Here is a 57,671-nt window from a genome sequence, read left to right on the forward strand (position 1 = left end):
TAAGATAGAAAATAGCGCGAGGTAAACAAGTAAAAAAAACCGTCCCATAATTACTTATGAGACGGCCTCTTTTTTTTCGCTGGGTCGGTCGGTTGCTTGTCCGAAAGGCTTTCACATCATTCGTTGACATGTCGTTCCACAGAACTTTCTGACGTCTTTTCAGGTATTTGGGTCGTCGACATATATAGATGTAGCTGATAATATTTTATAGTAAATGGATAATGCTCTATAAGATCCTCCCCATCGTTTTACGTTACTTTGTTTACGAGGAAGCCCTTCGTTGTTGAGAGTATTTTGCTTGTTTCTTTCAATTTCGTTATTAGGAGGCTTTATTTTGGTGAGTCTAACCAATTTTGTTGTCGAGTAAACTAAATGCTTTTTTTAAAAAGACTTTTTGCATTTAGAATCTTGATCCGTGATATTATACATTATTATCATTTGTGTCAAAGCTTATTTGCCGACAACCACGTTAGACATAGCGTGTAAGTGCTAGCGCATAGCGCGATGTCTACGCGAATGAATTTTTTGAACCTATTATATAAAAACAATTTTAAACCGATGAGTTATCAAGCTTATAATAAAAAAGGGATGCTGCGAAATGGGCTACAGTTGCTTTTTCCTTTGATCGTACTAGTGGCAGCGACGATCTTTCCCTTGTCTAGACTGTCTGCCAAAGCCATTGTGCTCCCCACCATATTCGTCGGCATTAGTGGTAAGGTGGTCGACGAGAGCGGAGAGCCGGTAGCGGGTGCCACTATCCTCGTTAAAGGATCAAAAGCTGGTGTCAAGTCTGGGGAAGATGGCGTTTTTAACATCAATGTGCCCGATGCGAATAGCACCATTGTGGTGAGCTATGTAGGCTATAAAGTGCAAGAAGTTAACGTGGCTGGTTTATCTACCGTTACGGTTATATTGGAATCGTTAGACGCACTGGACGAAGTGGTTGTCGTAGGATATGGCACACAGCGGGCAAAAGAAATTACGGGCTCGATTGTTTCCGTCGACATGAAACAATTGGCCGATTTGCCGGTAGCATCTGTTTCGGAGGCTTTGCGCGGTCAAATTCCCGGATTGAATGTTTCCGGGGGCAGCACGCGACCTGGTGAAATGGCCAATCTGAGTATTCGGCAGCAGTTCAATTGGGGTAAAGATGGAGGAGGAACGGTTCCGCTTGTCATCATTGATGATGTCATTCAAATAAATCCTCAAAACGGTCAGCCGACCCTGGAAAGATTCAACATGTTAGATGTTTCAGAAATAGAGAGTATCACGGTGCTACGTGACGCCAGTGCGGCTATTTATGGATCAAGGGCATCGCAAGGTGCAATTGTCGTGAAAACAAAACGGGGACAAGTTGGTCCACCACGTATATCCTACAGCGGAAAGTTTCAGACCAATGATGCCGTCAGCCATGGCAAGGTGATGAATGCGCGTCAATATGGAGAATTTGCCAACAAATTCGGTCGCGCATTAGGGTGGAATGACAATTTTTATTATTCCGATGCAGAACTGACGCAAATGGAATCCCTGAACTACGATTGGTTGATGAATGATTGGCGCTCGGCCGGCGCGATGCAACACGCGCTGGATTTTAGCGGGGGGTCAGAAAGAGCGACATACTTTACAGGAGCATCGTTCTACACCCAAAGTCCTAACCTCGGCGCTCAAGATTTTGATCGATGGACATTTCGGGCGGGCTCCGAGGTAAAGCTTGCCAGTAACTTTCGTCTGGGAGCCACCATAGCGGCTGCCAACACAAGTACAGAGAAGTCTTTCACGAAAATTAACATCAACGACGGTTCTTACGGTATAGGGGGAGAACAAAATGACTACAATATTCTGCTACATATGCCAAAATACATTCCTTGGGTCTATAATATTGATGGCGTAGATCAATATGTGTCGCCAGCATTAGGGCCTAATAGATTGGGAAATGTGCGGGGAAATAATTCGTTGTCCAACTGGAATTATTACGAATTATTGAATAACGGGTCCAAAACGACAAATAAGGACTTCAATTACAACGCTAATTTTACCCTACAGTATGACGTTCCATTTATTCAAGGTTTATCCTTCAAGTTTAATTACGGGATAACGCAAAGTGCTACCAACACGGAGCAAGTAATGATGCCGTTGCTATTGTCCCGCTCTAGCAATTCGAACACCCCGGGAAATCACTTATATGGATCCACGACAATATGGGATTCACCGGTATTAAATAACGCCAGCTCGCGTGTGACCTATGACAATACGACCTCTAAGAATGATCAGATTAATTTTTTCGCAAATTATAACCAGACATTCGGTGATCATGATATTGGAGGCATGTTTAGTGTCGAAAAGACTACGGCAAACTGGGAGGACCGTTATCAGATTTATGACAATCCCACGCGCGGAGTATATAACGGAACGTCGATATCTGCCGGTACGCTGAATACGTCCAACACAATTACTTACCGAACCGTCAGTGGTACATTGTCCTATTTGGGGCGTTTCAATTACAGCTACAAGAGTAGATACCTTCTGCAATTCCTTTTCCGGTCGGACGCTTCCACGAATTTTGCACCTGAAAACTATTGGGGTTTCTTTCCAAGCGTTTCCGCAGGATGGGTAATTTCTGATGAACAATGGTTTGCAGATAACATCACGTGGATGAACTATCTAAAAGTTAGAGGGTCTCTAGGAATTACGGGCAATAGTAACGTAAAGCCATGGCGATGGACCAGGTTGTACACGGCAGCGACCGATAAGGGAATGGGGTTTGGCAACAATGGGGGACAATATGTAACTGGTATCACACCGGATCCCGATCCGAACAGAGACCTACGTTGGGATCGTACCGTTCAAAGAAACCTTGGGTTAGACCTTTCATTCGTTAAATCGCAATTAAATGTTACGCTTGATGGATATTATAATACCACAACAGATATGTTGACCGATATGTCGGGAGCAATTGATGTACCTATCTCTGTTGGAGGGGCGTTTGCAGAACAGAATTATGCGGGTGTAAAGGCGTGGGGAGGAGAGGTCGCCGTGACGTGGAGAAGTCATGTTAATGAATTTAATTACACTGTCGGGATGAACTTTGGGGTAGGGAACTACAAAACGACACGTTACTTCGACCAACCATTTGATTATCCTTCACAAATGGATACTAGACGCGCCGTAGGCAACACGGGATATAATAATCCAGTATACGGCTATCGCACTTGGAAACATACTTCTGGAGGCGACGGTATGCTGCGAACCGATGAGGATATAGATAGGTATTGGGCCTATCTGACCGAAAATGCGGCTAATTCGGGTGTAGAAGGCGCCGCGCCGCGGTTCTTTGATATTACAGATAAATCTCAAATGCGAAAAGGAATGTTGGTTTATGAAGACGTACGTGGAGCGTTGGATGCAGACAACAAAACCTATGCGGGGCCTAATGGTGCTATTGAGAAAGGAACGGGTCAGGATTTGGATATTCTTAAAAAATCGGATTTGACATATGCAATAACAACCAACCTAAACGCAGGATGGAAAGGAATATCTTTGCAGGCGCAGATCTCCACGAGTTGGGGTGGTGTCAATTATTTAGATTATATAAAACAAGGTACCAGCAGCACGCACGCGCTATGGTCGCAACCCCTTTACTTAGCAGATATGTACGATCCGGACACGAATCCCAACGGTTCTTACCCAAACCTTGCTTACTTCGACCAGTTTGGAGGACGGAATTCTGACTTTTTCATGCTACCCACATTCCGCATGTTTGTGCGCAGTTTAAGTGTAGGTTATTCGCTGCCAAAAGAATGGGTGAATAAAGCGAAACTCGTGAATGCAAGGATATTTATCTCTGGGAATAACTTATGGGATTTTTACAATCCTTATCCAGGGAGATTCCGCAATATGTACGACGTGCCTAATGTCGGTTATCCGACCTTGAGAACTTGGTCCCTAGGTGTTAATTTAGGCTTGTAACAAAAGTAGCTAATAAAGAAAATTACAATGAAAAAGAAGATATTATTTTTTGCGACACTGACTCTGGCGATCGTTGCCGGCTGTAAAACCGACTTTTTGGAGGAGATGAAAAGTTTCGATAAATACGATGACAGTATTTTAGAGAATGAACTGCAGACGGGATGGTACATTGATAGGATGTATAATTACTATTTCGTAAACTACCGAAACCCGCAACAGTCCATCGTGGGATTATACAACGATAATCGAGCACGTATGACCGAAGAAATTGGAGGTACCGTTACTAATTATACCAACCCTACTACTAATCTACAATTGGCTTCGCAGGCAGATGGTTACTACGGAAATCCAGTATCTGCAAGCGTTCAGAACAATCCTTACACTCGTATCCGTTTTGCAAACTTTTTAATACAGCGCATTGATCAAGCTGGTTCCGGCCTGTCGGAGGCTTTCCGTAACACCGCGAAAGGACAAATGTATTTTTTACGGGCGTTGCAATATTTTGACTTGGTACGTGTATATGGTGGCGTTCCGCTGGTGACGAACGTGCAGCAAAACAGTGCGACGGATGAAACAGTTAGACAGCCTCGGGCAACATCTGCCGAGTGTTTTGATTTAATGGTGAGCGATTTGGATTCGGCGGCATTGCTATTGCCCATGCGTTGGGATGCGGCCACAACAAACTATGGTCGCCTTACCGCTGCAGGCGCATTGGCCATGAAAAGCCGCGTGTTGCTAACGGCGGCAAGTCCGCTGTTCAATAAGGATTGGGACAATACCGGAAGTCAAAAATGGCAGAAAGCGCTTGATGCGAGTCTGGATGCGGAAAGAAAACTGACTGCTGCGGGATATGGCCTGTTTGGATCCAATGCGAAGGACTGGGCGGAGATGACATTTCGAGCAGATAATGCGTTCAACCCAGAAGCCTTGATGGTGTTTTTGCTATCGACCAATTCAGCCAGTTCTGCCGGTTACAACAACAGCTGGGAGAATTCGGTACGGCCTGTTTCTTACCGAGGAGGCGGGGGCATCGGCGCGACGAAAGAAATGCTTGACCTGTTTCCTCTTGCGGATGGAAGTCGCCCGACAGTTGCTAATTATGTAGATACGTTTTTCTTTGAAAATAGGGAACCACGTTTCTACCGGACTTTTGCTTTTTCCGGTTCGAAATGGGGCATCAAAGGTAACGACAATAAATCAACATGGTTCTACAGGTGGAAAGCAAACGCAGAAGCAAACAGCGGGACCTTTTACGCAAACAACCAAGTAAACAGCCCTGCATTGGTACGTAAGATGTCGAACCCCGCAGCCGACAGCATAAACTTTGCATTCTCCGGTACCGATATTTTTGAGTATAGGTATGCGGAACTGTTGCTTAACATTGCAGAATGCTATGCCGCAACAGGCGATGTTAATAATGCTGTGGCGTATATAGGTAAGGTCCGCCAACGCGTAGGCATCCCATCCGCAAACAATTACGGTGTCGGTAGTCTAGGTACGAAATATTCGGCCATAGAAGCCTGTCTATACGAACGTCGTGTAGAATTGGCTTATGAAGGGAAGCGATTTTGGGATATACAGCGCTGGATGCTGTATGACAATATTCAGGAGTCCGGCAATTCCGTTCAGAAACTCGGATTATTGCCAATAAACGGCACAAAAAGAACCGGATATTATTGGCAATCGAAGACTTATGGTAGCGACCCCTTGAGCCCGGCAATTCGAAATATTTTGATCGATCCCGATGCAGCCAACTTCCTGACAGAAATCGCAAAGCTTAAGCAGGTATATCGTACGTACTTTACAAGGGCACCGCTTGACCAAGAGTGGGATCGCGTGAACAACGCGGGCGTTACCATTCTTTTCCGACCAAATTATTACCTTTCTGGGCTCTCTGCAAGTGTGTTGGCCAATAACTCGTGGCTGCAACAAACAAAAGGGTGGCTCGATTATTCTGGAGGTATGGGAAGCTACGATTATCAACAATAGCTCTTTTTCCATTGATCATACGGGGCGCATGATACAATACGCCCCGTGATGGTTTTATAATAGCAGCACTCGGTGTCTTTGTTTATACGATAGTGCGGTGTTTTAGCTCCTGTACACTTAATCCCGTCTTTTATGCCGCTAAAATGATACAATAGCTAGAGAAAATAATACAACCTTCTGCATACGTTTTTAGCTATGTTTGTACGAGAGACAAAGATAGAGCCTCCCACTTGTTTTTCTAGAAGTTGGTTAGTAAATTATGGGATAATCACTTTGTTCATCGTATTATAAGCCTTATAGATTCGCTTTTACATTGGAAGATTTTTTTGTATATAGTAGTTTGTGTGTTAGAAAGTGGATATCCACTTCTTTGGTTGTTTTCGGCGCATGTCTTCTCGGATATGCGCAGAAGCAATCGTCGCCTATCAGCTTGCAAAAAGATCATACCTTGCGCTATACGCCGGATGAACAGGGGAACCGTATGCCTGACTTCTCATATGCTGGCTACATGGCGGGAGGGCAGGCCATACCCTTCGTGCCCGCGAAGATCCTGGTGCCGTTGCATGATGGCGATGCGACGCTTCGTATCCAGCGTGCGATAGACTATGTCGCACAGCTGCCTTTGGATAAAAATGGATTCCGAGGAGCCGTGTTGTTGGAAGGCGGAGCCTACCATTTAAATGGTTCACTGAAACTACATACGTCGGGCGTAGTGCTCCGTGGAGCTGGATTTGGCGAAGCAGGAACCACCCTTTTTGGTGATGGCGTTGCGCGGGAAACACTAATTAAGGTGCAGGGGAAGGACAATCGCCAATATAGCCTGCAACAGGACATAACCGATGCTTATGTTCCCGTAAATGCGATGCATTTTACCGTGGCTGATGCTTCGGCCTATAGCGTGGGCGATGATATCGCCATTACGCGCCCATCAACCCAGGAATGGATAGAAGCGATTGGTACCGATCATTTCGGCGGAGGAATCACTTCATTGGGCTGGAAGCCGGGGCAGCGCGAGCTGATGTGGCAACGCAAGATTACAGCAATCGAAGGAAACAAACTGCTGATCGATGCGCCGATAACCACGGCATTAGATCAGACTTTCGGAATATCCACTGTTCAACGATACTACTGGACCGAACGTCTAGAGCAGGTCGGTGTAGAAAACCTAAATCTCATTTCAGCATTTGATGCTGCCAATCCAAAAGACGAGGACCATCGCTGGATGGCGATAAGTATCGAAAATGCCAGTAATGTGTGGGTGCGCCGCATCCAGGTTAAGTATTTTGCAGGATCAGCGGTGTATGTGCTGCCAACAGGAAGCAAAGTAACCGTGGAAGATTGTCTGTCGCTTAATCCTGTATCGGAGATTGGCGGACAGCGTCGCTATACATTTTACACCAAAGGACAGCAAACGCTGTTTCAAAGGCTATATGCCGAACAGGGCTATCACGACTTTGTCGTGGGTTACCTCGCGGCCGGGCCAAATGCTTTCGTACAATGCCAAGCTGTAGAACCACATAGCTTCAGCGGAGCGATTGATAGCTGGTCATCAGGAGCTCTCTTCGATATGATAGACATCGACGCGCAAGCCCTTAGTTTTAAAAACCGTGGTCAAGATGGACAGGGGGCGGGCTGGACAGCCGCCAATAGCGTTTTCTGGCAATGTACAGCAGCCCTAGTGGAATGTTTTCAACCGCCCACAGCCCAAAACTGGGCGTTCGGCGTGTGGGCACAATTTCAGGGTGATGGTTTTTGGGATCAATCCAACGAATATATCAAACCGCGAAGCCTCTATTATGCACAGTTGCAGGAACGGATAGGGGCTGCTGCAAAAGATAGGGCGGTGTTGCTCCCCGTATTAACGGAGGCATCAAGTAGCCCTCCAGTTGATGTGGCGATGGAACTGACGAAAAAGGCGGTGGAGCCACCCTTGCAGCTAAAAGACTTTATTGCACAGGCTATCGAGCGAGAGCGCTTGCAGGATAATTTAGATGGATTGAAAACAGTTGACCAGCTACCGCCGGCAAAGCGAACCGCTCCTGCAAATGCCAAAGCGATGGAACTACGAAGCGGCTGGTTGGTGCGTGGTGAGGAAGTTTTGGTTGGGAAAAAATCCGATATCCAATGGTGGAGCGGTAGTGCACGTCCATATGGTGCAGCGAAGTCCAAAATACACATTACGCGTTTTGTTCCAGGTGAGGAGGGTCTAGGCTTAACAGACGATCTGGAAGAAACGGCAGACAACATGTTAGCAACGCATACCTTAAGCATCGATCATAATTATGGACTGTGGTATGAACGCCGCCGCGATGACCATGAACGTATCCGCCGTATGGACGGTGAGGTATGGCCTCCGTTTTACGAATTGCCCTTCGCCAGAAGTGGTCAGGGAACGGCGTACGACGGACTATCTAAATACGATCTGACGAAGTACAATAAATTCTATTGGAACAGGTTGAAGCAATTTGCAGATATTGCCGATCAGAAAGGATTGGTGCTGATCCACCAAAACTATTTCCAACATAATATTATCGAAGCGGGTGCCCACTATTCGGATTTTCCTTGGCGAACGGCAAATAACATCAATGAGGTAGGATTTCCTGAACCTGTTCCTTACGCAGGCGATAAGCGTATTTTTATGGCCGAGCAGTTTTATGATGTGACCCATCCGGTTCGTCGGGAGCTACATCGCGCCTACATCCGCCAATGTTTGGACAATTTTAAAGACAATACGGGTGTGATACAAATGATCAGTGCCGAATACACCGGACCGCTGCATTTTGTGGAGTTTTGGATCGATGTCATTGCTGAATGGAAGGAAGAAACGGGCAAAAGCCCGATCATCGCCCTGAGCACCACCAAAGATGTGCAAGATGCAATCTTGGCCGATCCTAAACGTGCCAAAGAAATCCAGCTTATTGATATACGCTATTGGCATTACCAAGCCGACGGTTCTGCATACGCGCCACAGGGTGGACAAAATCTAGCTCCTCGCCAGCATGCACGACTATTAAAGCCCAAGAAGACATCCGCCGAACAGGTATACCGTGCGGTGAGTGAGTACCGTATGAAGTATCCTGAAAAGGGCGTGCTATACCACGGCGACAATTATCCAGAAATGGCTTGGGCGGTGTTTATGGCGGGTGGATCTATGGCCAACCTGCCAAAAGTAGAAGCGCCCGGATTTTACGAGGCAGCCGCGACGATGGCTCCGGCACTAGGGCAGGGCACTTGGCTATTAAAGGGGCAATCAGGAATTATCCTGTATAGCAATAACACTAAGGGTACAGAGGTTGATTTATCCAGCTTGAAGGGCGCATACAACCTGTTGCATATCGACCCAAAAACAGGTAAGGTGCTCCGAAAAGAAGCCTTAAAAGGAGGAAAGACGGTGACCGTGAACAATTATAAAAACGCAACAGAGATCCTTTGGATCAAAAAAAAATAAAGCATGGCGATGAGCAAAAAATTGATGTCGATTCTTTTGGCGGGAATACTGTTCTCCTGTACTTCTAAGCACGAGCTGGGTCAATTGAAAATTTCAGAGAACGGGCGTTATCTAGCGACAGAAAACGGAGATCCTTTCTTTTGGCTTGGCGACACCGGATGGCTTTTATTCAACAAATTGGATCGTGACGAGGCGGAAGTCTATCTGGAAGATCGTAGGAAAAAGGGCTTTAATGTGATTCAGGCGATGGTGCTGCATACCGTTCCCTCGGTCAATGTCTACGGCGATTCATCCATTAGCAATAAAGATATCGCACGTCCGTTGGTCACTGCTGGAAGCGATCCCGATGTAGCTGAAGAATACGACTATTGGGATCATATCGATTACATCATTGATAAAGCGGCCGACAAAGGTTTGTACATGGCTCTTGTTCCGGTGTGGGGATCGCCGGTAAAAGATGGAAAGGTATCGCCCGAGCAGGCAAAAGTGTATGCACGTTTTCTCGCCGAACGATGGAAGGATAAAAGAAATATCATCTGGCTAAACGGAGGCGATATCAAAGGTTCGGACTCCATTGCGGTGTGGCAGGAAATCGGTAAAACGATCAAATCCATCGATCCCAATCACCTCATGACCTATCATCCGCGTGGTCGCACCGCTTCCTCCGATTGGTTTCACGATGCCTCTTGGTTAGATTTTAACATGGTGCAGTCGGGGCACCGGCGCTATGATCAGGATACCTCTGCCAAAGAAGATAAACACTACGGCGAAGATAACTGGAGGTTTATGGAGGCCGACTGGAAACGCACACCAGTAAAACCAACCATAGATGGCGAACCTTCCTATGAAGGGATTCCGCAGGGGTTACACGACGTGAAGGAACCACGCTGGACGGCAGACGACGTGCGCCGATATGGTTATTGGTCGGTATTCGCAGGTGCTTTTGGTTACACCTACGGTCAAAACTCGGTGATGCAGATGCATGCGGCGACGGATACCAGCACTGCCTATGGCTCCAAGGAGTTGTGGACAGAAGCATTGCAGGCGCCTGGGGCATCGCAAATGAAATACCTGAAAGACCTTATGCTCTCGCGGGGGCATTATTTTGACCGTGTTCCCGATCAGAGCATCATTGCCGAAGCAGGAGACAAATACGACAATTTGTTGGCCACGCGTACGGAAGACTATGCTTTTGTATACACCTATAATGGACGAGAAATCCCAGTGAATATGGGTAAAATCAAAGGCGATAAAGTCGAAGCTTCTTGGTTTAATCCGCGTAATGGAGAAACAAAGGTTATCGGCAAGTTTGAGAATAAGGGCGTACAGCGCTTTAAGCCCGGAGGCCAGCAGCAAGATGGCAACGATTGGGTGCTGATATTAGATAGTATATAATGAAATTTTCAATAAAGGCTTTAGTTTTTGTGTTAGTAACATCCCTCTTGGCATCCTGCCAAAGGGATGTTTACCTGTTCACGTCCTTTCGTGAACCGGCCACCGAAGGCCTTCGTTACCTGTATAGCAAAGATGCTTACCATTGGCGGGAAGTGCCGGGTGTGTTTTTAAAGCCGACTTTGGGCACACAGCAGATCATGCGTGACCCCTCCATGTTGCGTGATAAAAAGGGTATTTACCATTTGGTATGGACCATCGCTTGGAAAGGTGACAAAGGGATTGGCTATGCGCGATCAAAGGATCTTATACACTGGGAAGACGAAAAGATCATCCCTGTGATGGAGCATGAGCCATCTACGATAAATGTTTGGGCTCCTGAGCTTTTCTATGACGAACAGGAAGATCGTTATGTCATCATCTGGGCGTCGACCATTCCGCATCGTTTCCCAAAAGGTGCGGAGGCCGAAGACAATAACCAGCGCATGTATTACACCACCACGAAGGACTTCAACAGCTTCTCACCCACGAAGCTCTTCGCTGATCCGGGATTTAGTATCATTGATGCGGTGATCGTTAAAAAAGATAGGAATGACTATGTGCTGGTTTTAAAGGATAACACACGACCGAACAGAAATTTGAAAGTTGCCTTTGCCGACAATCCTCTAGGGCCTTTCAGGCAGGTCTCCGCACCGTTCTCTGATTACCTGACCGAAGGGCCAAGCGTCGTGAAAGTGGGCAGCCAATGGTTGATCTATTTTGATTCCTATGGCAGCAAAAGCTATGAAGCCGTGGCAACCACTGATTTTAAACATTTTGAGATGGTGAACGAAAAGATCGTTGTGCCTGATGGACATAAACATGGAACAATCTTTAAAGCTTCGAAAAAGGACCTGAAAAGATTGTTAAAAGGAAAGGACTAGCTGTGAAATCGAAAATAATTGCTTTACTGATGTTTGGCGCCGCATCAACCGCGATGGCGCAAGATACGGTAAAATATGTGGGGGAAACATTGTCCAACGTGGACTACCATCATGGACAGCTGACGCCAGCCGTGGGGACACATAACATACAGGTTTTTCGTGCAAATCGCGAGTTTCCAGCGCTTGCCGGAGGACATGGTTTTACCTACAACCACCAGCCATTTTTGGCGTATTGGAACAAGACCTATTACCTACAGTTTTTGAGTAACCCCATTGGCGAACATATCGCTGAAGGAAAGACCCTCTTACAGACATCGAAGGATGGCTATACTTGGTCTCATCCGCAGGAGTTGTTTCCACCTTACCTTGTTCCCGAAGGTTTTACCAAGCCTGAACGTACCGATAAAGCGGGCAAAAATCTATATGCCATTATGCACCAACGTATGGGCTTTTATACCGCCAAGAATGGCAAGTTGCTGACAATTGGCTACTATGGCGTGGCCCTCGATGCGAAGGACGACCCCAATGACGGCAATGGTATTGGCCGCGTTGTCCGCGAGATCAATAAAGATGGCTCTTTTGGGCCAATCTATTTTATTCGCTTCAACAGTTCGTTCAACCAAAAGCTCGCGCAATATCCCTTCTACAGCAAGAGTAAGGATAAAGCCTTTGTCGCGGCCTGCAAAGAGCTGATGGAAAATCCGCTGATGATGCAACAGTGGGTGGAAGAGGCCGATCGGAACGATCCTTTAGTGCCCTACCACCGTCCCATCAAAGCGTTTGCCTACTATCACCTGCAAGACGGTCGCGTGGTTGGTTTGTGGAAACACGCCCTGACATCCGTCAGTAAAGACAATGGAAAGACTTGGGATTATACGCCCTCGCGCGCACCCGGTTTTGTCAACAGCAATGCCAAGATATGGGGACAGAAAACCAGCGATAATAAATATGCCACAGTATACAATCCGTCCGAATTTCGTTGGCCCCTGGCCATCTCTACCAGCGCGGACGGTCTGCGATATACCGATCTACTGTTGGTAAATGGAGAGATCAGCACCATGCGTTATGGCGGAAATTACAAATCCTATGGTCCGCAGTATGTGCGTGGTATCCAAGAAGGAAATGGTACGCCTCCAGGCAGCGATATGTGGATTTCCTACAGCATGAACAAAGAGGATATGTGGGTCGCAAAAGTGCCTGTTCCTGTTGTTTCTAGCGTAGAAGAAAATGTGAAAGATGATTTTGCAACGAATGCGGCGGAAGCCTACCGCCGTTGGAATATTTATAGCCCGCTGTGGGCCAGTGCGAAAGTCGAAGGTAAAGAACTGTTGCTGCGTGATAAAGATCCTTTTGACTATGCAAAGGTCGATCGTGTAATCCAATCGGCCAAAAAAACGAAGATAACATTTACTGTATCGCCCAAGCAGGCGGATCATGGCCTGTTGGAGATCGAACTAACCGATGACAGGGGACAAGCGGCCTGTCGCCTGATCTTCGACAAGGACGGGCAGATAAAAAATAAAGCCGGCTATAGAAATGCAGGCGTGCAGTCCTACAAAGCAGGTGAGCAATACCATATTACGCTCATCGCGGACGTGTCTACGCGCTCTTTCCAACTGGCTATCAATGGACAGGATAAAGGCACGAAGCTGTTCTTTCAGCCCGTGGCAAACATCAGCAAGGTATCGTTCCGTACGGGCGAAGTACGACGATATCCAAATGCCGATACCCCTACCGATCAAGATTATGACGTGAAAGATGCCGGAACTTCGATAACCGAAGCGGCTTACGGTATTTCCTCATTGCAAGCTGAAAAATTGAACTGATGAAAGGATTGGCCCTCGCAATAGGAATATTTTGGAGCGTATTGTCGGTGCATGCGTCGGTGGTGCTCCCCAATATATTTGCGCATCACATGGTGTTGCAACAGCAACAACCCGTGGCTATTTTTGGAACAGCTCGCCCCGGTGAACAGGTGACGGTGCGTTTCAACGGGCAGACGAAAGAATGTCCAGCCGATGTCGAAGGAAAATGGAAGGTGACGCTGTCACCCATGAAGGCCAATGCCCAAGGGCAAACGTTGGAAATTCGCGGCGATAATACCATCCTGCTAAAAGACGTGTTGATCGGCGAGGTATGGCTCTGTTCGGGGCAATCCAACATGGCGTTCCAAATGCGTAAGTTGGAAAAACTACCGCAGGATCGACAGCGCGATAATTTTCCGAAAAATGCGGTCAAGCAGGCTAATAATCCCAGTATCCGCTTGTTTTTCGTGCGTCGCAAGTTTTTAGCGAAGCCCGATAGCAGCTATGCGGGCTGGAGCATTGCGCGCGATTCGGCATTACGGCAGTTCTCTGCGACGGGTTATTTCTTCGCTAAAACGTTGCAGGAGAAGCTCGGTGTGCCGGTGGGCATTATTTCTTCCGCTGTAAGCGGAAGCCGTATTGAACCTTGGATTGCAGGAGAAGCCTTTCAACAAGAACCATATTTCAACGATAAGAAAGTCAGTGGCGACCCGGGAAAGTTTTTCGAAACGATGATTGCTCCGCTGGCACCATACACACTAAAAGGCGTACTGTGGTACCAAGGTGAGACGAATGTTTTTCTGAAAGAAAGTATCGATTACACCTATAAGTTTAAAACCCTTATCCAAAGCTGGCGTAAGCTGTGGAACGAAGATCAGCTCCCTGTCTATTTTACCCAGATAGCGCCCTTTCAATACTCGTTGGACGAGAAAGGGAAAGAGCGTATGGCACGGACAGTCTTGCCCGAGTTTCGCGAAGCGCAGGATCTTTTGTTACAGTTGCCGTATACAGGACGTATTGTGACCATGGATCTCGTTGATAATGTAAAAGATCTGCACCCTACCGATAAATGGGACGTAGGCGCGCGTTTTGCAGCACAGGCGCTCCGCAAGACCTATCATCTGCCAGTTGCTGCTGATGGGCCTGAACTGACTAAGGTGCAGTATAAAAACCACAAGGCCATCGTTCATTTCAAGCATGCCGACGGATTGCGGGTAGGCGATGGGAAGCCGCTTACCGGTTTTGAAGTGGCGACAGCCGATGGACAATATGTTGCTGCGTCTGCACAAGTTGTAGGCAAAACTGTTGAGCTTGTGCATCCCGCAAACGAAAAGATCAAGCAGGTTCGCTTCGCCTGGGACGAAGCAGCGCAACCCAATTTGCAGAATGCCGCGGGCATACCGGCTCTGCCCTTTCGAACAGATAACCCTTATAAAAATCTTAAACTAAAATAAAGCATGCCCCATATGAAGTTTTATACAACGATTTTTCTGTACAGCCTACTCCTTACCTTTGCTGGTCGCACGGTGGCCCAGCAATCGGTAAAGCAATACCTGTCCGGGAAAGGGAAAGATGATGGCATTCTGTGGGATTTTAAAGTGTCAGAAGGCATGAAGGCCGGACAGTGGACGAAAATTCCCGTCCCATCCAATTGGGAGCTTCAGGGGTTTGGGAAATACAATTACGGCTTCAACAAAGAAGCCGATAAGGGAAAGGAAATCGGAAGCTACAGGCATCGTTTCACAGTCGATCGCAGTTGGAAAGACAAACAAGTAAATCTTGTTTTCGAAGGTGTAATGACGGATGCACAAGTAAAGGTAAATGGTAAGCTGGTGGGCGCGCCGCACCAAGGGGCTTTTTACACCTTTTCCTACGATATTTCCAAGTTTCTGCAATGGGGCAAGGAAAACCTGCTCGAAGTAGAGGTTGCTAAGCATTCGGCCAATAAATCCGTCAATGCGGCTGAACGGGAGGGTGATTTTTGGGTGTTCGGCGGTATTTTCAGACCCGTATTTTTGGAGATCTTACCTCAAAATCATATGGAGCGTCTTTCGGTTGATGCAAGAGCAGATGGATCACTTTTTTTAAAAGTACAGTCGAAAGGCAGTGCAGATGAAGTAGCCGTTACCTTATATGATGCGGAGGGTGAAAAATTCGGTAAAACAATCCGCAAACCGGTAATCGGTTCCGAAACTTTGCTGGAAGGAAGCTTCGAAAAACCGGCGCTGTGGTCTTCGGAGTTTCCAAACCTGTATCGTGCAGAAGTAAAGCTCTATGGCAAAGGAAAAGAATTACACCGTATCAATCAAAAGATTGGTTTCCGCACGATCGAAGTGAGGCAACGTGATGGCGTATATATCAATGGGCAGAAAATAAAATTTAAAGGCGTAAATCGACATTCCTTTCACCCCGAGTCTGGACGTACAACAAGCAAGGCAATAAGTGTGCATGATGTGCTACTGATGAAGGAAATGAATATGAATGCCGTACGGATGGCACATTACCCGCCCGATAGCCACTTTTTGGACGTTTGTGACTCGCTTGGGTTATACGTGATGAATGAATTGGGAGGCTGGCATGGCCATTACGATACGCCCACGGGAACGAAATTGCTGAAAGAGATGATCCGCGTGTCCGAAAACAACCCTTCCATTATCTTTTGGGCAAATGGCAATGAAGGTGGGCATAACCCCGAGCTGGATACGACATTCTTCGAACAAGATATACAGAAACGACCGCTTATCTATCCTTGGGCGGTATATGGTGGGTTTGAAACCACGCACTACCGTGAATATAACTACGGTATCGGTACGTATGATCATGGTCATAATATCTTGATGCCTACCGAATTTCTGCATGGTATGTATGATGGCGGACATGGCGCAGGCATTGAAGATTATTGGAACGCCATGTGGGCCAATCCGCTTTCTGCAGGGGGCTTCCTGTGGGACTTTCAGGATCAGGGCATAAAACGCACCGATAAGAGCGGTATATTGGATACTGATGGCAATCGCGGGGCCGATGGCATCGTTGGTCCTCATTATGAACGGGAAGGAAGTTTTTACACCATAAAAGAGGTGTGGAGCCCCATCTTCTTGGAAAAAAGAGAAATGACAGCGGCATTCAACGGCGAGTTCACGATCGAAAACCGCTATGCTTTTACCAATACTGCAAACTGTAGCTTTAGCTATGAGCTAAGCAAGCTGGAAGGAACTTCGGCGAGTTCAAAAACTGGCACTATGGCTTCTCCAAATATTGCACCCTATGCCAAGGGGATACTAAAGGTTGATCTGCCGGCAGATTGGCACAGCTACGATGCGCTGTACATCAAGGCCAACGATCGCAATGGCAAGGAAATATTTATCTGGAGCTTTCCAATAAGCCTGCCCAGCCGCATTGCGGCGACGAAGCTGAAAACCGCTGGTAATAAAGTGGAAGCACAAGAGACCGCAGATGCCTTTCTGGTACAGGCAGGCGGCATCCACTATCGGTTTGATAAAACGAACGGTTTGTTACAGGAAGTGAAAAACGGAAAAGGACTGATTCCTTTTGGCAAAGGTCCCGTATTACAGGAAGCGGTAAACAATTACAAGTCGTTCAGCATGCGTCGTCTCGCCGATACCTTGATCATCGAATCGGCTTTTGATAAAAAAGAAAGCTACAATACCCTGCAATGGACAATCTATCCTTCCGGCCAGTTGAAAATGCACGTGCAGTATTTTCCGGAAAGCTACTTCACCCGTTTTGTGGGGGTAAATTTTGATCTGCCTGAAAAGGAAATCGAAGGCGTGGAATATATGGGGATGGGCCCATATCGGGTGTGGAAAAACAGAATGAAGGGTAACCGTTTCGGTATCTGGGAAAAAGCCTACAACGATGTCGCGACTGGCGAAGTGCCTTTCGAATATCCTGAATTTAAAGGCTATCACGCCAATATGTACTGGGCGACATTTAAGCTGAAATCACAATCATTTCGTGTTTTCACCGACCGGGAGGATGTCTTTTTACGCTTGTACACCCCAAAGGAGCAGCAGGATACCGATTGGAAAAATATGGAACCGACCTTCCCTTCGGGTGATATCTCCTTTATGAACGGTATCTCGGCCATCGGTACAAAGACACAGAAGCCGGAGACCACAGGCCCTATGGGCATGAAGCATGTGTACTACGATTTCGAGAAAGAGCCTATACGGGCATTACATATGCAACTCTATTTTGATTTTTCTGGACAGTAGACCGCAAAGCGAATGAAGATGAATGTGCTGAAATATATGTTAATCCTTGTCTGTACCCTGATCCTTGTTGATCTGCGGGCGAGTACGCGCGTGCGCGATCTGCGTTGCGAATTGCTCGATAATCCACAGACCATCGATAGGCAACAGCCTCGCTTGAGCTGGAAAATCGAAGCATCCGAAAGAGCTGTAAAACAAACTGCATACCACATCCTTGTCGCTTCATCCTTGGAAAAGCTAAACCAAAATGTGGGTGATCTTTGGGATTCGGGCCTAACGAAATCGTCAAATAGCATCAGTGTCTATTATGCCGGCAAAGGACTTTCATCCCGCGAAGCGGTATTTTGGAAAGTAAAGGTCTACACCAATAAGGGCGAATCTGCTTGGTCTGCTCCGTCGTCTTGGCGCATGGGCCTGATGTACTATAAAGACTGGCTGGGGCGTTGGATTGGTTTCGATGGATATTTTCCGTCCGACAACAAAGATTCCGGACAGCTCTCGGCACGTTACTTCAGAAAGGAGTTTACCCTGCGTAAACCTCTGAAAGAAGCAACGGCCTATATTATGGGGCTGGGTCTATATGAACTTTACATCAATGGCAAAAAAGTGGGCAACCAAGTGCTTGCGCCATCACCGACCGACTATACAGAAAATATCAAATATAATGTGCATGATGTCACTGCGCTGCTCAGCGAAGGACAGCAGGCCTTGGGCGTCATTTTGGGGAATGGCCGCTTTTATGCCATGCGGCAGACTAAACCCTATAAGGTCAAAACTTTCGGCTTCCCAAAAATGCAGATGCAGCTGATGCTGACCTACCTGGATGGCAGCACGGAAGTGATCAAGACCGATGATACCTGGACGGGCACGGCGGATGGCCCCATCACCGCAAACAACGAGTATGATGGAGAAAGTTATGATGCACGTAAAGAGATGTTGGGATGGGCAAACGCGGGATTTGACGATGCACAATGGATGAAAGCCGACTACGTACAAGAACCCGGTGGTCGCTATGAAGCCCAGCTTAATAGTGATATGAAAGTGATGCAGAACATTGCTCCCGTAGCGATAACCAAAAAGGCATTGGGCAGGTATATTTTGGATTTTGGGCAGAATTTCTCCGGTTGGGTAAAGATGCGGGTGAAAGGTACAGCTGGCACGGCCATTCGGTTGCGCTTCGCCGAGTCGCTCAGTGATGGGGAGCTCTTTACCGCGAATCTTCGCGATGCCAAAGCAACCGATCAGTATATATTGAAAGGAGGTGACCAAGAGGAATGGGAACCGCGTTTTACGTACCATGGATTCCGATATGTGGAAGTGGACGGCTATCCTGGAGATCTACAAAAGCAAGATTTTTTAGGCCGTTTTGTGTATGATGAAATGACCAGTGTTGGTACTTTCCATTCCTCTAACGAACTATTGAACCAAATTCACCAAAATGCATGGTGGGGCATTGCATCCAATTATAAGGGTATTCCAGTAGATTGCCCGCAGCGCAATGAACGGCAGCCTTGGCTTGGCGATCGCCCGACGAGTGCCTACGGGGAAAGCTTCCTTTTTGATAATACGCTGCTGTACGAGAAATGGTTGGAGGACATCCGCTTGTCGCAAAAGGAAGATGGAGCGATCCCGGATGTAGCACCGGCGTTCTGGCGCTATTACAGCGATAATATCAGTTGGCCCGGCACATACCTCTTTGTTGCCGATATGCTATACCAGCAGAACGGAGATGTTCGCGTTTTGGAAAAACATTATCCAGCGATGAAGAAATGGATGGCCTACATGCGTTTGCGGTACACCGACAAGGATGGTATCCTTACCAAGGATAGCTATGGCGATTGGTGCTTTCCACCGGCCAGCATCGAAGAGGGGCGTGGTAAAATTGCTGATAAGAAATATCCCAGTGCCTTGATATCCTCGGCTTTCTATTATCATCTGTTGCATATCATGGAGCGGTTTAGTGTCTCAACAAATAACGCGCAAGACAGCCTCGGCTATGCTGCGCAGGCTATGCAGTTGAAGAAAGATTTCAATGAGCGGTTTTACCATGCCGCTGGATATTATGGCAGCAACAGTTTGACCGATAATCTCTTGGCGATGTATTTTCAGCTTGTAGAAGAAGAAAACAAGGATAGGCTTGCGGCACGCATCGTGGAGATTATAACGCAGGAAAATAAAGGACATCTCAGTACCGGCGTAGTCGGGACGCAGTGGATCATGCGTACGCTCACCGAAATGGGCAGGGCAGATCTAGCCTATACCTTGGCAACAAAAAAAACATACCCCTCTTGGGGATACATGATCGATAACGGAGCGACCACCATTTGGGAGCTTTGGAACGGAAATACCGCACATCCTAAGATGAATTCGCAGAACCACGTGATGATGTTGGGCGATCTGTTGATATGGTATTACGAAAACCTTGCCGGTATCAAAACCGAGACCGACGCTTTTGAAACCATTAAAATGGATCCGAGTTTCGTGTCGGGGCTTAGACATGTTGATGCAAGCTATCAAAGCTTACGCGGAGAGATCTGCTCCCAGTGGACAGTGGATAAAAGAGAAATATTATGGAAGATCCGTATACCGGCAAATAGCAAGGCTCGGGTGTTTATCCCGGCTTCGGCTCCCGCGGCAATTACCGAAGGCGGAAAGAAGCTTGGCAAAATCGAAGGTGTTAGATATGTGGAAATCCAGAAAGATAAGGTATTGCTTGAGGTAGGATCGGGCGAATATGAATTTAAGATAAAACGATAGAAATAGATGATGATATTCTATAAACGGATAACGACTATGTTTCTGCTGCTTGTGGCTTTCATGGCTGCGGCGCAGGAGAATGCGCTGTACAAATGGCGAAATGGGATTGTAAAAGATGAATTTATCTATGATAAAGCGCCTTTTCCTTCTTGCCACTCCGCTACGTTGGCAGAGACGAAGAACGGGCTAGTGTACGCTTTTTTTGGCGGCACGCGCGAGCGGCATCCCGATGTAGAAATCTATATTTGCCGATTCGAAAATGGCGCTTGGACGCCTCCGGTTTCTGCCGCCGACGGTGTACAGGAAGATGGCAGTAGGTTGCCTACCTGGAATCCGGTGCTCTATCAAGTACCCGGAGGCGAGCTTCTGCTGTTTTATAAAATTGGGCCTAAGCCTTCCGAATGGTGGGGGATGCTCAAGCGTTCGCACGATGGAGGCAAAAGCTGGTCTGCCGCAGAAAAGCTTCCCGATGGGTACATTGGCCCTGTCAAGAATAAGCCTATTTTGCTAGCGAATGGTAATTTAATAGCGCCGACCAGCACCGAAGGAAATGGCTGGAATATCCATTTCGAAATTAGCCCCGACTTTGGGAAAACATGGCGAAAGGTAGGGCCGGTAGCACGTAGCGATGACAACCTGAACGCCATACAACCAAGCATCTTAGATCATGGCAACGGTACCTTGCAAATACTGGCTCGCAGCCGTAACTGGGCTCTTGTTGAATCGTGGTCGATAGACAACGGAGAAACCTGGTCGCCGCTAAAGAAAAGCGATCTCCCGAATAACAACTCGGGTACGGATGCTGTCACCGCGAAAAATGGAATGCATGTACTGGTATACAACCACGTATTGCCCCCGAAAGATAACCCAAAGGGAGCACGCACACCACTGAATGTCGCGGTATCGAAAGACGGTAAACATTGGGATGCTGTATTGATCCTGGAAGATTCGCCGATCAGTCAATATTCCTATCCTGCAGTTATCCAGACGCAGGACGGCATGCTTCACTTTGTCTATACCTGGAGAAGGCAAAAGATGAAACACGTGGTGGTAGATCCCACAAAACTAAAGCGAAGAAAGATAAAAAATGGTATTTGGCCAAAAGTGAAGGGCTACACCTTGCCCCGCTTGGAAAGCTACAAAGCCGAAGAAGAATAATAAAACGAAAACTAAACAATGTCATCAGCGCGTATGTTAAAGATAAATTTTCCGGGTAAGCTCGTTTTTGGAAATGGAGTGCTTACTCAGCTTGCAGAAGATATTGTTGCACAAGGCTGTCGAACAGTCCTTATTATGACGATCAAACCTCTGCTTGGAGCGCTGAGGGATTTTTTTGTCCATTTGGAGGGTGAAGGTGTCAGGCTGCTCGTTGATACAGCAATCGAGCAGGAACCGTCATTCGCTGATTTTAAAACTATTTTGGAGCAGTATAGAACCGCGCAGCCTGATACCGTTATCGGCATCGGTGGCGGGAGCGTTCTGGATGTCGCCAAACTGGTTGCAGCGCAACTCAACAACAACCAATCGCTGGAAGAAATTGTGGGCAATGGTTTGCTGCACGGAAGATCGATTCGGTTAATCTGTGCCCCAAGTACTGCAGGAACAGGAAGTGAGGTTTCTCCAAACGCCATTTTGGTGGATGATGATAATCAGAAGAAAGGCATTATCAGCCCATTTTTGGTGCCTGATGCGGTGTATGTCGATCCCTTGTTGACGCTCGGTGTGCCGCCTGCCATCACAGCGGCAACGGGCCTTGATGCGTTAACACACTGCCTAGAGGCCTATACCAATAAGTTCTCGCAGCCATTTATTGACATGTATGCTATCGAAGGGATGCGCCTTATCTCGGCTAATTTGGTCGAGGCGGTGAAAAACGGAGAAAATGAGCAGGCACGCAGCGAAGTGGCCATGGGAAGTATGTTGGGCGGCTTTTGCTTAGGGCCTGTTAACACGGCTGCCGTACATGCATTATCTTACCCTTTAGGAAGCCTGTTTCACTTGCCGCATGGGCTTTCCAATGCGCTTTTATTGCCTTACATCATGGAGTTTAACTACACGGCAGCACCAAAGAAATATGCTGAGGTTGCTATCGCACTGGGCTGCTCTCGGCAGGATAGCGATGAAGAAACGGCGAGGGGCGGTATTGCTAAGGCGCGGGAGCTTATCCGGGACTGTGGTATTCCTGCTCGCCTGCGCGATGTCAATATCCCTCGAGAAGCTATTCCACAGATGGCCGAAGATGCCTTGAAAATAACTAGACTACTAATTAATAATCCCAGAGAGGTAACTCTTCAGGATGCTATAACCCTATACCATGCGGCCTATTAACATGAAAGAAGAATTGAAAAGCAAAGAAACGATCGTTCCGGTCGTTGCGCCCTTGAGAGAAGACCTTAGTCTGGATCAAGATGCCGTGGCGCGTATATTTAGTTATCTGTATGCCAATGGCGCCATCCCATTTATTTTGGGGACAACAGGCGAATCGGCTTCCCTATCCAGCGCATTTAGGGAGGAATACCTGCAGGTAGCGGTGGCCAATAAGCCGGTGGAGAAAAAGCTTTACGTTGGTATATCATCCAATATCTTGGACGATTCGATTGCTTTTGCAACCTTGGCCAATAGTTTGGGTGTGGAAGACGTTGCGGCAACCTTGCCCACCTATTATAAACTTTCTGAGGCGCAAATGGAAAAATACTTCCTCGATTTGGCCGAAGCCATTCCAAATAACCTCATCGTATATAATATCCCCGCCACTACCCATATGTCTATTCCGCTGGATCTGCTGGATCGATTGAGTTATCATCCTAAGATCGTCGCCGTAAAGGACTCGGAACGTAGTATGGATCGTTTGGATCAATCGCTTCTTCTTTGGAAAGATAGAACCGATTTCAAACATTATATGGGATGGGCAGGAGCCTGTGCCTATGCCTTGTTGCATGGGAGTGACGGGATCATTCCGAGCTCGGGAAACTTTGCTCCGTCCATTTATGCTGAGATGTGTAGCGCAGTCGACAATCAGGACACCGAGCGCGTTGGCCGTCTGCAAAAACAATCGGATGAGCTTGGTGCTTTGTACCAAAGTAATAAATCGCTGGGTGAATCGCTATGGGCATTAAAGGTGCTGATGAAGCAATTGGGGCTTTGTGAACCTTTTATGATGCCGCCTTTATATGCTCTGGGGCAGCAAGAAGAGGAGGCGCTCATCCATGCCTTTCAAGTGCTGATAACAAAGGAGAATATTAAACTAAACTTCGTGAATCATGTATAAACCTATCGTCGGTATTACCATGGGCGATCCGGCCAGTATAGGCCCTGAAATCGCGCTAAAGGCTTTGTTGGACACTCGTGTGCAAGATATTTGCCGACCTATTTTGGTGGGCGATGCAGCGGTATTTGAACAGATAGCGGCACAACTGCAAATACCATTGGCTATCCATCGGATCGATAAAGTCGCTGATGCTCAATTTGCTAGCGGCGCATCCGATGTGTTTGATCTTAAAAATACAGACCTGTCTAAAGTGACCTTCGGCGAGATTTCCGCAGAAGCCGGCGCAGCTTCCTTTGAGTCGGTGACCAAAGTAATCGAACTGGCACTGGCGGGCAGCATCGACGCGACCGTAACCGGTCCGATCAATAAGAAATCCATCAACGAAGCGGGGCATCATTTTGCGGGGCACACCGAAATCTACGCGCACTATACCAGCACCAAGAAATATGCCATGTTGCTGGTCGAAGACAACATGAAGGTGATCCATGTATCCACCCATGTATCCTTGCGGCAAGCCTGTGATCTGGTGAAGAAAGAGCGTATCCTAGAGGTCGTTGATCTGCTTCAGCAAGGCTTGATCAGCTTGGGCGAAAGCAACCTCAAGATCGGTATTGCCGGTTTAAACCCACATGCCGGGGACTCGGGACTGTTTGGCACCGAAGATGACGAAGAAATCTTGCCAGCAGTGCTCGAAGCCCGGGATCGGGGTTTTGATGTCGATGGGCCCGTGCCAGCGGATACGCTTTTTTCCAAGGCAGCTACCGGCCACTATGGCGGTATTGTGGCGATGTACCATGACCAAGGACACATCCCCTTTAAGCTGACAGGCTTTAAATGGAATGCCGAGAAAAAGCAGATGGATAGCGTCAAAGGGGTAAACATCACGATGGGGCTACCTATTATCCGAACTTCGGTCGATCACGGAACCGCCTTTGAAATTGCAGGCAAAGGTGTGGCCAGCCCAGATGCGATGGTTTTAGCGATTGAATCAGCCGTGCAATTGGCGTTGAACAAATCATAAAAATGGGAATAGGATCAATATTGGTTATTGCAGATGATCTGACTGGAGCCGCCGAAATTGCAGGCATCGCCCTGCGCTACGGTCTTTCCAGCCAAATTGTACATCAACTCGTACATCCCGCTACGGCAGATGTTCTAGTGCTCAACAGCAATTCCAGATCCTTGAAGATCGACGAGGCCCTTGCTCACTTGGCACGTTTGTTCCCGATCGAAAACACGCAACAGTGGGATTGGGTATACCTCAAATTTGATTCCGCGCTGCGGGGGCATATCAAGCAAGAGCTGTCCTTTTTCCACAAGCATTTTCAGGCAGCATATCAATTCTTTTGTCCGGTCAATTTACACTTGGATCGGGTCGTGCATGGCGATCAATATTGGGTTGCTGGCAAACCTATTGCCCAGACCGCTTTTGCGCAAGATCCGGAGTTTCCAGTGCATTCCAGTCAACTGCTGGATGTGGTTGGGAGAGATCACTGGACGATCTTGCCAGCAGCCGCGGCTTGGACACCGACGATTAAACGTGCTGTACCTGCCGTTGCCAGCTGGGAAGAGCTGCACGAATGGGCATCACATATACCTCAAAAGGCATTATGCGCTGGGGCGGCAGCCTTTTTTGAGGCCTTATTGCGGCAGCGTAATACCGGCGCATCGATAGCGTCAGAACCTGCGTTTGCACGTCAAAAACCGATGCTGTATGTCTGCGGCTCCAATCATGAGCAAAGTGTTACACGAATAAGCAAACTAGCGACCGAAAATATAATATATTGGGAGCAACGTGGAGGCGAAAGGGAAGTCGCCGAAAAACTACGTACGCTATTAAAAAGGAATCAAGTCGCTGTCTTTGCCGTAGGGCTTGGCGTTACCGAGCCAGCTCAGGTAATCCGCAATAGTATGGCTCTCTCCGTAGGTATGTTGCGAGGGGATTTTATGCCCAAAGAGCTCATTCTTGAAGGAGGAGCAACCGCGAATGCTGTGCTGGAAGCACTACAAATTAACGTTCTTCTGCCCTTAAAGGAATATGCCCCCGGACTGATCCGTAGCCACGTTCCCCATCGGGAACTGGCGATTACGATGAAGCCGGGCAGCTATCCTTGGACGGAGGAATTATGGGCTTTTGGCCCAACAACGTAAACCGAATGAATGATGAATAAACCTATTTTAAGTGTTTTTGATTATGGTATTATTGTGGCAGTCTTGCTGGTCACCCTGTATTTCGGGCTTAGATATGCAAAAAATCAAAAATCTACCGAAGCTTACTTTTCAGCAAAAGGACGGGTGCCGTCTTGGGCAATCGGCATGTCGCTCTTAGCGACACTGATCAGTAGTGTTACCTTCTTGGGGTATCCTGCAGAGGGCTATGCGCACAATTGGATACTTTTGGTGCAAGGTCTTATGGTACCAATTGTCCTATTGGGGACGGTGTGGTTTATTGTGCCGCTTTACCGCAAGGTTATAGGATTGAGCACCTATGAATATTTTGAAAAGCGTTTTGGAAATTTCTCTCGGTATTACAGCTCGATAGCATTCGTGCTAAGGCAATTTTCGGGTATGGGCACGGTACTTTACCTGCTTGCGGTGGCCTTGTCCAGCATGACCGAAATAAATACCTATTGGATTATCATCGTTGTCGGATTGATTATCGTGACGGTCAATCTTTTGGGAGGAATTGAAGCTGTGATATGGCTCGACGTATTTCAGGGTTTTATGCTGTTCGCCAGTGGTATTCTCTGCCTTTTAGTCATTATTTTCTCGGTGCAGGGCGGTTTGCCGGAAGTATGGCGTGTGGCCTCCGAAAACGGTCGAACCGGATTTGGCCCATATGATCTCGATTTTACGAGGCTTACCTTCGTGGTGATGGCCATTAACGGGATGTTCTACGCCATACAGAAGTATGGAACAGACCAAACCGTGATTCAGCGTTATCTCACCGCTCGGTCGGATAAATCAGCTATTCGGGCCTCCTTGATGGGTATTTTGCTAACTGTACCAGTTTGGTCGCTTTTTATGTTTATTGGTACAGCGCTCTTCGTCTATTACCGGCAGCAACCACTTCCCGAAGGAATCGGCCCCAACAGTGTTTTTCCATACTTTATTATGAGTCAGCTGCCTGTTGGTGTGGTGGGCTTTATTTTGGCGGCTATGGTGTCCGCGGCCATCTGTAGCTTAAGTGCCGACTTAAATTCACTGGCTGCCGTGGGCATTGAAGATTATTATAAAAAATTACGCCCTAATCGCGTAGACAACGAATATCTGAAAGCGAGCCGTTCGATGGTAGCCCTGGCTGGATTGATTTCAATGGGTATTGGATTTATTTATGTGGAGTTGGGCAGCGAAAGTATCTTGGGCATCATCTTCACGTTGTACGCTATCTTTTCGGGAGGGATTGTCGGGATCTTCTTGCTCGGTGTGTTTTCTACACGTGCAAATGCGCAGGGCGTTAATATCGCGATTTTTGTCTGCATCCTCTTTACAGCGTATGCCTTCTTGACCAGTACCGAGATCGAAATCGGCGGGCAGAAAATGATCTTGCTTGATCTAGGCAGCTTCAACTTCACGCACAACAAATTGATGTTGGGTGTTTATAGCCATCTCATCGTGATTTTCATCGGCTACTTTGCCAGCCTATTTTATCCAAAGCCCGATCTAGACCCCAACCTGTACTTTCACGGTTGGCGGGCAAACCGCAAATTAGCCAAGAAAGGAGGCATAGACCATGTTTAGAACGTTTTTCATAGTCACAATATTAAGTGTTTTGTTTATGCAAAGCAGGGCGCAGAGCTCGGACGACCAATACCGCAAACCACTAAAAGAAGTGTTGGGATTGCTCGAGCAGCATTATGGTGTTACGATTAAATACCAGGAAGAGCAGGTTGCAGGTAAATACCTAAACTATGCCCGCTGGCGTTTTCGCCCTGATGTGGATGAAACCTTAAAAAATGTATTAGCCCCGCTCGATCTGAAGGTCAATAAGGAAGGCGAGAAGAAATATAAACTCAAAGAATACGAATACTACCGTTGGGAGGTGAAAGACGGCTGGGATTATTTAGACCAACTGGCAGCACAATATCACGATAGGGCAAGCTGGGAGAAAAGGAAAGCGGCCATTCGCCCAGATTTGTTTACGGCTCTAAAACTGTCGCCATTGCCGGCATCGCCGGGTTCGAAGGCTATTTTGTCCAAAAAGAGGGAATTTACGGGTTATACGGTTCAGAATTTTGCACTGGAAATTCTTCCCGGTGTTTACGTCAATGGCTCCATCTACCGGCCATTAAAGCCAAAGAAGAGTAGCGCGCTTGTTTTAAGTCCAGACGGACATTGGGCCGATCATCGCTATCGCAAGGATGCGCAGGTTCGCTGTGCTATGCTGGCTAAATTGGGCGCAGTAGCGGTCAGCTATGACCTTTTCGCTTGGGGCGAATCGCTCTTGCAATTTAAAGCTGACGACCACCGGCGAAGTTTATCGATCACCGTGCAGACGCTTGGCGCGATTCGCATATTGGATTATATGTTGGCGGGTCAGGGAATAGATAGCCAACGGGTGGCTATCTGCGGCGGTTCGGGCGGCGGAAGCCATACGGTCTTGATGACTGCATTAGACGATAGAATTACCTTGAGTATCCCTGTCGTTTCCCTCTCTTCTTATTTCTATGGTGGCTGTCCTTGTGAAAGTGGCCTTCCCATACATGCTAGTGCAGGTGGTACCAACAATGTGGAATTGGCGGCCATGGCTGCTCCGCGTCCGCAGTTGGTGATATCGGACGGGAAAGATTGGACAGCGCACATGCCCGAGCATGATTTCGGCTACCTGCAGACTATATACGGCTATTACGGGAAAGCGGCTGATGTGGCCAACGTACACTTGCCCGATGAAGGTCATGATTTCGGCTACTCCAAGCGGAAGCCGGTCTATGACTTTGTCGCGCGTTACTTCCAATTGAACTCGGAAGCTTTGAAAAATCAAAACGGTGAGTATGATGAATCAACCGTCACGATAGAAAATAAAGAAACACTTTATAGCTTTGGGGCTCAAGGTGAAAAGCTGCCTTCAAATGCCGTGCACGGCTACGAAGAACTGGAGAAACTGTTTAAAAGCAAATAGCATATGGATAGTAGTAGAAGACGTTTTATACAGCAGAATTTATGGATTGGTGGAGGCGTATTGTTCTCGACGAATCTATGGGCAAAGCAAGCTCTCAAACAACGCTACAAAATAGCGGTAATTGATCTCATGATTTTGAAACGGCAAAAACTTAGTGCCTTTGCGTTAAGCAGAGAAATAGGTGCCGATGGCTTGGAGGTCGATATGGGCGGGCTAGGCAATCGCGACACGTTTGAAAGCAAGCTGTCTGATCCGGCCACCCGTGAAGAATTTTTAAATAAATCCAAAGAAACAGGCGTAGAGATCTGCTCCTTGGCCATGACGGGGTTCTATGCGCAGTCCTTTGCCACGCGGCCTACTTATAAGCAAATGGTCGGCGATTGTTTGACAACCTGTCAGCAAATGGGCGTGAAGGTCGCCTTTCTGCCACTGGGTGTGCAAGGAGATTTGCGTCAACACCCCGAGTTACGTCCAGCGATTGTAGAGCGGTTGAAGGTTGTGGGCGAGATGGCCAAAAAGGCCGGTGTGATTGTCGGGATCGAAACGGCGCTCGATGCGCAGGGTGAGGTTGCGCTGCTGAAAGATATCGGCTCGAAGCATATCCAAATCTACTTCAACTTTTCCAACCCCTTAAAGGAAGGTCGTGATTTGATCAGTGAATTGAAAATTTTGGGTAGAAAGCGCATCTGCCAAATTCATTGCACCGATGAAGATGGTGTATGGTTGGAAAATAACAAGCGCTTGAATATGCCGCAGGTAAAACAAACTTTGGATAAGATGGGTTGGAAAGGCTGGCTGGTCATCGAACGTTCGCGGGATGCCAGTCTATCGCCCCGGATGGTAAAAGAAAATTTTGGCGCGAATACGCGTTACATGAAACGTATTTTTCAATGAGGATAGTTCAGGCTATAGGTTTCTTGCTATTGCTAGCGCTATTATACGGGTGTAAATCAGTTCCTTTGGAAAGGCAACTGGATAGTAGCCTGCGCAAAGCGGATCAGGTGGGGGCAGATCAGCTTCCTGTAGCCATTGAGCCGGTGCATTCGCCATTTTTTAAACACAGTTTTGCACGGCCGATATTTCCCGACCGACGAGATACCGTACTCGCGGGAGCCCAGGATATCCAACTGAAAATAGATCAGCTTGCAGCGATGGGGGGAGGTGTATTGGTACTCCAAATGGGACATCATCACTCCGGCCGAATCCAGTTAAAAAGTAATATTAATCTACATTTGGAGAAAGGTGCTATTTTGGAATTTAAATCAGAAATAGCAGATTTCCTGCCCGTGGTCTTTACGCGCAACGAAGGGGTGGAGCTGTATAGTTTGGGCGCTTGTATTTACGCGAATGGCGCTAAAAATATTGCGATTACCGGAAGCGGAAAACTGATAGGACCTGGAGCAGGAACGATGCGCGAGAAAACGATGACACATGATGTCATCGAAAATATTGTAGATAGCAAAACGCCGGTCGAAAATCGGATTTACGATGGTAAGACGGCAGACTTTATCTTTCCGCCGGCCTTGATCGCCCCGATAAACTGTCAAGATGTATGGATCGAAGGACTGCATTTGGAGCGTTCTGCATTTTGGAATGTGGTGCCTACTTATTGTGAGCGTGTGGTGATTCGCGGCTTGACGATACAATCGGTAGGTATACAGCGGGGCGACGGTATCGATATCGAGTCGTCCAAAAATGTGTTAGTAGAATACTGTACACTTCATACGGGGGATGACTGCATCGCGATAAAAGCTGGTCGGGGTTACGACGGGTTGCGCGTAAACCGACCGTCGGAGAATATTGTCGTGCGCTATTGTCTTTCCGCAGAGGGACATGGCGGTTTCACCATCGGCAGCGAAACAGCAGGGATGGTCAAGCAGGTTTACGTACACGATTGTGTGTTTACTGGCACGGATGTGGGCATTCGTTTTAAAACGCGAAGACCGCGTGGGGGCGGCGGTGAAAAAATCCGCTTCGAAAATATCCGGATGGATGTGCAGCACTCGGCCCTGCGCTGGGATATGCTAGGGCAAGCCTTGCATGTGGGGCAACAGGCGAGCCGGGATTTCAAGGTCGAGAAAAATGCATTGACACCCCGTTTCTCTACCATCGAACTGAAAAATATATACATCGGATCATCCAGCGACTGCATCAAAGTCGAGGGTATCCCGGAGTCTCCCCTCGAGCACGTTCGCTTCGAACGCATCTTTGGCCGGGGAACACGCTATCTTTCCCTGAAAGATGCGCAAAACATGCTCATCAACGACAGCGAATTTATTTGTGAGATGCCGGAGGTGGATAGCTTAGGCGTTGCTGAACTCAAACAAAAAAATGTAACCGTAGTAAACCCTAAATAAGCGCATGAAAACGAATCGAAAATTTGCGAGAGAGGACATCCTGCGGAGTAAAAAAATTATTGTCTTTATGACACTATTTAATGTGCTGTTGCTGCACGCCTACGCCGCTAGTACTAAACTAACTGTGCATAAGGTCTTGATAGCCGGAAGAGAAAACCCGCTGGGAATCAATACCCTTGCGCCCTCTTTTAGTTGGCAGCTCTTAAGCGATGGCCACGATGTACAACAGCAAGCCTACAAAATAGAAGTCAGTAGACAGCGTCATATCGCTGGGGGGAGTAAGCTGCTGTGGGATTCCGGATGGATTACCTCAGCGCAATCCCTGCATATACCCTATGCAGGAGCTGCATTGGCCGCAGGTAGTACCTATTACGTTCGTCTGCATGTGCAAGACAACCAAGGGAATACTGCGGTTAGTGCGATCCAATCTTTTCACACGGGATTGTTGCAGCCTTCGGATTGGGGTACAGCAAAATGGATTGCTAAGGAAATTTTGCCTGATTCGCTGATCAATCCACTGCCGCTCAGCTCCAGTAAACTGCGTATCGATAAGACCTACGACCTGCCCGTTTTTCGGAAAAATGTGCGCCTCAACCGTAAAGTAACATTTTCCATGGCCTACATCTCCGGACTAGGCCATTATGAGCTGTTGCTGAACGACAAACCAGTGGATGATGCCCTGCTGCAACCCGGATGGACGAAATATGACAAAGAAGCTTACTACGTGGTGTATGACCTTACCCCGCAATGGAAAAAAGGGAAGAATACCTTGGCTGTATTGCTGGGCAATGGCTTTTACTATATTCCACCGATCAAGGGGCGCTTTCAGAAACATAAAGTAGCCTTCGGCCTGCCAAAACTGAAAATCAAAATTGTCAATACCTATGACGATGGCCAGCAAGAAACCATTGTGAGCGACGAAAGCTGGAAAGTAGCGTCTTCGCCAATAACATTTTCCAGCATGTATGGCGGTGAAGATTACGATGCATCGAAATTGCCTGCTTCTTGGAGCCAGCCGAATTTTGATGATAGAAAATGGAACAATGCCCTGCTCGTGGATGGACCAGCACTTACGGCACAGGAAACGGATCCGGTCCGCGTAATGCAGGAATTTACTGGCCAGAAGTTACAAAGTAGATCCGACGAACGAAGTGAGGTTTATGATTTTGGCCAAAATGCCGCTGGAATTATCTCCTTAAAAATGAAAGGTAAGCCCGGAGATACCGTTAGGGTTTATCCCGCCGAGTTGTTAAACGAAAACGGCCTACCCAACCAAAAACATTCGGGCAGCCCCTATTACTTCCAATATATCTTTGGTGCAGAGGGCGAAGTGACCTGGCATCCGCGTTTTACCTATTACGGCTTTCGCTACGCACAAGTGCAAAAACGATCGAAAGCGCCAAATAGCCTCCAAATTCTAGACGTCAAGGCACGGCATATTCGGAATAGCGCTCGGCAGATCGGGACTTTCCACAGTTCCGATAGCTTATTCAACGAAATTCATCGGTTGATTGATTGGGCCATTAAGAGCAACATGATGAGTGTGTTTACCGACTGCCCACATCGCGAAAAATTAGGCTGGCTGGAACAGTTGCACCTCATGGGGCCATCGGTGCAGTACAACTATGACGTGGCACGTCTGTTCAAGAAGTCGCTGCGTGACATGCGATTCTCGCAGACCGAGGATGGCTTGGTACCTGAAATTGCGCCGGAATATGTACAGTTTGACTGGGGAGGCGACATGTTTCGGGACTCGCCCGAATGGGGATCGAGTGCAGTACTGCTTGCTTGGTATGCCTACCAATGGTATGGCGATAAGACCTTCCTTACGGAAAATTACCCCATGATGAAGCGCTACATCACGTACCTACAATCCAAAGCCAAGGGAAACATCCTCTATCAAGGTTTAGGCGACTGGTATGACCTTGGACCAGAAAGGCCGGGAGTGTCTCAGTTGACGCCTGCGGGAATTACGGCCACGGCCATATACTACGATGATTTAAAGGTTTTGGCAAACATCGCGACAATAGTGGGCGATGAGGAAGGTAAGTTGCTGTACGATTCGTTGAAAACCAAGGTGTATGACGCTTTTCAGCAAGCTTTCTTCCATGCCGATTCAGCAAGCTATGGCTCTGGCAGCCAGACCTCCTTGGCCATGCCCTTATACAGCGGCTTGGTCGATAGCAATCAGATTATGTCGGTTTTTGAGAACCTCGTTGCCGATATCGCGAAGCGGGATACGGCTTTTACCGCGGGTGATATTGGTCACCGCTATCTGCTTCAGGTACTTCAGCAGCAGCAGCGCGACGACCTGATTTTCGCGATGCACCGTGATGATAGCCGGCCGGGCTATGGTTACCAAATACGCAAGGGAGCTACTGCACTCACTGAATCTTGGGCCGCGCTGCCCAATGTCTCCAACAACCATTTTATGCTGGGGCACCTCATGGAATGGTTTCATGCCGGCTTGGGCGGACTGAGGCAAGAGCCAACTTCAATTGCTTACAGGCATATACGCATAGCACCACGCCTACTGGATCGCATAGCACAATGCCACTTAGATTTCGAAAGCCCATATGGAAAGATTTCGGTACATCGAAACGGCAATGATTATCAGCTGGCCATTCCGGTGAACAGCTTTTGTACGCTCTTATTGCCAGCCGATGTCGCATACAGCGTCAACGGATCGGCCATCGAAAAGTTTAAGACGAAGAGTACGCCAAAAGGGCTGGAACTTAGCTTGGGATCTGGCGTCTATCAGGTCACCAGCACAGCACTTTATACCCACAAAGAAGTTAAAAGAAAATAAGATGAAGAGCACACTAATACTCCTTGGCTTGTTGGCTGTCGCTCGGTTGTCGAGCGCGCAAAAGACCATCGTGTCGCAGGAAGAGATGCAGGCCATCTATCAAGAAGTAAAGACTCCCCATAAATACGGACTTGTCTTGACACCCGATAAGAAGACAGATCTTATGGACTGCCCCAGTATTTACAAAGACGGTAAAACATGGTATATGACCTACATCGTGTTTGACGGGCAGGGGTATGAAACCTGGTTGGCCGAAAGTAGCGATCTATTGACTTGGAAAATCCTGGGAAAGCAAATGTCAAAGCAAGATGATGGAAAATGGGATGCAAAGCAACGGGCGGGTTACAATGCCCTGATCGATACCCAGTGGGGCGGAAGCTACAAGCTTCACCGATTCAACAGAAAATATTGGATGTCCTATTTCGGCGGTTCAACAGCTGGCTACGAGCCTGAACCCTTGTCCATAGGCATGGCCTTCAATACCAAAAAGCCTACCAAACCGATGGAATGGCAACGGCTGAACGAACCTGTATTAGGAGATACTGATACCGATGTGCGCTGGTGGGAAAATAGGCATAAGCTATTTAAAAGCTATGTCATCGAAGATACGGAACGGAATACCGGCCATCGCTTTATCATGTATTACAATGCGGTTGGCGATTCTCTGGCGAATAACAAGCCTACCCGCTGGTATGAACGTATCGGGATGGCTGTTTCGGACGATATGATCAACTGGTCACGTTATGGCAAAGATCCGGTGGTGCACCATCCGGTGGGGATTACGGGAGACCCGATGATTCAGAAAATCAACGATACTTGGGTGATGTTCTATTTTGGTGCGTTTTGGAAGGATCGAAACGGTGCGTTCAACCGCTTTGCGGCATCGAAAGACTTAATTCACTGGACCGATTGGGAAGGAGAAAACCTCGTGGAATCTTCCGAAAGCTTCGATAAGCAGTATGCCCATAAATCTTTTGTGCTGAAGCATGAAAGTACTGTTTACCACTATTACTGTGCGGTGGATAGCGCAGGAAACCGCGGTATAGCCCTCGCTACGTCCAAGGATTTAGGCAAGAGCAAGCTGCAATTCAAGAACTAGGTTTAGCAATAGATAATATGATCATGACTCGAATTTTATATATTTTTCTTTTCTTTTTGCTGTCGACAGCATCTTTTGGGCAAAACCAGCGGCAGATAAGCTTTAATGAGGGCTGGACTTTCAGCCTTGCCGATGAATTGCAGTTTCGCCGCGAGGCCTACAACGATAGCAAATGGGAGCAGGTGAGCCTTCCGCACGATTGGAGTATTCTTTCCGATTTTGGGTCGCAATTTCCGGCTGGCAATGCTGGGGGCGCATTGCCCGGTGGCGTGGGCTGGTACCGTAAAAGCTTTCAAGTAGCGGCAAAAGACAAAGGACAACACATCACCATCCATTTTGGTGGCGCCTATCGCTATACCGAAGTGTGGATAAACGGACAATACCTAGGCAAGCACAGCAATGGTTACCTTTCGTTCTCCCATGATTTATCGCCCTATCTCTACTATGGCGGGAAGACGAACGTTATCGCTGTACGGGTAGACAATAGTCAACAGCCCAATTCACGCTGGTACTCGGGTTCTGGTATCTACCGTGATGTTTATTTACGTTATCAACAGCAAACCCATTTTTTGCCCGAAGAGACCTTTGTGAGCACGCCTACTGTTTCTACCAAAAAGGCAACAGTACGCGTACAGGCGCAGGTGCATAACCCGGGGAATAAAAAATTGCAGGTCGAGCTACGCCTACTGGATGCAACGGGAAAACCTGTGGCTACCGGTAAAGTAGACCTTCGAACGGACGAAATAGATCACACGTTGACGCTTGATAAGCCCCAATTATGGGATGTGGATTCGCCACAACTGTACAGTTTGCACATGCTACTGCGCGATATGCAGGGCAACGAGCTTAATGCGCAGACACAACCTGTCGGAATCCGCAGCATCGCTTTTGATGTAGAAAAAGGCTTTTACCTGAATGGAAAGCCGCTCAAGATCCTGGGCGTATGCCTGCACCACGACCTCGGCGCGCTCGGCGCAGCCTTTAATAAATCGGCGGCCAAGCGACAGCTGTTGACGATGAAAGAAATGGGAGTTAATGCCATCCGCACAGCGCATAATCCGCCAGCAACAGAAGTATTGGATCTGTGTGACGAACTAGGAATCTTGGTTTACAATGAAGCCTATGACATGTGGCAAAAAAGAAAGAATAAGTTTGATTACCACTTGGATTTTAAGGAGCACCATCTTACGGATCTCGCTGCTTTTGTGAAACGCGATCGTAATCATCCATCGGTGTTCATGTGGAGCATCGGAAACGAAATTCGGGAGCAGTTTGACAGCACGGGTACAGTGCTGACTAAGGAGATGGCCAACTTCGTTAGGGAGCTGGACAATACACGCCCAGTGACTGCGGCGCTAACAGAAACCAACTATGAAAAGAATTTTATTGCACAGGCCGAAGCGCTCGATGTACTGGGGTTCAACTACAAGTTTGAGGATTACGACAAACTGCCAAAAGAATTTAAAAACGTGCCCTTGATCGCGTCGGAAACGACATCGGGCCTACAAACACGTGGCGTATACGATGCATTGCACGACACGATTCAGTTTTGGCCGGCATCCAGCAAAGATAAATTTGTGACCAATGGCAAAGCCGATTTCACGGTCTCGGCCTATGACAATGTCGCCGCCTATTGGGGAACGTCTCATGAGCGCGCCTGGCTGGAAGTGAAGAAACGCGATTTCCTAGCAGGTATTTTCGTATGGACTGGATTTGACTATTTAGGAGAGCCGGTGCCTTATCCCTACCCAGCACGTAGTTCCTACTACGGCATCGTGGATCTAGCGGGTTTCCCAAAAGATGTGTATTACATGTACCAATCGGAATGGACAGATAAAGAAGTGCTGCACCTGCTACCCCATTGGAACTGGAAATCGGGCGATATAGTCGACGTATGGGCCTACTACAATAACGCCGATGAGGTGGAGCTTTTCCTGAATGGCAAAAGCCTAGGGAAATCATCTAAAACGGACGACCGTCTGCATGCTTTGTGGCGGGTGCCTTTTGCCGTTGGTGAAATTAAAGTTGTCAAGTATCGTGATGGACGGGCTGTACAAGAGGAGGTCAGGCGCACGGCAGGGGCAGCGGCTAAACTTCAAACACGCGTCATACATGAGGATTTCGAAACCGGCGATGCAAGAGATCTTTATTTTGTCGAGGTACAGCTTATCGACGACAAGGGGGAAGCTGTTGTGCACGAGGATATCGAAATTTCTTTCCACGGCAATGCAGGCGTTGATGTCTTAGGAACAGATAATGGTTTTCAGGCAGATTTGCACGGGCTCAGCAGCCCAACGCGGAAAACATTTAAAGGAAAAGCACTGGCTATTGTTCGCGTGAGGGACGCGGCAACCGCAAAAACATTGCTTGTCAAATCCAAGCTGGGGGAATTGGCGCTCTCTTTAGAAAAAAATAAATAAACAGAATTAGCTAATAATTATAAATCGAATTGGTATTATGTTGAAAAAAGTAAAACGGAAATCTGTTGGATTACCTCGGCCGACCTTGCGCCACTCCGGCGGATGGGGAGCTTGGGTACTGCTGTTAGGATTGCAGCCTGCCACCGTGGCCGCTGAACCTTTGACGACCGCACACTCGCTGATGACTATGCAACAGCAACAAGAGCTTACAGGCAAAGTGGTGGATGAAAATGGGCAGCCAATAGCCGGCGTAACGGTCTCTTTGGTTAATGCCGTGGTATCTGCTGCGACAGATGAACAAGGGATGTTCACCCTGCGGTTGACCAATGCACAAGGGCAACTATTGTTTTCTGCGGTGGGCTATAAAGAGCAGACAGTAGATGTGCAGATTGGCCAGAACTTGGATGTCGTGATGCGGCGAGACGATCAAGCATTGGACGAAGTCGTCGTGATCGGTTTTGGAACGGTGAAAAAAAGAGACCTAACCGGTTCAGTGACCTCCGTTAAACCGGAAGATATTGTCCGGTCGCCGGCATCGAATGCTTTGGAGTCCATACAGGGACAGGTTCCTGGATTGGATATCACCCGATCGTCGGGAAGTGCCACATCGGGCGTCAACCTCACTATCCGCGGAAAAAGGTCCTTGTCTAGCGCGCCTGGTGCAAACAGCCCGCTTGTGATTATCGATGGGATGCAAGGCGGAAATATCAGCGATATCCATCCACAAGATATTGCATCGATGGAGATATTAAAAGATGCTTCATCTACCGCTATATACGGTTCGCAAGGTGCGAATGGTGTGATCATCGTTACCACAAAGCGAGGCCGCGAGGGACGTCCTGTGGTAAATTACAATGCTTATGTGGGAGCTAATGGCTGGGCGCAGTATCCCGAAATGCGGACGGGCGACGATTACATTGCCTTACGCCGCGAAGCAGCAAAAACAGCTGGTCAGTGGAGTAGCCCCGCCGATGATCAAACCTTGTTTACCGTAGGAGAATGGGCTGCTTTACAGCAAAATCAATGGGTCAATTGGAAAGACCAAGTCTTCCACACAGGAATGGTACAAAACCATCAGCTCTCGATCAGCGGCGGCAATGCGAGCACCAAAGGACTGCTTTCCGGTGGATATTATCGCGAGCTAGGTTCTTTTAAGAATGACGCACTCGATAAGTTTAATCTACGACTCAATGTAGATCAGAATTTAGGGTCTATCGTCAAGGTGGGAACATCCTCGCAGATTACCCATTATGATGGAAACGAACGGGCGAACAATGTACTGTGGCGAGCGGCAACAAACGTGCCGCTGGGCGTACCCTACGATGAACAGGGCGCTGTTGTCCTCTGGCCTTTAGGTAGAGAGGGCAAGGTAAGCCCGTTGGCCGATGAAGCAGATGAATTTACAGCACAACACCGGATAGCCAATACCCATATCATAACCAACGGTTTTGCGGAAATTAAACCTTTCGCTGGCTTTTCTTTCCGGTCCAATCTCGGAGTTAATCTGTCATATAGCAAAAATAGGGATTTTGAAAGTGAAAGTTCTATCGACCGTGCAGGCGAATTTCCCAATTCCATTGCGAGCATCGAAAGTCAAGATCGAAGCTTTATCAACTGGGACAACATTATCAATTATAGTGTTGATTTGGGCAGACACGGAATCAATTTAACGGCACTTACCTCTTGGACGCAGTCAAAACTAAGTACTTCATACATGGAGGGAACGGGGCAGTTGGTTCCGCAACAGCTATGGCATAACATCGGCGCAAACGACAAGGATTCTTACGTGATTCGCTCGGGCTATATCCAAAGTCAAACGCTATCTTATGCCCTTCGAGCAAATTACTCCTACCAAGGACGTTATCTATTAACCGTTTCCAACCGATGGGATGGTGCCTCTCGACTGTCGAAGGAAAACAAATGGGCATCTTTCCCTTCCGTAGCTGCAGGCTGGCGGCTGAGTGATGAGCGTTGGTTTAACTGGAAACCGGTGAACGATTTGAAGATTCGGGCTACCTACGGGCAAACCGGAAATTCGGGCATCAGCGAATACGGAACGCAGTCGGGTGTAACCGGACATACCAACGCGGCTTTTCAAGATCAAGGATTTGTCTATTATGTCTACAATACCTTGATAGGTAATGAGGACCTTGGCTGGGAGCGCTCAGCATCGTGGAACATCGGTTTGGATGCACAGTTTTTCAATAGTCGGATCAATCTTACTGCCGATTTCTACGATACCAAGACAACCGATATTTTGTTGCCGCGTACGTTGCCGACATCAATGGGATCAGGAAACAATACTCCGTTTCAGATCTATCAAAATATTGGAAGCAGCAATAACCGCGGATTGGAGATTATCCTGAATACCAGGAACCTGACGGGCGCATTTCAATGGAGCACCGACTTTACCTTTGGTACAAATAGAGAGAAAATTGTGGATTTGATTGATGGACGCGATATCATTGGTACCCGCAGCCGGGAAACCGAAAGTTTGCTGATTGGCCGACCGCTGCAATCGTTTTACACCTTTAAGCGGCTGGGGGTCTGGCAAGCAGACGAAGCTGAAGAAGCCGCGCGCTATTTCAAAGATGCGGAGAAAACACAGCCTTTCAAACCGGGCGATATCAAGCTGGCAGATCTGAACGGCGACTTTGTGATCGATGATGTTAATGACGTAACTTATATCGGTACGACATCGCCACGTTGGACCTTAGGTTTCAATAATACCTTTTCCTATAAAAACTTCGACCTGAATGTATATGCGATTGCTCGTTGGGGCCAAATGATGGATTACGAATTATCAGGTGCTTTCGATCCGCAAGGCAGAGGAAATCAGGCGGCTTATCTCAACTATTGGACGCCCGAAAATCCCAGCAACGATTTTCCGCAACCCAGTATGACTAATTTCTACAACTACCTAGGGTATCAAACCTATAGCTATGTGGATGGATCGTATATAAAGCTGAAGACGGTAACCCTAGGTTATCGCGTACCCAAAGCTACGCTGGATAAGCTCAAGATGAATACCGTTCGTTTTTATTTAACAGGTAACAATCTGTTTTCTTGGGCGAAGAGCGATTTGGTGCAGAATTACGACGCAGAACGCGGGGGGTCGGCAAAAAGTCCGCTGTTGCGACAATTTGTTTTTGGTGTTAACCTAGATTTTTAAACGATGAAAAGTATTATAAAATATATAGTAGGACTGGGGTTGATCAATATGTTCAATGCCTGCAGTTTGGAAGAATATAATCCTGGAGGTACAACGGCCGATGTGGTTTTTTCTACAGAAGACGGTATCAACGCATTGGTCAACTCGGCCTATGTGTATTATGGTGCCCAATTTTATGGACGTGAAGATATGTTGATGCTAACTGAAGGCGGAACCGATCTTTGGATAAATATCGCCAATTCCGGATACGGTCGGCAGATGACGAAATACGACGGACTCAATTCGACGGTCGGTCAGATACGCAATACGTGGAACAGATTATATGAAATCGTTAACTACTGCAACGCGGGTTTGGAACGTATTGAAGCAATCCCTTTTGCGAATGAAGAAGAGAAGCGGTCTCGCTTGGGCGAGCTGTCTTTTTTGCGGGCATATGCCTATTGGCACCTTGTAGAGCAGTACGGTGCGGTGGATTTAAGGACGTCGGAAACAAAAACTGCGTTGCTAACGGCAGAACGATCACCTGAAGGGGCTTTTTACGATTTAATGTTGGCCGATTTGGATGTGGCGATTGCCAACCTACCCGTTACCCCTATCCCTGCCGCGGACATTGGGCGAGCAACCCTGAAGGCGGCCTACGGACTTAAAGCGCGTGTGGCGCTCACCCGCGTGGCCTATGAAACTTCGCAATCAGAAAAAGACCGATACTATGGCGTAGCTTCGGAAGCGGCGCAATATGTGATTGATAATCAGGCTGCTTTGCAGACGTCACTATACACGACACCCGAAGAAGTCTTTCGGCCGGCAAACAACAAAAACAATCGGGAGGCTTTGTTTACCATCACACATTCCACGGTAAACTCGCTGAATCCGCAACCGAACAATCCCAATAGGTTACATATCTGGTTCAAAGCTAAATATTCCGCGAAAGCGGGCATGGTACGTGACCTGGAATATGGTGCCGATCGCAACTCCAACTCGGGTGGTATGTGCTTTATGCCAACGCGCCATTTGTTGGAATTGTACAACGAAGATATCGATCGCCGTTACGAAGATTGGTTCCGTGAAAAATATTACCTCAATGTCAATCAATATAGTTGGACGGCCGATGATCTGGCCGCATTCGAAAAGCCGGCTAGCTTGGTTGGGTCTTCCTTGTCTCGGGGCGATCTAGCGCTGTGGTTTACTAAGAAAAAGGTGAATACCGAGAAGCGTAACCTGCCTTACGCTTTGGTGGATATCGATGATACCTACAATGGCGCTAGAGTGAGTAGCAATGCCCGCTTCAATGTCCATTTCCCGGCGCTGAAGAAATATGATGACCCCAACCTACCGGAAGCTGGCTCGCAGGTGGGCTCAAAGGATGTGATCGTCATGCGATTAGCCGAAATGTACCTGATCGCGGCGGAAGCGGAAGCGATGCGGTCGGGAGGCGATAAAGTCAAAGCGGCAGAGCTTGTTAATGTCTTGCGCCGGCGGGCATCACAACCGGGACGCGAAGTAGATATGTTGATCGCGCAGGATGATCTTAACCTCGATTTTATTTTGGAAGAAAGAGGCCGTGAGCTCTGCGGCGAACATATCCGTTGGTTTGATCTCAAACGAACCGGCAAGCTCTACAATTATGTGCAGCAGTATAACCCCGATATTACGTTGGTGCAACCTTATCATGTGAATAGGCCTATACCGCAACAATTTTTAGATGCAATCACAAATCCGGGAGAATTTGGACAGAATGATGGGTATTAAAACAAGGATGTTGTTAGCCGCATTGATCGGCATATTCGCCTTTTTCGAAAGCGTAAAGGCTGGCGATATCTTTGTCATGCCGCACGCACGCGAACAGGCAGATGGCAGTCAAGAGCATCCATTCGGAAGTGTTGAAGCCGCTTTGCGCGAGGCGCGCGAGTGGCGTAGGCTCAAGGATCCGCGCATAGCTGGCGGTATAACCATTTGGGTCAGCGACGGTTTGTATAGACCGTCGCAACCCATCTTGATCCGACCAGAAGATAGCGGTACGGCCGACAGCCCAACGCGGATCAAAGCGGCGGGCAAAAACGCGGTATTTTCGGGTGGCGTATCTGTCAATGGGTGGAAACCTGCAGACAAATTGCCTGGCGTGCCCGCGCAGCTAGCTAAAAAGCTGTTTGTCGTGGATGCGCCACGGTCGGGGGGGAGGCATTTTGCCTTTCGGCAGATGTGGGTAAACGATAAAAAGGCTGTGCGCGCAGAAAGCCATAACGACAGAGAACTACCGCGGATAGTAAATTGGGATTTTAATAGGGGGACAGCCACCATCCCCAATGTATTTCCGCAATTTAAGGTACAACCTGGCATGGAGTTTTTTATCCATCAGTGGTGGGCTATTGCCCAGTTACGCATTCAAGATGCGAAAGTCTTTCGCGACAGTATTGTTCTTTCGTTTCAAGAGCCAGAGCGGCAATTGCAGAATGAGCATCCTTGGCCAAAACCTTGGTTGTCCAAGGAACATGGCAATTCTGCGTTCCGTTTGGTCAATGCGCTACAGTTTTTAGATGAGCCCGGCGAATGGTTTCTAGACGAAGATAGCCATAAGCTGTACTACTATCCCCGGGAGGGCGAGGATATGCAGGCGGCAACGGTGGTCGTGCCATACTTGGAAACCCTTCTTCAGGTAAACGGTACTTTGGAACAGCCGGTTGCCCATGTCGAGATTGATGGTTTGCAATTTCAGCACAGCACTTGGCTTCGACCACATACACACGGGCATGTAGCTTTGCAGGCGGGTATGTATTTTGTCGATGCCTACAAGCTAAAAAAACCGGGTACAGCAGATAAAGCCGGCCTCGAAAATCAAGCTTGGTTAGGTCGGCCGGCGGCGGCCGTACTGCTCAAAAATACGCAACATACAAGCCTTGTGAATTGTGTATTTCAACATCTGGCAGCTACGGGTGTGGATTATCAGGAAGGGAACTTTCAAGATACGGTACAGGGCAATCTCTTTCAGGATATCGCGGGCTCGGGCCTCCTGCTTGGAACCTTCTCCGATCAAGAGATGGAAGCGCACTTGCCCTTGATTGCGAGCGATGAGCGACGGCTAACGGATGGTACCTACGTCGCCAATAATGTGGTGCAAGGGGTGGGCAACGAAGACTGGGGAACGGTGGGTATCGGCGCCGGGTTTGTGCGCAATGTACAGATTGTCCATAACGAATTGCTTGATCTACCCTACAGCGGCATCAGCCTTGGTTGGGGCTGGACACCGACGGTGAACAGCATGAAAAATAATCGCGTGCAACACAACCTCATCACGCGATATGGTCGTTTCATGTACGATGTGGCGGGCATCTACACTTTATCAGCGCAGCCCGGAACAAAGATTCAGTATAACGTGATCGACAGTATCTATGTCTCGCCCTATGCGCATATTCCTGATCATTGGTTTTACCTCTACACCGATGAGGGGTCAGCCTACATGACCGTGTCCGACAACTGGTTTCCTTCCAACAAAATCTTGCAAAACGCAAATGGCCCCAGTGTCGAATGGAAAAATAACGGCCCGCAGGTGGATCAGGAGTTGGTAAGCGATGCCGGTCTGCAACCAGCCTATCAGCACTTAAATCAAGCGAAGCATCTGGTAGAAGACGATGCACATTTTAACGCCTACGTGCCCTTTACAAAACCTGTTTTCTTTCAGATCTATGATCCACAGCAGCGTGTTAAGCCTGCTGATGTAGAAGCCTTTTTTGCCCGGCAAGGTGCCGCTACGTCCAGGCTGTTTCGTTGGAAAAACTATACTGTACTGCAAACGACGGATGAGCTTGGTAAAAAACTGGCTGGCGCTTGGTTAGCCAATTACCCCGAGGTGGAGTACAAGGTTTTCAACAACCTATTTTACAGCTTCGATAGGACGCGTTGCGCTGTTGGCGAGGCCGCAAAAGAAACGGATTATGTGCTGTTAACCGCGCAACTCGTAGACGATAAAGCGAAACAGGAAGCCTACCTGAAAGCACATGAAGAACAATATCTGCAGTGGCCCGAAGTGGCCAAGGGCTTTTGTCGAGCTGGCTTTGAGGAAGTATTGCTCTACCGCAACGATCGCCAATTGATGCTGTACATCTCCTTTCCGAAAGGCAAAAAATTTGAAGAGATAGATCCCTTAACGGCAAAGGATAATCCACGCGTGGATGAATGGAACAAACTGATGGGCAGCTATCAACAGGGGATTGAGGGAACGGCAGCTAATGAAACTTGGATTTTTTATAAGAAATAATCATGCAAACAGAAAAATTAAGACTAGGCATTTTAGGTCTGGGTGAAGGGCGTAGCACCATGTCGGCCGCGCTACAGAGTGCACATATTGAATTGGTACAGATTTGTGACCTCAACGAAGAGCTGGGGCGTAAGCGCATGAAAGAGTTCGACTTTCATCACTATACCAATCAGTATGAGGATATGTTACAGAACCAAGAAATCGAAGCAATAGCTATCTACACGCCCGATCATCTACATGCCACACACATCCGCTTGGCCTTGGAGCATGGAAAGCATGTGGTCTGTACCAAGCCATTTATCGATAACCTTGCGGATGCCAACGAATTGCTGGCGCTCGCTAAAGAGAGCGGTAAGCGCGTTTTCGTAGGACAAAGCTCTCGTTTTTTTGAGCCGATGAAAAAGCAACGCCAGGATTATGAAGCCGGATTGATCGGCGAGCTGATCACCATCGAGGGTTACTACCATGCAGACCATCGTTGGTTTTTAGATAAGCCGTGGTCACTACAGGCTTCTTTTAAGTGGCTTTACGGCGGACTGAGTCATCCTGTGGATTTTATACGCTGGTATCTGCCCGATATTGAAGAAGTTATGGGTTACGGTATGTTGAGTGCCAATGGTCAAAAAGGAGGCCTGCAAAATGCGGACACCATGCATTTTATTTTCAAGGCAGAAGATGGTCGTATAGCGCGGGTTAGCGGTGCTTACACCGGTCCGGTGCAGCCCGTGACGCGCGACAGCGAAATGAGCTGTATCCTGCGCGGTACGGAAGGATGTAGCCAAGCGGATTATATGGATCTGCGTTATGCGATCACCGATAAAACCGGTGAAGAACGAATGCTGACCTGGGAGCATAAACTGAAACATTACTTTCGCTTCGAAGGTAAAAGCCACCACGCAGGCGAATACCAAAACTATCTGGAGTATTTTGCCCAATCCATTCGTAGCAATACGGAAGCTTTTCCTGATATGAAAGAAGGCATCGGAACTGTTGCACTTTTACAGGCGATGGATGAATCCTTACGCAGCGGAAAGCCGGTTAGTCCGAAAGAGCTGTTGCAAAAATACGGGGTTAAACGCTAAGTCGATATGAATAACATCCTGGATAAATTAACCTTTGTCGACTATAGCATCGTTGTTGCCTATTTGGTAGCGCTTTTAGCAATTGGGCTTTTTTCCTCGCGAAAGCGCGCCGAAGGTGCCGCACACTTTCTCGCCGGAAAATCGCTTAGTTGGTACAGCATCGGGTTCAATATGTGGGCGACGAATGTTGGTCCGTCGATGCTGCTGGCCTTCGCTACGGTGGGCTATACAACGGGAATCGTGGCGGTCAATTTTGATTGGTACGCTTTCGTGTTTTTATTTCTTTTAGCCGTAGTCTTCGCGCCACGCTACATTGCTTCTGGCGTGCGTACGTTGCCGGAGTTTATGGGTAAGCGCTTTGGACCGAACACGCAGACAATCTTGGCTTGGTATTCCTTGGTTAAGATGTTGATATCGTGGCTGTCCCTTGGCCTTTTTGCTGGAGGTTTTTTGGTGCGTCAAATTTTAGGTATCCCGATGTGGCAATCCGTAACGGTATTGGTCGCTTTGGCGGGGCTTTTTGCCTACACCGGTGGGTTACGTACGGTTGCCAAGATCAATATCTTTCAAATGATCCTGCTGATTGTTGTTTCCGCCTTGCTTACCGGACTCGGATTGGCGAAGATCGGCGGCCTTGATGGTTTGGTCGCTAGTACACCGGACGGCTATTGGTCCTTGATTCGCCCAGCGAGCGATCCGGATTATCCTTGGTATGCTATTGCATTGGGCTATCCGGTAGCGGCCATTGCGTTCTTTTGTACCGATCAAGCCATGGTGCAATCAGTATTGGGCGCAAAAGATCTGAAACAAGGACAATTGGGTGTTAATTTTATCGCTTGGCTCAAAATTCTCTCCTTGCCTTTGTTTATCCTAACAGGCGTGATCTGCTACATCCTGTTTCCAGGACTAGAAGATCCTTCGTTGGCTTATATGACGATGGTGACAAATCTATTTCCTACGGGGTTGAATGGATTAGTGATTGTGGTGCTGATCGCGGTGCTTGTGGGAACAATTGGCTCTTCGCTAAATTCATTGAGCACGGTGTTTACGATGGATATCTACCTGAAACATATCAACCCGACAGCAGACAACCGCACGATAACGCAAACCGGGCGCTACACCATAATTGTCGGCTGCTTCGCTTCTGTACTCGTTGCTCTAGCTATCGATCAAATCAAAGGACTTAATTTATTTGACGTTTTTCAATCGATTTTAGGCTTTATCGCACCTCCTTTGGCCGTTATTTTCCTCTTAGCTGTGCTATGGAAAAGGACCAACAGAGCTGCGGTCAATACGTTGTTAACTTTTGGCGCCGTATTAAGCTTAGGAACCGGTGTGCTTTACCTGTGGGTATTTCCGAAAGACAGCTACAGCTTTTGGCCACATTACCTGATGCTCTCTTTTTACCTTTTTGTCGCGTTGCTGCTTTTAGGGATCGTGATATCGCTGCTTGTGGGCAAGTCAGCATTCGAGGAGCAAAACCAGATGGCCTACCGCGTCACAATCGAACAACCGCGCCCTGCCGTGAAATGGGCCTGGGGTATTCTTTTTGTCGTCATGATTGGCTTATACCTATTTTTTAAATAACACATAAACTCTATATACCTCAAAAACATATGGCACAAAAAATTCAACTAAAGGGTATCACCTGGGGGCATAGTCGCGGTTTATTGCCGATGGTAGCGACAGCACAACGTTATGAGGAGCTGCATCCGGATGTGAAAATCATTTGGAAAAAGCGTACCCTTCAGGAATTTGCAGATAAATCTATTGAACAGCTTGCCGCCGAATACGACTTGCTGGTTATCGACCACCCTTGGACCGGGCATGCTGCCGCCAAGAAAGTCATCGTTCCTTTTGATGATTATCTAGATCGTACGTATTTGGAAGATCAACGCTTAAACAGTGTAGGCAAGTCTTATGTCAGTTACAATTTCGAAAATAAACAATGGGCATTGCCTATTGATGCCGCAACGCCGGTTGCCGCCAGCCGTCCCGATCTTTTGTCTGCGCTTGGGCTGGCACTGCCACATACGTTTGATGATGTCCTCGCGCTGGCCGATCAAGGTCGTGTAGCTTTTTCCCTCTTGCCAATAGACGTGTTGATGAGCTTTTACATGTTTTGCTGCTCCCTCGGCGAAGCTCCTTGCGAAAAAGAAGAAGAGGTCATCAGTCCGCTAATCGGCAAGCAAGCGTTAAGCCTGTTTAAAGCATTGGCCGATCGCGTGGACACGCGCTTTTACAAAAAAAATCCATTTATGGTATTTGAGGATATGGTCAATAACGACAAGATAGCCTATTGCCCTTTTGCTTATGGCTATTCTAACTATGCGCGGGATGGCTATGCCCGTAAGCTATTGCACTTTCACGATCTGGTAACGCTTCATAATCAGGAACCCATGATCAGCACATTAGGTGGTGCAGGATTAGCGATTTCTGCACACAGTGCGCATGTTGAGATGGCGATGGACTATGCGCAATTTGTGGGTAGCCCGCGTGTGCAGGCTACGCTGTATGTGGATAATGGCGGACAACCGGGGCATCTAAAAGCTTGGCAAGATGCGGAAGTCAACCGGCGCACATCCAACTTTTTTATGAATACGTTGCCCACATTGGAACGCGCTTTTTTAAGACCACGGTATTTCGGACACATGCATTTTCAGGATCATGCCGGTGACGTCGTCGTGGACTATTTAAAAAATGGCGGTGAGGAGCAAGTTGTGCTGGATAAGCTCAATGAAATGTATAAGCAGTCACGGTTAATGGAAGAGCGACATGGATAACAAGCCACTGGAAGGATTAGTCGTGTTGGAGTTCGCCCAGTTTATGGCTGCTCCTACGGCAGGCTTACGCTTAGCCGATTTGGGTGCCCGTGTGATCAAAATCGAGCGTCCGCTCGTGGGCGAAGCTGGTCGTCAGATCGCTATCAAAAATATTTTTGTCGATCAAAGCAGTTTGGTTTTTCATACGATCAATCGGAATAAGGAATCCTATGCGGCCGATCTGAAAAGTGAAGCTGATCTGGCAATCCTTCGGGAGCTGATAAAAAAGGCAGATGTCATCACGCATAACTTTCGCCCCGGTGTGATGGAGAAGATAGGCTTGGATTATCAAGCCGTACAGGAGCTCAATCCTTCGATCATCTACGCAACTGTGACGGGCTACGGCAATGAGGGACCTTGGGCTAAAAAGCCCGGTCAAGATCTTTTGGTGCAGTCGGTTTCAGGCTTAACTTGGTTATCCGGAAGTGCCGCAGATAATCCGGTTCCCTTTGGTCTGGCCGTGATCGATATGTATTGCGCAACGCACTTAACACAGGGCATATTAGCCGCTCTTTTAAAGCGGTCGCGCGCAAAAACAAGTGTATTGGTCGAAGTAAGTTTGTTGGAATCAGCGTTGGATATGCAATTTGAAGTGTTGACCACCTATTTCAATGATGGAGGGCAACTGCCGCAACGTGCCGAAACCCGAGGCGGCGGTCATGCTTACCTAAGTGCTCCGTATGGCGTTTATAAGACTGCCGAAGGCTATCTCGCTTTGGCAATGGGCGATCTGCCTAAGATTGCCGCCGCATTGGGTTTGCCTTCAGCACCTTATTTAGATCGTTCCACGTGGTTTAAAGATAGAGATGTCATTATGCAAACACTAGGTAGCGCATTGCTAGAGGTGTCTGCAAAAATCTGGGTGGAAAAGCTGGAAGCAGAAGGAATTTGGTGTGCGGAGGTGAATGACTACCACGCATTTTTTGCTACGCAGGGATTTGCTGAAGCCAATATGTTGCAACATGTTCAGCTACAAGATGGCGACAATTTGACAACGACGCGCAGCGTTTACCATATTGACGGAGCATATCTGTTTGCGAACAAGCCGGCGCCGCGTGTGGGCGAACACAATGAGAAAATTCGTTTAGATTACCTAAAGCAATAATATGTTACCATTAGCAGATTTTACGATAATTGATTTCAGCCAGTTTTTGTCTGGTCCCTTGGCCAGTTTGCGGTTAGCCGATTTGGGCGCTAGGGTAATAAAGATCGAGAAACCTATCACTGGTGACATTTGCCGACAAATGTATACCTCGGATACGATTTTAAACGGCACATCTACCGTCTTTCATGCCATCAACAGGAATAAAGAAAGTATCGCTTTGAATCTGAAGGATGAAGATGATCGGCGAGTTATCCGTGATTTAGTCGCAAAAGCGGATGTCGTGATGCATAATTTTCGGCCGGGTGTGATGGAGCGCTTGGGTTTTGATTACGCTCGTGTACGCGAAATCAACCCGAATGTGGTTTATGGCGAAATATCGGGTTATGGAACAATAGGCCCTTGGGCTAAAAAACCCGGGCAAGATCTCTTGCTGCAATCGTTGACAGGCATGACCTGGCTGAGCGGCGACGCGCCCAACGGTCCGTTACCGATGGGACTTTCTATCGTCGATATGTTTGCCGGGATGAATCTCGCCAGCGCTGTGCTCGCTTGTTTATACCGTCGTGCGGTGCAAAATATAGGTGCGCATGTTCAAATCAGCATGCTAGATTCGGCCGTGGATATACAGTTTGAAACGGTAACCACTTATTTTCGAGATGGAAAGCAGTTGCCAAAGCGTACCGAAGTAAGTAATGCGCACGCCTATTTGGCCGCTCCCTACGGCATCTATAAAACGGCAGACGGTTTCGCCGCGTTGGCCATGGGTTCCATTCCTTTGTTGGCCAAATTACTGGATTGCCCCGCCTTGGCAGATTTTAAAGATGGTGAGCAGGCTTTTCAGGAGCGCACCGCCATCAAAGCAATATTGGCGAAGCATCTTGTAACGCAGCCTACACGCTTTTGGTTGGACATATTGGAGGCCGCGGATATTTGGTGCGCTGATGTGCTGAACTGGGACCGGTTAACGCAACACGAAGGATTTAAGGTTTTGGAGATGCAGCAGCAGGTCGTCATGGGCGACGGGTTTGCCTATGATACCACACGTTGCCCGATTCGTATTGATGGTGAGCGCTTGACAGCACAGAAAGGTTCGCCAGCTTTGGGCGAACATACCGATAAGATTAAACAGGAGCTATATGGTTAAACTACGTTTTGCTGTTCGCAAGTTTGAGCCGTTCGAGCGTCATTTGGAAGCCTGCTGGAAAGCCTATCAGGAAGCAGGTTTTAACAATGTGGAAATGGAGTTTGTGCCGATGGATTTGGAAGAACTCTATAGCGCTATGTTTACGCACAACGGCCTTCAAAGCGGTGAATGGGATCTTGTTCACCTGAACACAGATTGGTTGGCAGAAGCGTATCAGAAAAACGGTATATCCGAATTAAACAGTTTTCTAGAGGCTGCGCCACCCTCTGGTGGGGCAGCGGCTTGGTCGCCAAGCTTAATGGATATGCAGACTTTCGATGGCAGATTGTATGGACTTCCTTTTCATGACGGACCAGAATGTTTGGTGATACGTAAAGACCTTTTTGAATCAGCTGCCGAACAGCAGCATTTCCGTGCAAGCTATGATCGGGAGCTTACCGTACCGAAGGATTGGAATGAATTTCTGCAGGTAGCAGAATTTTTTCATCGGCCTGATGAAAACCTTTATGGGACGGTCTTTGCGGGCTATCCCGATGGGCACAATGCGGTGTTTGACTTTTGTTTGCAGCTGTGGTCGCGCGGAGGTGAACTGCAAGCTACCGACGGGGCAATCCAACTTCAACAAGCTGCAGCTATACAAGCGCTGGATTTCTACCGAAATTTATTCAAGCGTGGAAATGTGCTACATCCACAATCGCTGTCCTACGAATCCGTGCAGGCTGGAGAGGCTTTTGCAAGAGGAGAGGTCGCCATGATGGTCAACTGGTTTGGCTTTGCTTCTTGGGCACAGATTGATGCGCTTTCCTCGGTACGCGGTAAGGTCGACATTGCAGCCATTCCCGCGGAGGAAGGAATAATCCCACCATCGTTGAATGTTTACTGGCTGTACACACTGGCCGAAGGTAGCCGGCATAAGAACTTGGCTTACGATTTCTTACGCTATGCTGTTTCTGCACAAAATGATAAAAAGCTAACCTTGGCTGGCGGCGTCGGATGCCGCTACAGTACCTGGTTTGAGGCGGAGGTAAACGAGCGAATCGATTTTTACTCAAAGTTGGGACCGTTGCATGAAACCGCCCGAACCTTGCCCCGTTTGGCCAACTGGCCGGCAATTGCGCATATCATCGATGAAATGGTAAACCTGGCTGTACAGACAGAACACACTAGTGGAACACTCTTAGAAGAAGCACAGATTAAGATAAATCTATTAACATGATAACTATTCCCTACAAAGCCGTGTTACCGAAAACGATGTTGCCGATTGTGATAATCGGTGCAGGAGGTATTGTTAAGGATGCCCATTTGCCCGCCTATAAAAAAGCAGGCTTTCACGTTTATGGTATAGTGAACCGCACCAAAGCAAAAGCGGAGGCATTGGCGGATGCCTTTACAATTCCTCACGTGTTTGATACTGTAGAGCAGGCTGTCGCAGAGGCACCGGCAGACACGGTGTACGATATTACGATTATGCCCAACCAGTTTTTGGAAACCCTAGAAGCATTGCCGGATGGTGCTGCTGTACTGATCCAAAAACCAATGGGCGACTACTACGCCGATAGCGAAGCGATTTTAGCGGTTTGTAAGCGAAAAAGACTCGTCGCCGCGATCAATTGCCAACTGCGGCAAGCGCCTTTTGTCAATGCCGCGCGTTGGCTGATCGAGCAAGGGCATATCGGTGAATTGTACGATATGGAAGTTCGCGTTACCTTACATACGCCCTGGGAACTTTTTCCACATGTCATGGTACATCCACGGCTTGAAATTTTATACCATAGCGTGCACTATATCGATTTGATCCGATCCTTTTTAGGGAATCCCAAAAGTGTCTATGCCAAAACATTGAAGCATCCGGCTAAGGAATTATCCTCCAGCCGCACCACCCTGTTGTTTGATTACGGAGATACGATGCACGCCGTCGTGAATACCAATCATGATCACGATTTCGGCCCCGATTACCAAGAAAGTTTCATCAAATGGGAAGGCACAAAAGGCGCTATCAAAGCCAAAATGGGCTTATTGATGGATTATCCGCATGGCGTTCCCGATCAGTTTTCTTACTGCATCAAATCGCCGGAAGGTAAATATAAGTGGATCGATTTTCCGATCGAAGGCTCTTGGTTTCCCGATGCTTTTATTGGAAGTATGGGGAGTTTGATGCGTTTTAAGCTTGGAGAAATTGACGTTTTGCCAGCTGCAGCCGAAGATGTCATCCACACGATGGCCGTTGTTGAAGCAGCCTACAAAAGCAGTGCCGCAGGCGGTGAAAAAATTGACGAGATCGCGTGATCATTTTTCAGATTTCACGCACGCACACGTCAATTTTGACTTTTAACTTTTTGATTTTTACTTTTTAATTTAAAAGACATGCATTTTGAATCTATTTTTTTTGAAGATTACAGCTTAACAGATAAACGCGTCACTTTGGGCCGCACGATAACGGAAACCGACTTTGTCGTTCATGCCGGCCATACCGGCGATTTCTTTCCGCACCATATGGATGCCGAATGGTGCAAAACACAGCCCTTTGGACAGCGTATCGCGCACGGCACCATGATATTCGCTATTGGTATAGGCTTGACGGCCTCGGTCATTAACCCAGAGGCTTTTTCTAAAGGGTATGATCGTCTACGTTTCGTCAAGCCCGTATTCATCGGTGATACCATCCATGCCGAGGTCACCATTTCCGAAAAATCAGATGCTAAAAATCCAGCTTTTGGAACCGTAGTGGAGCATGTGGAAATAATTAACCAACACGGCGAAGTCGTGCTTGTGGCTGATCATATTTTACTGGCGAAACGCAAAGAAGCAGTTTCCTAGCATCTTTTAATAGTTACTATCGAACCCAACTTATGCATATCCATACGAATGAGCCCACAACCGTTGGTCACCATCCATCGAAAGGCTATCTTTTCCCGTTTATACTGGTAGTCTGCCTGTTTTTCCTGTGGGGAATTGCACATAATTTAAATGGTGTCCTTATTCCACATTTGAAGAAAGCCTGCGAACTGGACAATAGCCAATCCGCATTGGTAGACACCTCGGTGTTCTTCGCTTACTTTGTGATGGCGCTGCCTGCCGGCTTTCTGTTGCGAAAATGGGGATATAAAGCATCCATTATTATTGGTTTGCTTGCCTTCTCGCTTGGTGCTTTTCTTTTTATTCCTGCGGCAAACATGCGGATGTATGAACTTTTTCTTATCGCCCTGTTTATCATCGGCTGCGGGCTGGCTGTTTTGGAAACAGCAGCCAATCCTTATGCGGCTGTTTTAGGTCCGGCAAGTTCCGCCACACATCGATTAAACCTGGCGGCCTCGTTCAACGGTTTGGCGGCTATGATGGCGCCAATAATCGGAACCGTGTTTATCCTATCCGGGCGAAGTTATTCGGCAGAGCAGATGGATGCCATGACGGAAACAACACGCCTGACTTACCTCGCCGAAGAAGCCTCGTCCGTGAAATTGCCCTATCTTATTTTAGGGGCGGTATTGCTATTGATTGCGCTGATCTTCGTATTCGTTAAACTGCCGGAAATAAAAGAAGAAGAAAGTGGAACCATACAGAAAACAGGCTTTTTTTCGGCCCTTAAGCATCGGCATCTTGCCTTTGCCGTCGTGGCACAATTTTTCTATGTCGGTGCACAGGTTTGTGTAACTAGCTTCTTTATCCGGATGGCGCAGCAAGGTGCGGGCGTAGATGAGAAAACGGCCGGTTACTATTTGGGGGTATATGGCTTGCTATTTATGGCGGGTCGTTTTGTGGGTACGTTTTTGTTACGTTATACCACAGCAAGCCGGCTCCTTTCCTTGTATGCATGCATATCTATCTTTTTGGCTGCGGTTGCCATATTTGGTTCCGGCATGGTCGTTTTATATGCACTAGGCGGATTGGGATTTTTTATGTCCATTATGTTTCCGACGATCTTTTCTCTGGGAATTGTGGGGTTAGGGAGAGACACCAAACAGGCATCTTCATGGCTGATCATGTCTATCGTCGGCGGCGCTATATTCCCGTTCCTGACAGGAGGAATTATCGATATGGCCAAGGACAATACACAGGTCGGATATATCGTACCGCTGATCTGTTACGCTGTCATCCTGTGGTATGCCCTAAAAGGATCAAAGCCGAGTGCAACATTACATTCTCGGTAGTTAAGCCCAAATAAGGCTGCCAGACTTGAAGTCAAAACTTACAAAATCCTGCAAACGTGCTGTTTGCAGGATTTTGTGTTTTTACGAAAAATCGGTTTTTTCAAAAACTCCCAAAGAAAAAGCGCGTCATTTGTGGCGTGATTATTTAGGGAGTATTGATCCTCGATGAACTGGGCTTTAAAAATGCCACAGGCCAAAGATGATATAGATATATAGAAAAGGCCGTATCGGTAAAATGGTCTTGTTTCGATACATCAGCTTTAAGTCTTAATCTTAAGGTGTAATACTAGGATGGTCGTTTTGCAATTCGCGATTTGCAAATTGCAAAACAAAGTATTATCTTTATTCCATGGGGCGCAAACATAACGGCATGAGACCACAGGATATCGTTATCCTGCTCAAGATCACAACAATGTATAGCAATGATTGGTATCTAAAAGATTTAGCCAATTCGCTGTATGTCAGCAATTCAGAGGTTTCTGAATCATTGGAAAGAAGTGTATATGCCAATTTGATTGATTTCGAGAAGCGCAACGTCCATCGGGGGAATTTGCTGGAGTTTCTTATTCACGGCATAAAATATGTGTTTCCGGCACATGTAGGAATATTGACCAGGGGTGTGCCTACAGCACATTCACATCCCTTTATGCAGTCTTTTATCAGTAGCGAACAAGCTTATGTCTGGCCGTCTTCTTCCGGCTCAGTGTTGGGGCAGGCCATAGAACCTTTCTACGCCAATCAGGTTAAAGCCATAGCGGAAGATGAAGAACTATACCGATTGCTAGCCCTAGTGGATGTGATCAGGGTGGGCAAACTTCGTGAAAAAGCCATTGCAGAAAAAGAGTTGAAAGAACGATTAGCCCATGTCAAATCATACTAATATCGTACGGATCAAAGCCGTAAATAATGCGCTACAAGAGTTACGTCACCATGCGGTCTTCGTAGGAGGAGCTACAATATCTTTATATGCCGACCGACCTGTCTTTGAAGTGAGGCCGACTGATGATATTGATGTGATTGTCGAGATACTTAACTACAAACAGCGCCAGCAATTGGAAGAGCGGCTGAGAGAGATCGGTTTTTCAAATGATGTCGAATCGGGGGTAATCTGTCGATTCAAAATCAGAGGTATCATCGTGGACATTATGCCCACAGATGATCCATCTATAGGATTCCATAATAAATGGTATCCAAAGGGTTATGAACATGCCGAAAATTATACGCTTGATGATGATCAGACAATCCGAATTTTGACTGCCCCCTATTTTCTCGCAACAAAACTGGAAGCTTTCAAAGGACGCGGCGGTGGAGATGGCCGATTGAGCCATGATTTTGAAGACATTGTCTTTGTATTGGAAAACAGAGAAAAACTGTGGGAGGAATTGGAAACTTGTGATGATGGAGTAAAAGCATATCTCGTCGCTGAATTCTCAGCACTCATGGACAATCCTCATATTTATGAATGGATAGATAGCCACGTGGAGCGTGGAAATATCCGCCCACAAACTTCAATAATCATAGAGAATATAAAAAATTGGCTAAACAAATCGATGGACAACTAAGAAGAGGTATTATCTGATTAGAAAAACGAAAATTAAATCAATTTTGTCTATCCTGATTTGAGTTTAACGTCTACCGATAAACGCGCTGTTTTTGTTGTAGATATTTGCTCTCCTATCTCCCACGGTAGCGTTGCGCATGGCAATATCTTATAATACCTGGAGAAAATATTATAAATACAAAATAGCCTTTTCCGGTATGTTTGTAGTTGGTATCGTGCATCAATCGATAAGCAAATAGGACTGCTAACTGAGACAATACGTATGTTCATTGTTCAAAAATAAAACCGTGATCACGCACTTACCCTTGACAAACAAGACATCGGAATGAAAAAAATAATCTTAACCCTAGGTTTCGTGTGTACGGCCATCTTTTTATTTGCGCAGCAAAGCGGTACCTGGATCTGGTATCCGGGCGATTTTGAAGTATGGCTAAGCAATGACATGCAAAACAGGCGAACAGAACGAGGTACCTTTTTTCCGCCTTTTTGGAAAATGGATAGCCATTACGTTTTGGTCGAATTTCATAAAGAATTCGATCTGCAGCAAGAAGAGGAGATTGCTATCTATGCCGAAGGCAAATACAACGTAAAAGTAAACGGCAAGATGCTTCCCGGCATGCCTACCCGTGTAAAGCTGGACAAAGGAAAGCAAAAAATCAATGTCAAGGTGTATAATCAGGCGAAGGTTCCGGCACTGTTTGTCGAAGGTAAACAGGTCAAAACCGATAAGGACTGGTTAGTGACTTTTGAAGATAAAGAGTGGATCGATGAAACCGGGAAAGCTTCCGATCAATCCGGCAC

Annotated in this window: 36 protein-coding genes (1 of these 36 running past the window's edge); all 36 read left to right on the forward strand. The window is 47.5% G+C overall.

The features are described from left to right. The first annotated feature begins 558 nt into the window (after window positions 1–558). Window positions 559–3,966: a SusC/RagA family TonB-linked outer membrane protein gene (locus IE165_RS16620; RefSeq protein WP_189627779.1), complete on the forward strand. Its 3,408-nt coding sequence runs from the start codon at window positions 559–561 to the stop codon at window positions 3,964–3,966. 27 nt (window positions 3,967–3,993) lie between these two features. Continuing rightward, the gene (locus IE165_RS16625; protein ID WP_189627780.1) at window positions 3,994–5,955 is read left to right on the forward strand and encodes a RagB/SusD family nutrient uptake outer membrane protein; all 1,962 of its coding nucleotides are present in this window, start codon (window positions 3,994–3,996) and stop codon (window positions 5,953–5,955) included. Window positions 5,956–6,295: 340 nt separating this feature from the next. Continuing rightward, entirely contained in the window at window positions 6,296–9,403 is a 3,108-nt protein-coding gene (locus IE165_RS16630) for a DUF6298 domain-containing protein (RefSeq protein ID WP_189627781.1), read from the forward strand. A 9-nt stretch (window positions 9,404–9,412) separates the two neighbouring features. Then, window positions 9,413–10,798, forward strand: coding sequence for a glycoside hydrolase family 140 protein (locus IE165_RS16635; protein ID WP_189627782.1), 1,386 nt, complete (start codon window positions 9,413–9,415; stop codon window positions 10,796–10,798). Next, on the forward strand, window positions 10,798–11,718 hold the full coding sequence (locus tag IE165_RS16640) for a glycoside hydrolase family 43 protein (RefSeq protein ID WP_189627783.1): 921 nt from the start codon (window positions 10,798–10,800) through the stop codon (window positions 11,716–11,718). The genes IE165_RS16635 and IE165_RS16640 overlap by 1 nt, the downstream gene beginning before the upstream one ends. Before the next feature lie 2 nt (window positions 11,719–11,720). Beyond that, on the forward strand, window positions 11,721–13,544 hold the full coding sequence (locus IE165_RS16645; protein WP_229826606.1) for a sialidase family protein: 1,824 nt from the start codon (window positions 11,721–11,723) through the stop codon (window positions 13,542–13,544). Continuing rightward, window positions 13,544–14,977 (forward strand): sialate O-acetylesterase, encoded by a 1,434-nt coding sequence (locus IE165_RS16650; RefSeq protein WP_229826607.1) that lies wholly within the window; start codon window positions 13,544–13,546, stop codon window positions 14,975–14,977. The genes IE165_RS16645 and IE165_RS16650 overlap by 1 nt, the downstream gene beginning before the upstream one ends. 12 nt (window positions 14,978–14,989) lie before the next feature. Then, a complete protein-coding gene (locus IE165_RS16655) occupies window positions 14,990–17,758 on the forward strand; it encodes a glycoside hydrolase family 2 TIM barrel-domain containing protein (protein ID WP_189627784.1) in 2,769 nt (922 codons plus the stop codon). A 12-nt stretch (window positions 17,759–17,770) separates the two neighbouring features. Then, on the forward strand, window positions 17,771–20,512 hold the full coding sequence (locus tag IE165_RS16660; RefSeq protein ID WP_189627785.1) for an alpha-L-rhamnosidase: 2,742 nt from the start codon (window positions 17,771–17,773) through the stop codon (window positions 20,510–20,512). Between the two features lie 6 nt (window positions 20,513–20,518). Then, window positions 20,519–21,670, forward strand: coding sequence for a sialidase family protein (locus tag IE165_RS16665; protein WP_229826608.1), 1,152 nt, complete (start codon window positions 20,519–20,521; stop codon window positions 21,668–21,670). Window positions 21,671–21,703: 33 nt separating this feature from the next. Beyond that, window positions 21,704–22,840: an iron-containing alcohol dehydrogenase gene (locus IE165_RS16670; RefSeq protein WP_229826609.1), complete on the forward strand. Its 1,137-nt coding sequence runs from the start codon at window positions 21,704–21,706 to the stop codon at window positions 22,838–22,840. Window position 22,841: 1 nt separating this feature from the next. After that, window positions 22,842–23,780, forward strand: coding sequence for a dihydrodipicolinate synthase family protein (locus IE165_RS16675; RefSeq protein ID WP_189627787.1), 939 nt, complete (start codon window positions 22,842–22,844; stop codon window positions 23,778–23,780). Next, complete coding sequence (pdxA, locus tag IE165_RS16680) at window positions 23,773–24,801, forward strand: 4-hydroxythreonine-4-phosphate dehydrogenase PdxA (protein ID WP_189627788.1); 1,029 nt, start codon at window positions 23,773–23,775, stop codon at window positions 24,799–24,801. The genes IE165_RS16675 and pdxA overlap by 8 nt, the downstream gene beginning before the upstream one ends. Before the next feature lie 2 nt (window positions 24,802–24,803). Next, entirely contained in the window at window positions 24,804–25,931 is a 1,128-nt protein-coding gene (locus IE165_RS16685; RefSeq protein ID WP_189627789.1) for a four-carbon acid sugar kinase family protein, read from the forward strand. 9 nt (window positions 25,932–25,940) lie between these two features. Next, the gene (locus tag IE165_RS16690) at window positions 25,941–27,521 is read left to right on the forward strand and encodes a sodium:solute symporter family protein (RefSeq protein ID WP_229826610.1); all 1,581 of its coding nucleotides are present in this window, start codon (window positions 25,941–25,943) and stop codon (window positions 27,519–27,521) included. 37 nt (window positions 27,522–27,558) lie between these two features. Further along, the gene (locus IE165_RS16695; RefSeq protein ID WP_229826611.1) at window positions 27,559–28,899 is read left to right on the forward strand and encodes a DUF4974 domain-containing protein; all 1,341 of its coding nucleotides are present in this window, start codon (window positions 27,559–27,561) and stop codon (window positions 28,897–28,899) included. 3 nt (window positions 28,900–28,902) lie between these two features. Further along, complete coding sequence (locus IE165_RS16700) at window positions 28,903–29,793, forward strand: sugar phosphate isomerase/epimerase family protein (RefSeq protein WP_189627791.1); 891 nt, start codon at window positions 28,903–28,905, stop codon at window positions 29,791–29,793. Continuing rightward, window positions 29,790–31,256, forward strand: coding sequence for a glycoside hydrolase family 28 protein (locus tag IE165_RS16705; protein ID WP_189627792.1), 1,467 nt, complete (start codon window positions 29,790–29,792; stop codon window positions 31,254–31,256). The genes IE165_RS16700 and IE165_RS16705 overlap by 4 nt, the downstream gene beginning before the upstream one ends. A 4-nt stretch (window positions 31,257–31,260) precedes the next feature. Continuing rightward, entirely contained in the window at window positions 31,261–34,065 is a 2,805-nt protein-coding gene (locus IE165_RS16710; RefSeq protein ID WP_189627793.1) for an alpha-L-rhamnosidase, read from the forward strand. Further along, the gene (locus IE165_RS16715) at window positions 34,013–35,164 is read left to right on the forward strand and encodes a glycoside hydrolase family protein (protein WP_229826623.1); all 1,152 of its coding nucleotides are present in this window, start codon (window positions 34,013–34,015) and stop codon (window positions 35,162–35,164) included. Before IE165_RS16710 ends, IE165_RS16715 begins: the two co-directional genes overlap by 53 nt. A 23-nt stretch (window positions 35,165–35,187) precedes the next feature. Then, the gene (locus IE165_RS16720) at window positions 35,188–37,584 is read left to right on the forward strand and encodes a glycoside hydrolase family 2 TIM barrel-domain containing protein (protein ID WP_189627794.1); all 2,397 of its coding nucleotides are present in this window, start codon (window positions 35,188–35,190) and stop codon (window positions 37,582–37,584) included. A 37-nt stretch (window positions 37,585–37,621) separates the two neighbouring features. Continuing rightward, window positions 37,622–40,756, forward strand: coding sequence for a SusC/RagA family TonB-linked outer membrane protein (locus tag IE165_RS16725; RefSeq protein WP_189627795.1), 3,135 nt, complete (start codon window positions 37,622–37,624; stop codon window positions 40,754–40,756). A 3-nt stretch (window positions 40,757–40,759) separates the two neighbouring features. After that, window positions 40,760–42,505 (forward strand): RagB/SusD family nutrient uptake outer membrane protein, encoded by a 1,746-nt coding sequence (locus tag IE165_RS16730; protein ID WP_189627796.1) that lies wholly within the window; start codon window positions 40,760–40,762, stop codon window positions 42,503–42,505. After that, the gene (locus IE165_RS16735; protein ID WP_189627797.1) at window positions 42,459–45,008 is read left to right on the forward strand and encodes an L-rhamnose mutarotase; all 2,550 of its coding nucleotides are present in this window, start codon (window positions 42,459–42,461) and stop codon (window positions 45,006–45,008) included. The genes IE165_RS16730 and IE165_RS16735 overlap by 47 nt, the downstream gene beginning before the upstream one ends. Window positions 45,009–45,010: 2 nt before the next feature. After that, window positions 45,011–46,090, forward strand: coding sequence for a Gfo/Idh/MocA family protein (locus IE165_RS16740; protein WP_189627798.1), 1,080 nt, complete (start codon window positions 45,011–45,013; stop codon window positions 46,088–46,090). 6 nt (window positions 46,091–46,096) lie between these two features. Beyond that, entirely contained in the window at window positions 46,097–47,677 is a 1,581-nt protein-coding gene (locus tag IE165_RS16745) for a sodium:solute symporter family transporter (RefSeq protein WP_189627799.1), read from the forward strand. 29 nt (window positions 47,678–47,706) lie between these two features. Next, window positions 47,707–48,873 carry an ABC transporter substrate-binding protein gene (locus tag IE165_RS16750; RefSeq protein WP_189627800.1) on the forward strand — a complete coding sequence of 389 codons (1,167 nt, stop codon included), beginning with the start codon at window positions 47,707–47,709 and terminating at the stop codon, window positions 48,871–48,873. Further along, window positions 48,866–50,017 carry a CaiB/BaiF CoA transferase family protein gene (locus tag IE165_RS16755; RefSeq protein ID WP_189627801.1) on the forward strand — a complete coding sequence of 384 codons (1,152 nt, stop codon included), beginning with the start codon at window positions 48,866–48,868 and terminating at the stop codon, window positions 50,015–50,017. The genes IE165_RS16750 and IE165_RS16755 overlap by 8 nt, the downstream gene beginning before the upstream one ends. A 1-nt stretch (window position 50,018) precedes the next feature. Further along, a complete protein-coding gene (locus tag IE165_RS16760) occupies window positions 50,019–51,161 on the forward strand; it encodes a CaiB/BaiF CoA transferase family protein (RefSeq protein WP_189627802.1) in 1,143 nt (380 codons plus the stop codon). Then, complete coding sequence (locus IE165_RS16765; protein WP_189627803.1) at window positions 51,154–52,377, forward strand: extracellular solute-binding protein; 1,224 nt, start codon at window positions 51,154–51,156, stop codon at window positions 52,375–52,377. The genes IE165_RS16760 and IE165_RS16765 overlap by 8 nt, the downstream gene beginning before the upstream one ends. Further along, window positions 52,374–53,447, forward strand: a complete 1,074-nt coding sequence (locus IE165_RS16770) for a Gfo/Idh/MocA family protein (RefSeq protein WP_229826612.1) — start codon at window positions 52,374–52,376, stop codon at window positions 53,445–53,447. Before IE165_RS16765 ends, IE165_RS16770 begins: the two co-directional genes overlap by 4 nt. 78 nt (window positions 53,448–53,525) lie before the next feature. Continuing rightward, the gene (locus tag IE165_RS16775) at window positions 53,526–53,978 is read left to right on the forward strand and encodes a MaoC/PaaZ C-terminal domain-containing protein (protein ID WP_189627804.1); all 453 of its coding nucleotides are present in this window, start codon (window positions 53,526–53,528) and stop codon (window positions 53,976–53,978) included. A gap of 32 nt (window positions 53,979–54,010) precedes the next feature. Further along, on the forward strand, window positions 54,011–55,309 hold the full coding sequence (gene fucP, locus IE165_RS16780; RefSeq protein WP_189627805.1) for an L-fucose:H+ symporter permease: 1,299 nt from the start codon (window positions 54,011–54,013) through the stop codon (window positions 55,307–55,309). A gap of 370 nt (window positions 55,310–55,679) precedes the next feature. Further along, window positions 55,680–56,189, forward strand: a complete 510-nt coding sequence (locus IE165_RS16785; protein ID WP_189627806.1) for a hypothetical protein — start codon at window positions 55,680–55,682, stop codon at window positions 56,187–56,189. Next, window positions 56,173–56,871 (forward strand): nucleotidyl transferase AbiEii/AbiGii toxin family protein, encoded by a 699-nt coding sequence (locus IE165_RS16790; RefSeq protein ID WP_189627807.1) that lies wholly within the window; start codon window positions 56,173–56,175, stop codon window positions 56,869–56,871. Before IE165_RS16785 ends, IE165_RS16790 begins: the two co-directional genes overlap by 17 nt. A 324-nt stretch (window positions 56,872–57,195) precedes the next feature. Continuing rightward, window positions 57,196–57,671, forward strand: the beginning of a protein-coding gene (locus IE165_RS16795; protein ID WP_189627808.1) for an alpha-L-rhamnosidase-related protein. The gene runs 1,684 nt beyond the window's last position; the window shows 476 of its 2,160 coding nt (coding positions 1–476); its start codon is at window positions 57,196–57,198; its stop codon lies beyond the right edge, outside the window.

Source organism: Sphingobacterium griseoflavum (genome assembly GCF_014653155.1).
Classification (GTDB): domain Bacteria; phylum Bacteroidota; class Bacteroidia; order Sphingobacteriales; family Sphingobacteriaceae; genus Sphingobacterium; species Sphingobacterium griseoflavum.

What these genes read in the sequence shown, in the direction of transcription:
- IE165_RS16620 (WP_189627779.1), top strand. Translation starts at nt 559, where the DNA reads ATGAGTTATCAAGCTTATAATAAAAAAGGGATGCTGCGAAATGGGCTA.
- IE165_RS16625 (WP_189627780.1), top strand. Translation starts at nt 3,994, where the DNA reads ATGAAAAAGAAGATATTATTTTTTGCGACACTGACTCTGGCGATCGTT.
- IE165_RS16635 (WP_189627782.1), top strand. Translation starts at nt 9,413, where the DNA reads ATGAGCAAAAAATTGATGTCGATTCTTTTGGCGGGAATACTGTTCTCC.
- IE165_RS16640 (WP_189627783.1), top strand. Translation starts at nt 10,798, where the DNA reads ATGAAATTTTCAATAAAGGCTTTAGTTTTTGTGTTAGTAACATCCCTC.
- IE165_RS16650 (WP_229826607.1), top strand. Translation starts at nt 13,544, where the DNA reads ATGAAAGGATTGGCCCTCGCAATAGGAATATTTTGGAGCGTATTGTCG.
- IE165_RS16655 (WP_189627784.1), top strand. Translation starts at nt 14,990, where the DNA reads ATGAAGTTTTATACAACGATTTTTCTGTACAGCCTACTCCTTACCTTT.
- IE165_RS16660 (WP_189627785.1), top strand. Translation starts at nt 17,771, where the DNA reads ATGAAGATGAATGTGCTGAAATATATGTTAATCCTTGTCTGTACCCTG.
- IE165_RS16665 (WP_229826608.1), top strand. Translation starts at nt 20,519, where the DNA reads ATGATGATATTCTATAAACGGATAACGACTATGTTTCTGCTGCTTGTG.
- IE165_RS16670 (WP_229826609.1), top strand. Translation starts at nt 21,704, where the DNA reads ATGTTAAAGATAAATTTTCCGGGTAAGCTCGTTTTTGGAAATGGAGTG.
- IE165_RS16675 (WP_189627787.1), top strand. Translation starts at nt 22,842, where the DNA reads ATGAAAGAAGAATTGAAAAGCAAAGAAACGATCGTTCCGGTCGTTGCG.
- pdxA (WP_189627788.1), top strand. Translation starts at nt 23,773, where the DNA reads ATGTATAAACCTATCGTCGGTATTACCATGGGCGATCCGGCCAGTATA.
- IE165_RS16685 (WP_189627789.1), top strand. Translation starts at nt 24,804, where the DNA reads ATGGGAATAGGATCAATATTGGTTATTGCAGATGATCTGACTGGAGCC.
- IE165_RS16690 (WP_229826610.1), top strand. Translation starts at nt 25,941, where the DNA reads ATGATGAATAAACCTATTTTAAGTGTTTTTGATTATGGTATTATTGTG.
- IE165_RS16695 (WP_229826611.1), top strand. Translation starts at nt 27,559, where the DNA reads ATGCAAAGCAGGGCGCAGAGCTCGGACGACCAATACCGCAAACCACTA.
- IE165_RS16700 (WP_189627791.1), top strand. Translation starts at nt 28,903, where the DNA reads ATGGATAGTAGTAGAAGACGTTTTATACAGCAGAATTTATGGATTGGT.
- IE165_RS16705 (WP_189627792.1), top strand. Translation starts at nt 29,790, where the DNA reads ATGAGGATAGTTCAGGCTATAGGTTTCTTGCTATTGCTAGCGCTATTA.
- IE165_RS16710 (WP_189627793.1), top strand. Translation starts at nt 31,261, where the DNA reads ATGAAAACGAATCGAAAATTTGCGAGAGAGGACATCCTGCGGAGTAAA.
- IE165_RS16720 (WP_189627794.1), top strand. Translation starts at nt 35,188, where the DNA reads ATGACTCGAATTTTATATATTTTTCTTTTCTTTTTGCTGTCGACAGCA.
- IE165_RS16725 (WP_189627795.1), top strand. Translation starts at nt 37,622, where the DNA reads ATGTTGAAAAAAGTAAAACGGAAATCTGTTGGATTACCTCGGCCGACC.
- IE165_RS16730 (WP_189627796.1), top strand. Translation starts at nt 40,760, where the DNA reads ATGAAAAGTATTATAAAATATATAGTAGGACTGGGGTTGATCAATATG.
- IE165_RS16735 (WP_189627797.1), top strand. Translation starts at nt 42,459, where the DNA reads ATGCAATCACAAATCCGGGAGAATTTGGACAGAATGATGGGTATTAAA.
- IE165_RS16740 (WP_189627798.1), top strand. Translation starts at nt 45,011, where the DNA reads ATGCAAACAGAAAAATTAAGACTAGGCATTTTAGGTCTGGGTGAAGGG.
- IE165_RS16745 (WP_189627799.1), top strand. Translation starts at nt 46,097, where the DNA reads ATGAATAACATCCTGGATAAATTAACCTTTGTCGACTATAGCATCGTT.
- IE165_RS16750 (WP_189627800.1), top strand. Translation starts at nt 47,707, where the DNA reads ATGGCACAAAAAATTCAACTAAAGGGTATCACCTGGGGGCATAGTCGC.
- IE165_RS16755 (WP_189627801.1), top strand. Translation starts at nt 48,866, where the DNA reads ATGGATAACAAGCCACTGGAAGGATTAGTCGTGTTGGAGTTCGCCCAG.
- IE165_RS16760 (WP_189627802.1), top strand. Translation starts at nt 50,019, where the DNA reads ATGTTACCATTAGCAGATTTTACGATAATTGATTTCAGCCAGTTTTTG.
- IE165_RS16765 (WP_189627803.1), top strand. Translation starts at nt 51,154, where the DNA reads ATGGTTAAACTACGTTTTGCTGTTCGCAAGTTTGAGCCGTTCGAGCGT.
- IE165_RS16770 (WP_229826612.1), top strand. Translation starts at nt 52,374, where the DNA reads ATGATAACTATTCCCTACAAAGCCGTGTTACCGAAAACGATGTTGCCG.
- IE165_RS16775 (WP_189627804.1), top strand. Translation starts at nt 53,526, where the DNA reads ATGCATTTTGAATCTATTTTTTTTGAAGATTACAGCTTAACAGATAAA.
- fucP (WP_189627805.1), top strand. Translation starts at nt 54,011, where the DNA reads ATGCATATCCATACGAATGAGCCCACAACCGTTGGTCACCATCCATCG.
- IE165_RS16785 (WP_189627806.1), top strand. Translation starts at nt 55,680, where the DNA reads ATGAGACCACAGGATATCGTTATCCTGCTCAAGATCACAACAATGTAT.
- IE165_RS16790 (WP_189627807.1), top strand. Translation starts at nt 56,173, where the DNA reads ATGTCAAATCATACTAATATCGTACGGATCAAAGCCGTAAATAATGCG.